The 56,274-nt window shown below is 68.0% G+C and carries 54 protein-coding genes (2 of these 54 only partly in view); 26 read left to right on the top strand and 28 right to left on the bottom strand.

The genetic code is table 11. From position 1 onward, the window contains the following. Positions 1–1,187, bottom strand: the 5' portion of a protein-coding gene (locus tag ACQPYM_RS26710) for a cellulase family glycosylhydrolase (protein ID WP_433005389.1). It extends 460 nt beyond the left edge of the window; only the first 1,187 of its 1,647 coding nucleotides appear in the window; its start codon is at positions 1,185–1,187; its stop codon lies beyond the left edge, outside the window. 389 nt (positions 1,188–1,576) lie between these two features. On the opposite strand from ACQPYM_RS26710, the gene ACQPYM_RS26705 reads away from it, so the two are divergent. Next, on the top strand, positions 1,577–3,247 hold the full coding sequence (locus ACQPYM_RS26705; protein ID WP_433005386.1) for an extracellular solute-binding protein: 1,671 nt from the start codon (positions 1,577–1,579) through the stop codon (positions 3,245–3,247). A gap of 8 nt (positions 3,248–3,255) precedes the next feature. Here the strand turns inward: ACQPYM_RS26705 and ACQPYM_RS26700 are convergent, their stop codons facing one another. Next, a complete protein-coding gene (locus tag ACQPYM_RS26700; RefSeq protein WP_433005383.1) occupies positions 3,256–3,552 on the bottom strand; it encodes a substrate-binding domain-containing protein in 297 nt (98 codons plus the stop codon). Between the two features lie 409 nt (positions 3,553–3,961). Between ACQPYM_RS26700 and ACQPYM_RS26695 the strand changes: the two genes are divergently transcribed. After that, positions 3,962–6,307: a beta-galactosidase gene (locus tag ACQPYM_RS26695; RefSeq protein ID WP_433005380.1), complete on the top strand. Its 2,346-nt coding sequence runs from the start codon at positions 3,962–3,964 to the stop codon at positions 6,305–6,307. A gap of 285 nt (positions 6,308–6,592) precedes the next feature. On the opposite strand, the gene ACQPYM_RS26690 is transcribed toward ACQPYM_RS26695, so the two are convergent. The 3 genes from ACQPYM_RS26690 to ACQPYM_RS26680 form a co-directional block, all read right to left on the bottom strand. After that, positions 6,593–9,469, bottom strand: a complete 2,877-nt coding sequence (locus tag ACQPYM_RS26690; RefSeq protein WP_433005377.1) for a S8 family serine peptidase — start codon at positions 9,467–9,469, stop codon at positions 6,593–6,595. Between the two features lie 232 nt (positions 9,470–9,701). Beyond that, complete coding sequence (locus tag ACQPYM_RS26685) at positions 9,702–10,622, bottom strand: XRE family transcriptional regulator (protein WP_433005375.1); 921 nt, start codon at positions 10,620–10,622, stop codon at positions 9,702–9,704. Between the two features lie 58 nt (positions 10,623–10,680). Then, on the bottom strand, positions 10,681–13,254 hold the full coding sequence (locus tag ACQPYM_RS26680) for a BTAD domain-containing putative transcriptional regulator (RefSeq protein WP_433005372.1): 2,574 nt from the start codon (positions 13,252–13,254) through the stop codon (positions 10,681–10,683). A 99-nt stretch (positions 13,255–13,353) separates the two neighbouring features. On the opposite strand from ACQPYM_RS26680, the gene ACQPYM_RS26675 reads away from it, so the two are divergent. Beyond that, positions 13,354–14,199, top strand: a complete 846-nt coding sequence (locus ACQPYM_RS26675; protein ID WP_433005369.1) for an alpha/beta fold hydrolase — start codon at positions 13,354–13,356, stop codon at positions 14,197–14,199. Here ACQPYM_RS26675 and ACQPYM_RS26670 read toward each other — a convergent pair. Beyond that, positions 14,186–14,623 carry a MarR family winged helix-turn-helix transcriptional regulator gene (locus ACQPYM_RS26670; protein ID WP_433005366.1) on the bottom strand — a complete coding sequence of 146 codons (438 nt, stop codon included), beginning with the start codon at positions 14,621–14,623 and terminating at the stop codon, positions 14,186–14,188. The genes ACQPYM_RS26675 and ACQPYM_RS26670 overlap by 14 nt on opposite strands. A gap of 116 nt (positions 14,624–14,739) precedes the next feature. On the opposite strand from ACQPYM_RS26670, the gene ACQPYM_RS26665 reads away from it, so the two are divergent. Beyond that, positions 14,740–15,207, top strand: coding sequence for a hypothetical protein (locus ACQPYM_RS26665; protein ID WP_433005363.1), 468 nt, complete (start codon positions 14,740–14,742; stop codon positions 15,205–15,207). 2 nt (positions 15,208–15,209) lie between these two features. After that, on the top strand, positions 15,210–15,506 hold the full coding sequence (locus tag ACQPYM_RS26660; RefSeq protein WP_433005360.1) for a DUF3817 domain-containing protein: 297 nt from the start codon (positions 15,210–15,212) through the stop codon (positions 15,504–15,506). Between the two features lie 89 nt (positions 15,507–15,595). On the opposite strand, the gene ACQPYM_RS26655 is transcribed toward ACQPYM_RS26660, so the two are convergent. Together ACQPYM_RS26655 and ACQPYM_RS26650 are read right to left on the bottom strand one after the other, a co-directional pair. Next, the gene (locus ACQPYM_RS26655; protein WP_433005357.1) at positions 15,596–17,575 is read right to left on the bottom strand and encodes an amino acid transporter; all 1,980 of its coding nucleotides are present in this window, start codon (positions 17,573–17,575) and stop codon (positions 15,596–15,598) included. Between the two features lie 159 nt (positions 17,576–17,734). Continuing rightward, positions 17,735–18,289 carry a TetR/AcrR family transcriptional regulator gene (locus tag ACQPYM_RS26650; RefSeq protein WP_433005354.1) on the bottom strand — a complete coding sequence of 185 codons (555 nt, stop codon included), beginning with the start codon at positions 18,287–18,289 and terminating at the stop codon, positions 17,735–17,737. A 102-nt stretch (positions 18,290–18,391) separates the two neighbouring features. On the opposite strand from ACQPYM_RS26650, the gene ACQPYM_RS26645 reads away from it, so the two are divergent. Beyond that, entirely contained in the window at positions 18,392–19,129 is a 738-nt protein-coding gene (locus tag ACQPYM_RS26645) for a hypothetical protein (protein ID WP_433005351.1), read from the top strand. 11 nt (positions 19,130–19,140) lie between these two features. Next, entirely contained in the window at positions 19,141–19,983 is an 843-nt protein-coding gene (locus ACQPYM_RS26640) for an alpha/beta fold hydrolase (protein ID WP_433005348.1), read from the top strand. Between the two features lie 79 nt (positions 19,984–20,062). Here the strand turns inward: ACQPYM_RS26640 and ACQPYM_RS26635 are convergent, their stop codons facing one another. Then, on the bottom strand, positions 20,063–21,052 hold the full coding sequence (locus tag ACQPYM_RS26635; RefSeq protein ID WP_433005345.1) for a serine hydrolase domain-containing protein: 990 nt from the start codon (positions 21,050–21,052) through the stop codon (positions 20,063–20,065). Beyond that, the gene (locus tag ACQPYM_RS26630; RefSeq protein WP_433005342.1) at positions 21,049–21,285 is read right to left on the bottom strand and encodes a helix-turn-helix domain-containing protein; all 237 of its coding nucleotides are present in this window, start codon (positions 21,283–21,285) and stop codon (positions 21,049–21,051) included. The genes ACQPYM_RS26635 and ACQPYM_RS26630 overlap by 4 nt, the downstream gene beginning before the upstream one ends. A gap of 151 nt (positions 21,286–21,436) precedes the next feature. Between ACQPYM_RS26630 and ACQPYM_RS26625 the strand changes: the two genes are divergently transcribed. Beyond that, on the top strand, positions 21,437–21,835 hold the full coding sequence (locus ACQPYM_RS26625; protein WP_433005339.1) for a hypothetical protein: 399 nt from the start codon (positions 21,437–21,439) through the stop codon (positions 21,833–21,835). Between the two features lie 4 nt (positions 21,836–21,839). Here ACQPYM_RS26625 and ACQPYM_RS26620 read toward each other — a convergent pair whose 3' ends face one another. Continuing rightward, positions 21,840–21,989, bottom strand: coding sequence for a hypothetical protein (locus tag ACQPYM_RS26620; protein ID WP_433005336.1), 150 nt, complete (start codon positions 21,987–21,989; stop codon positions 21,840–21,842). Here ACQPYM_RS26620 and ACQPYM_RS26615 point away from each other — a divergent pair. Continuing rightward, the gene (locus ACQPYM_RS26615) at positions 21,979–22,509 is read left to right on the top strand and encodes a peptidoglycan DD-metalloendopeptidase family protein (RefSeq protein WP_433005333.1); all 531 of its coding nucleotides are present in this window, start codon (positions 21,979–21,981) and stop codon (positions 22,507–22,509) included. The two genes, ACQPYM_RS26620 and ACQPYM_RS26615, sit on opposite strands and share 11 nt — an antisense overlap. Before the next feature lie 43 nt (positions 22,510–22,552). On the opposite strand, the gene ACQPYM_RS26610 is transcribed toward ACQPYM_RS26615, so the two are convergent. Beyond that, entirely contained in the window at positions 22,553–23,101 is a 549-nt protein-coding gene (locus ACQPYM_RS26610) for a hypothetical protein (protein WP_433005330.1), read from the bottom strand. Between the two features lie 43 nt (positions 23,102–23,144). Here ACQPYM_RS26610 and ACQPYM_RS26605 point away from each other — a divergent pair, with 43 nt between their 5' ends. After that, positions 23,145–24,110, top strand: coding sequence for a helix-turn-helix domain-containing protein (locus ACQPYM_RS26605; protein WP_433005327.1), 966 nt, complete (start codon positions 23,145–23,147; stop codon positions 24,108–24,110). A gap of 7 nt (positions 24,111–24,117) precedes the next feature. Here the strand turns inward: ACQPYM_RS26605 and ACQPYM_RS26600 are convergent, their stop codons facing one another. The 4 genes from ACQPYM_RS26600 to ACQPYM_RS26585 are packed head-to-tail and all read right to left on the bottom strand — an operon-like array spanning position 24,118 to position 30,202. Beyond that, complete coding sequence (locus tag ACQPYM_RS26600; RefSeq protein WP_433005324.1) at positions 24,118–25,800, bottom strand: ABC transporter substrate-binding protein; 1,683 nt, start codon at positions 25,798–25,800, stop codon at positions 24,118–24,120. A gap of 34 nt (positions 25,801–25,834) precedes the next feature. Then, positions 25,835–26,785 (bottom strand): carbohydrate ABC transporter permease, encoded by a 951-nt coding sequence (locus ACQPYM_RS26595; protein ID WP_433005321.1) that lies wholly within the window; start codon positions 26,783–26,785, stop codon positions 25,835–25,837. Beyond that, complete coding sequence (locus ACQPYM_RS26590; protein WP_433005318.1) at positions 26,782–27,771, bottom strand: ABC transporter permease; 990 nt, start codon at positions 27,769–27,771, stop codon at positions 26,782–26,784. The genes ACQPYM_RS26595 and ACQPYM_RS26590 overlap by 4 nt, the downstream gene beginning before the upstream one ends. A gap of 25 nt (positions 27,772–27,796) precedes the next feature. Beyond that, entirely contained in the window at positions 27,797–30,202 is a 2,406-nt protein-coding gene (locus ACQPYM_RS26585; protein ID WP_433005315.1) for a glycoside hydrolase family 95 protein, read from the bottom strand. A gap of 133 nt (positions 30,203–30,335) precedes the next feature. On the opposite strand from ACQPYM_RS26585, the gene ACQPYM_RS26580 reads away from it, so the two are divergent. The 5 genes from ACQPYM_RS26580 to ACQPYM_RS26560 all read left to right on the top strand — a co-directional run bounded on the left by ACQPYM_RS26580 (position 30,336) and on the right by ACQPYM_RS26560 (position 35,963). Further along, complete coding sequence (locus tag ACQPYM_RS26580) at positions 30,336–31,652, top strand: L-fuconate dehydratase (protein WP_433005312.1); 1,317 nt, start codon at positions 30,336–30,338, stop codon at positions 31,650–31,652. Next, a complete protein-coding gene (locus tag ACQPYM_RS26575) occupies positions 31,649–32,380 on the top strand; it encodes a FadR/GntR family transcriptional regulator (protein ID WP_433005309.1) in 732 nt (243 codons plus the stop codon). Before ACQPYM_RS26580 ends, ACQPYM_RS26575 begins: the two co-directional genes overlap by 4 nt. Positions 32,381–32,394: 14 nt before the next feature. Further along, complete coding sequence (locus ACQPYM_RS26570; RefSeq protein WP_433005305.1) at positions 32,395–34,440, top strand: glycoside hydrolase family 36 protein; 2,046 nt, start codon at positions 32,395–32,397, stop codon at positions 34,438–34,440. Then, on the top strand, positions 34,437–35,369 hold the full coding sequence (locus ACQPYM_RS26565) for a glycoside hydrolase family 43 protein (RefSeq protein WP_433005302.1): 933 nt from the start codon (positions 34,437–34,439) through the stop codon (positions 35,367–35,369). The genes ACQPYM_RS26570 and ACQPYM_RS26565 overlap by 4 nt, the downstream gene beginning before the upstream one ends. Positions 35,370–35,573: 204 nt before the next feature. Then, a complete protein-coding gene (locus ACQPYM_RS26560) occupies positions 35,574–35,963 on the top strand; it encodes a cupin domain-containing protein (RefSeq protein ID WP_433005299.1) in 390 nt (129 codons plus the stop codon). Here the strand turns inward: ACQPYM_RS26560 and ACQPYM_RS26555 are convergent, their stop codons facing one another. The 5 genes from ACQPYM_RS26555 to ACQPYM_RS26535 are packed head-to-tail and all read right to left on the bottom strand — an operon-like array spanning position 35,964 to position 39,212. Further along, entirely contained in the window at positions 35,964–36,641 is a 678-nt protein-coding gene (locus tag ACQPYM_RS26555) for a response regulator (protein ID WP_433005296.1), read from the bottom strand. Next, positions 36,638–37,594, bottom strand: a complete 957-nt coding sequence (locus tag ACQPYM_RS26550) for a histidine kinase (RefSeq protein WP_433005293.1) — start codon at positions 37,592–37,594, stop codon at positions 36,638–36,640. Before ACQPYM_RS26550 ends, ACQPYM_RS26555 begins: the two co-directional genes overlap by 4 nt. 43 nt (positions 37,595–37,637) lie before the next feature. Beyond that, positions 37,638–38,504, bottom strand: a complete 867-nt coding sequence (locus ACQPYM_RS26545; RefSeq protein WP_433005290.1) for a rod shape-determining protein — start codon at positions 38,502–38,504, stop codon at positions 37,638–37,640. Then, a complete protein-coding gene (locus ACQPYM_RS26540; RefSeq protein WP_433005287.1) occupies positions 38,501–38,872 on the bottom strand; it encodes a TraR/DksA family transcriptional regulator in 372 nt (123 codons plus the stop codon). Before ACQPYM_RS26540 ends, ACQPYM_RS26545 begins: the two co-directional genes overlap by 4 nt. A gap of 31 nt (positions 38,873–38,903) precedes the next feature. After that, the gene (locus tag ACQPYM_RS26535; protein ID WP_433005283.1) at positions 38,904–39,212 is read right to left on the bottom strand and encodes a TraR/DksA family transcriptional regulator; all 309 of its coding nucleotides are present in this window, start codon (positions 39,210–39,212) and stop codon (positions 38,904–38,906) included. Positions 39,213–39,392: 180 nt separating this feature from the next. Between ACQPYM_RS26535 and ACQPYM_RS26530 the strand changes: the two genes are divergently transcribed. The 4 genes from ACQPYM_RS26530 (at position 39,393) to ACQPYM_RS26515 (ending at position 41,604) form a co-directional block, all read left to right on the top strand. After that, positions 39,393–39,899 carry a pyridoxamine 5'-phosphate oxidase family protein gene (locus tag ACQPYM_RS26530; RefSeq protein WP_433005280.1) on the top strand — a complete coding sequence of 169 codons (507 nt, stop codon included), beginning with the start codon at positions 39,393–39,395 and terminating at the stop codon, positions 39,897–39,899. A 24-nt stretch (positions 39,900–39,923) separates the two neighbouring features. Further along, entirely contained in the window at positions 39,924–40,358 is a 435-nt protein-coding gene (locus tag ACQPYM_RS26525; RefSeq protein ID WP_433005277.1) for a PPOX class F420-dependent oxidoreductase, read from the top strand. A 52-nt stretch (positions 40,359–40,410) separates the two neighbouring features. After that, positions 40,411–41,103 (top strand): alpha/beta fold hydrolase, encoded by a 693-nt coding sequence (locus ACQPYM_RS26520; protein ID WP_433005274.1) that lies wholly within the window; start codon positions 40,411–40,413, stop codon positions 41,101–41,103. A gap of 81 nt (positions 41,104–41,184) precedes the next feature. Further along, positions 41,185–41,604, top strand: coding sequence for a low affinity iron permease family protein (locus ACQPYM_RS26515; RefSeq protein WP_433005271.1), 420 nt, complete (start codon positions 41,185–41,187; stop codon positions 41,602–41,604). A 30-nt stretch (positions 41,605–41,634) separates the two neighbouring features. Here ACQPYM_RS26515 and ACQPYM_RS26510 read toward each other — a convergent pair whose 3' ends face one another. From ACQPYM_RS26510 to ACQPYM_RS26490, 5 genes are all read right to left on the bottom strand, one after another. After that, positions 41,635–42,078, bottom strand: coding sequence for a PaaI family thioesterase (locus tag ACQPYM_RS26510; RefSeq protein ID WP_433005268.1), 444 nt, complete (start codon positions 42,076–42,078; stop codon positions 41,635–41,637). Between the two features lie 55 nt (positions 42,079–42,133). After that, positions 42,134–42,691 (bottom strand): TetR/AcrR family transcriptional regulator, encoded by a 558-nt coding sequence (locus ACQPYM_RS26505; protein WP_433005265.1) that lies wholly within the window; start codon positions 42,689–42,691, stop codon positions 42,134–42,136. A 108-nt stretch (positions 42,692–42,799) separates the two neighbouring features. Further along, a complete protein-coding gene (locus tag ACQPYM_RS26500) occupies positions 42,800–46,360 on the bottom strand; it encodes a BTAD domain-containing putative transcriptional regulator (RefSeq protein WP_433005262.1) in 3,561 nt (1,186 codons plus the stop codon). Positions 46,361–46,447: 87 nt separating this feature from the next. Further along, positions 46,448–46,981 (bottom strand): hypothetical protein, encoded by a 534-nt coding sequence (locus ACQPYM_RS26495; RefSeq protein WP_433005259.1) that lies wholly within the window; start codon positions 46,979–46,981, stop codon positions 46,448–46,450. 64 nt (positions 46,982–47,045) lie between these two features. Then, positions 47,046–47,948: a serine/threonine-protein kinase gene (locus tag ACQPYM_RS26490; protein ID WP_433005256.1), complete on the bottom strand. Its 903-nt coding sequence runs from the start codon at positions 47,946–47,948 to the stop codon at positions 47,046–47,048. Positions 47,949–48,030: 82 nt separating this feature from the next. On the opposite strand from ACQPYM_RS26490, the gene ACQPYM_RS26485 reads away from it, so the two are divergent. The 5 genes from ACQPYM_RS26485 (at position 48,031) to ACQPYM_RS26465 (ending at position 53,779) form a co-directional block, all read left to right on the top strand. Then, positions 48,031–48,591, top strand: a complete 561-nt coding sequence (locus ACQPYM_RS26485; protein WP_433005253.1) for an RNA polymerase sigma factor — start codon at positions 48,031–48,033, stop codon at positions 48,589–48,591. Between the two features lie 2 nt (positions 48,592–48,593). Further along, entirely contained in the window at positions 48,594–49,349 is a 756-nt protein-coding gene (locus ACQPYM_RS26480) for a hypothetical protein (RefSeq protein ID WP_433005250.1), read from the top strand. 104 nt (positions 49,350–49,453) lie between these two features. Then, entirely contained in the window at positions 49,454–50,146 is a 693-nt protein-coding gene (locus ACQPYM_RS26475; protein WP_433005248.1) for a hypothetical protein, read from the top strand. A 142-nt stretch (positions 50,147–50,288) separates the two neighbouring features. Further along, positions 50,289–52,907 (top strand): rifamycin-inactivating phosphotransferase, encoded by a 2,619-nt coding sequence (gene rph, locus ACQPYM_RS26470; protein WP_433005245.1) that lies wholly within the window; start codon positions 50,289–50,291, stop codon positions 52,905–52,907. Between the two features lie 26 nt (positions 52,908–52,933). Beyond that, positions 52,934–53,779, top strand: coding sequence for a universal stress protein (locus tag ACQPYM_RS26465; RefSeq protein ID WP_433005242.1), 846 nt, complete (start codon positions 52,934–52,936; stop codon positions 53,777–53,779). 4 nt (positions 53,780–53,783) lie between these two features. Here ACQPYM_RS26465 and ACQPYM_RS26460 read toward each other — a convergent pair whose 3' ends face one another. Next, positions 53,784–54,353 (bottom strand): M15 family metallopeptidase, encoded by a 570-nt coding sequence (locus tag ACQPYM_RS26460; RefSeq protein ID WP_433005239.1) that lies wholly within the window; start codon positions 54,351–54,353, stop codon positions 53,784–53,786. A gap of 114 nt (positions 54,354–54,467) precedes the next feature. Between ACQPYM_RS26460 and ACQPYM_RS26455 the strand changes: the two genes are divergently transcribed. Next, entirely contained in the window at positions 54,468–55,157 is a 690-nt protein-coding gene (locus ACQPYM_RS26455; protein WP_360280069.1) for a response regulator transcription factor, read from the top strand. Then, positions 55,150–56,247, top strand: a complete 1,098-nt coding sequence (locus ACQPYM_RS26450; protein ID WP_433005236.1) for a sensor histidine kinase — start codon at positions 55,150–55,152, stop codon at positions 56,245–56,247. Before ACQPYM_RS26455 ends, ACQPYM_RS26450 begins: the two co-directional genes overlap by 8 nt. On the opposite strand, the gene ACQPYM_RS26445 is transcribed toward ACQPYM_RS26450, so the two are convergent. After that, positions 56,219–56,274, bottom strand: the 3' portion of a protein-coding gene (locus ACQPYM_RS26445; RefSeq protein WP_433005233.1) for a UDP-N-acetylglucosamine--N-acetylmuramyl-(pentapeptide) pyrophosphoryl-undecaprenol N-acetylglucosamine transferase. Its footprint extends 1,045 nt past the window's final position; only the last 56 of its 1,101 coding nucleotides appear in the window; its start codon lies beyond the right edge, outside the window; its stop codon occupies positions 56,219–56,221. The two genes, ACQPYM_RS26450 and ACQPYM_RS26445, sit on opposite strands and share 29 nt — an antisense overlap.

The raw sequence follows: 56,274 nt of genomic DNA, 5'->3' as shown, positions 1-56,274 counted from the left end.
CGCAGTTTCTTGATCGCGTTGCTGGTCGCGCTGGTCCAGGTCGCGCTCACCTGCTGGTTGTTGCCGAACGGTTCGTTGCCCAGGTTGATGACGATGTAGTTCTCCTGGCCGCGGAGCACGCCGGCGATGCTGGTCCAGTAGTTGGCTGCCTGATCCAGGGTCGCGGCACCGCTCTCATCGCCGTACCCGGTGGTGTCGTGCACCTCGAGGACACAGATGAGCCGGGACCGTTTGCACAGCGAGATGATGGTGGTGATCTCAGCCGCGGTGGTCGGCGCTGCTCGATGGCCGCTGCTCAGTACCACCCGGACGGTGTTGGCGCCAGTGGCCTTGATGTTGGCGAAGGAGCTGTTCTGGGTCTTGTACCAGGCGTAGGGATGGTTCACGCCGCGCATCACCAGGGTGGCGCCGTTCGCCTCGACGACTCGGGTGCCGTTGACCCGCAGACCGACCGCGGCGGGCGTGTCCGCGGCCAGGGCCGCTACGACCGCGGGGTACCAGCGCTGCTCCATCTTCTGGATTCCGGAGTTGTTGGGGTGTACTCCGTCGTACGTGTCGGTGCCGGTGTTGAACCCGGACCACTGATCGACGACCGTGATCGGTGAAGCCGCGGTGGTGTTCGCTTGGGCCCAGCCGGGGATGGCGTTGTTCAGGGCAACGACTCGTTGAGCGCAGACGGAGCAGTTGGCGGGATTCAATGGGATGATCCGGGCAACGATGAGCTTCGTCCGCGGGTTGCTGGCCCGCATCTGGTTGAGCAACGTGCTGTAGGCGTTCAGGATCGAGCTGGTGGGAATGTTGCTCCAGGCATCGTTGGTACCGAGGTGCATCAGCACGATGTCGGGCCGGGTGGCCGCCAGCCAGCCGGGGAGCTGGTTGTCGCGGGCGAGGTTGGTCGCCAGGAACCCACCGTGCCCTTCGTTCTCACCGTCGTGGCTGAATCCACAGCCCTGGGCCGGCTGCGTGCCGACGAAGTCGAGGTTGGTGTGGCCGGTGTCGCGCAGATGCCGCCACAGCAAGGCGCGCCAGCAACCGGGCGACCCGGTGATCGAGTCGCCCAGCGGCATGATGCGCGTCGCCGCTGTCGTCGTGGTTACTTTGACGGGCGCCGCGGTGGCCGCCGGTGCGGCGATCAGCAGGGACGCCAGCATGATCAGCAAACTTGCGAGGCTGAACCTTCGGGTCATTCTTCCTCCAGGTGCGGTGGGGGCAGTGCCGCGGTCAGGGCGGGGCCGTAGAAGCTGGAGATCCCGGCGAGATTGGGGTGGCTCAGGTCGAGCGGGGGAGGGCGGCGAGATTTCGAAGCGCTTCGAACTGGGCGTGAACAGAGGGTTACACCTGGTAGCGAAGCTGGTCAAGAGTTGGGAGCGTGCACAGCCTGGGTGCAAAGCTATTCAGAGTCTCTCCGTGCGACACCGCCGCCTCTGAGGGCCAGGCCTGTGCACGTTCTCAGCGGGTTCTTGCTGGGGTCTTGTGGTCGGCGGCCTGCGCGGTTAGTTTGTTCCGCACTCAAACTAATTCCTACTCGTGAGATCGCGATCCGCCGCACGTTCGCGTCTCCGGAGGGGGCCTGATCGTGATCGAATCACCCGTGGACGGCGCACCCAGCCGCCGCAAGTTCCTCGGCCTGCTGGGCACCGGCGCCGCTGTCGCGGCCGGTGGCAGCGCACTCGCCGGCTGCTCCTCCAGCGACAAAGGCCCCAGCACCGAGGGCCGCGCGGAGACCGAGGACAAGCTGGCCGGGCTGATGCCCGCCTACCTCGCCTACGAGCCGGTCAAGCCTGATCTGCCGGGAGTGAACGGCAGTTCGCCGGGCTTCCTCAAGTACCCGACCGAGCTCAAACGCGCCGTACCGGACAAGCCGGTGACCAGCGGCAAAGAGGTCACCGCGATGACCCCGTTGTGGGGGCCGCTGCCACCCGGTCTGGGCAACAACTCGTACTTCGACGCCAACAACGCCCGGATCGGCGCGCCGGTGCGATTCAACATCGTCGACGGCGGGCAGTACACCGACAAGCTCGGTCCGATGCTGGCCGCCGGCAACGTTCCTGAGCTGACGGTGATGATGGGCTGGATGGCTTCGAGTTTCACCCGGTTCAGTCAGGCCGCCGACAAGCTGTTCGAAGATCTCACGCCGTACCTGGCCGGCGACAAGGCCAAGGACTACCCGATGCTGGCGAACCTGCCGACCAGGGCCTGGGCCTATGGGGTGTGGAACGGCCAGCTCAAGGCGGTTCCCTACCCGGGAGCCGGTATCCCGTGGGCGCTGTTCTACCGCAAGGATCTCTTCGACCAGTACGGGGTCGAGGCGCCGAAGAACATGGACGACATGCTTGCTCTCGGCAAGGAGTTGACCAACCCCAAGGCCAACCGGTGGGCCTTCGGGTCGATGGTGGCCGAGGTGGCGCGCGCCTTCCGGGCGCCGTCGGGCTGGCACAAGGACTCGGCCGGAAACCTGAAGCACCAGATCGAGACCGCGGAGTACGAGCAGGCCGTCGCGTTCAACCGCCGGTTGTTCCAGTCCGGCTATGTGCACCCGACCATCCTGGGCAACGCCGGGGCCGACGTGAAGCCGCTCTTCGAGGGCGGCCAGGTGCTGATGTACCAGGACGGGCCAGGCTCGTGGGCGGAGGCGTTGCAGCGTCAGCTGCCGATCAACCCGAAGTTCAACATGCAGCCGGTGATGCCGTTCGCGCACGACGGTGGCAAGCCGATCGTCTGGAAGGGCGAGCCGGCGGGCATCTTCACGTTCGTGAAGAAGGGCCTCGGGGAGGAGCGGATCAGGGAACTGCTCGGCGTCCTCAACTACACGGCTTCTCCCTTCGGTACCGAAGAGGCCGTGCTGTGTGCCTACGGCGAAGAGGGCAAGCACTACGTCAAGGAAGCGTCGGGGGCACCGAAGCTCACCGCTCTGGGCACCAAGGAGGTTGCCAACAGCTACATCTTCCTCGGCGGCCGGCCGTCGGTGATCAGCCAGAGTCAGTACCCCGGGTACGTCGAGGGAATGCACGCCTGGGAGAAGGAATCGGTCGCACACGCCCAGGACAACCCGTTCGAGGGGATCCGGGTCGAGCAGCCTTCGAAGCTGGGTGCCTTGGACCAGCCGTTCGACGACAAGGTGCAGGACATCCTGCGCGGGCGGCGCCCGATGAGCGACCTGAAGGTTGCCCTGAACGACTGGCGCAAGAACGGCGGTGACGAAGGCCGGGAGTTCTTCGCCAAGGTCCTCAGCGACAACGGCCGATAGGCCGGCCGTCAGTCCGGCGGGGGTGTCGTCGAGCCCCGGATCACCAGTTCGGTTGGGATGGTGAGGTGGCGGGGCTCGGCGCCGTTGATTCGCTCGGTCAGGAGTTCGACGGCGGCCTTGCAGATCAGGTCGAAGTGCCGGCGCATCGTGGTGATCGCCGGTACGACGGAGGTGGTCGCCGTACTGTCGTCGAAGCCGGCCACGGCGACGTCGTCCGGGACTCGTCGCCCGGCCCGTTGGAGCGCCTCGGTCGCTCCGGCTGCCATCACCTCGTTCGCGGCGAACACCCCGTCGAGGTCCGGCACCGGCGGTGCCCGCGGAGGCTCCTGGCCATGCTGTTGGCGCGAAGCCTGTCTCGGCGATAGCGCGATCGACGGCTTCGCGCGCGGCCGCGCTGACCCACCCTTCGTTGTTGAGAACCCGCGAGACGGACCCCGGGAGACGCCGGCGGCCGTCGCGATGTCGTTGATCGTCGGACGCTTGCCCGGCTGCCGGTCCGTCGGTCCTGTCACCCTGCTCCGTCCGGCCGCTGTCGGCCGCTGCGGCCCTTGACGGTCAACGTAGAACAGGCAAGGCGTGGCCGGGCGCCCGCGTGGCCGATTCCGGTCACGCGCCGCGGGGAAGACCGGTACGCCGACGAGGATGGATGCCGCGTTCAAGGATCGGTGATCGGACCGCCGCCACCGTGACGACTGGCAACGGAGGATCTACTCGATGACATTGTCCGGCGAACTCCGGATCACCACCCCGCACCGGATCAGCGTGTCCCGGTGGCCGGGTGAACCGCGGCGGCCGAGGATGGTTAACTCCGAGGATCGTCGGCTTGGGCTCGGGCTGTCCGACCGTGGTCTGGAGCGGGACGGCGTGCCGGTTATCCCGATCTCGGGGGAGCTGCATTACAGCCGGATGCCTCGGGATCGGTGGGAGGCGCGGCTGCGGGCGACGGTGGCCGGTGGGGTGACCGCGGTGTCGACGTACGTGCCCTGGCTGCATCATGTGCCGGAGCGAGGCGAGCCGCGGTTCGATGGCAATCTCGATGTGGGCGCGTTTATTGATGCCTGCGGCAACCTTGGGCTCGACGTGGTGTTGAGGATCGGGCCGTGGTGCCACGGCGAGCTGCGCAACGGTGGCTTTCCGGACTGGGTCGCGGGTGCGGATATCGCGCATCGCATCGACGATCCGCAGTACCTGGAGCTGGTCGAGGAGTGGTTCGGGCAGTTGGCCGGGCATCTCGGACGGCGGGCTGGGCCGGAGGGTGTCTTGCTGGCGATTCAGCTGGACAACGAGTTGTACGACCAGCCTGGGCATCTCGTCACGCTCAAGACACTGGCTCGGCGGGCAGGGATGGCCGCTCCGCTGTGGACGGCGACGGCTTGGGGTGGTGCGGAGTTGCCTGCGGGGGAGGTGTTCCCTGTGTATGGCGGCTATGCCGATGGGTTCTGGGTTGAGTCCGAGGCGGGCTGGGATCCGTCGTTCCGGGAGCACTTCTTCTTCAGCCACCGGTGGGACGATCCGGGGATCGGTGCGGATCTGCGGCGGGACGATCCGTCCATTCCGGCTGACGGTGGGTCGTCGGGTTTCCCGCCGGCGACCTGTGAGCTCGGGGGTGGGATGGCGACGGCGTACCATCGCCGGCCGGTGCTCGCGCCGCTCGATGTGGCGACGGTGGGTTGGTGCAAGATCGGCAATGGGTCGGCCTGGCAGGGGTACTACATGTTCGCCGGTGGGACAAATCCGGTCGGCCGGCCGGATGGTTGGCAGGAGTCCCACGCGACTGGGTACCCCAATGATCTGCCCAGGTTGAGTTACGACTTTCATGCGCCGATCGGGGAGGCGGGGGAGATCACCGGGTCGCATGCCGAGCTTCGGCGCCAGCATGCATTCCTGTCCGCCTTCGGTGCCGGGCTGTCGGAGTTGCCGTCGTGGCTGCCCGAGGTCAGGCCGGCTGGGGTCGGGGACAGTACGACGCCTCGGTGGGCGGTGCGGTCGGATGGCGACCGCGGGTATCTCTTCCTGGCATGGCATCAGCCCTATGAGCAGTTGGATTCCTTGCGTGACGTCCAGTTCGAGGTCGCCGCTGTTGGCGCTGCTGAAGGCACGTTTACAGTTCCGTCGGAACCGGTCACCATCGAGCCCGGGACGTTGGCGTGTTGGCCGCTGTTCCAGGAGTACGGCGGGATTGTGATCGAGTGGATCACGGCTACGCCGGTCACGTTGCTTGAGGGGGTCGGCGTACCGGTTCTGGCGTTGCTGGCGGATCGGAGTTTGCCGGTCGAGTTGCGGCTGCCTCCTGGTGCGACGGTGACGTCGGAGGATGGTCCGGTCGAGAGTGTGGGCGACGGGACGACGTACAGGTTGGTTGCTTCGGAGGTACCGGTGAGGTTGGTGTCGGCTACTGGCGCGCTCGACCTGCTCGTCCTGCCGGCGGATCTTGGGTCGGAGCTTTGGGTGCGTGAGCGGCCGGAACGGGCTTTGTTGTTGTCCGATTGCGAGGTTTCGTGGGGTGCTGAGGGGGCGGTGCGGGTGGTCGCGGCGGGTAGGGTGCCGCGGTTGCGGCGTTATGAGCCCGATGCTGGGCGCTTCGTGACGGTGCCGTTGGAGCCTGCAGGTGGGCCGGGGCGGACGGGGGTGGCGCGGGTGGAACTCATCCGTCCCGCTGGTGAGGTGCCGGCTAGCTATGGGGAGCGGGAGGGGCGCGCATCCAGTCCTCAACCGTCGGATCTCGACCGGCTCGCGAGCATCTATCGCGTCACTTTGCCGGACTGGGTTGACGACGTCGAGGCACGGCTGCACATCACGTGGGCCGGCGATGTCGCCGAGCTGGTTGTAGACGGTGTGACGGTCGCCGATCGCTTCTGGGACGGAACCGTCTGGACGATCGACCGTCGCGACGCGGGCCTCGCAACCGGTGCCGACGTGGTACTACGAATCCTCCCACTGGCGACCGAAAGCCGAGTCTGGCTACCACCCGAAGCCCAGGCACTCCGAGCAAACCACCCAGGCCAGCTGATCCACACCCCAACTATCACCATCGAAGAACTAATCACCTGCGAGGAGTAGCCAGAAACCCCCACGCTGCCTCACCGCTCGCTCCTCCGTCGCTCACCCTTCGGCGCTCACACCCACCCCGGCGCTCCTCCGTCGCGCGAACCAAGAGTTCCGGAGGCCGGCGCGGTGGGCCGGTCTCGTGGTCGGCTGCGACGGCTTCGTTGGTGGCGAAGGATGATGCCGTCAGCAACGTGTAGTTGCTGACGGCATCGACTGTGGTTGCTCTTGGCAGCTGTCTGGCATGTTCCGAGCCGGTGCAGGGGGTCGGCTCGGAACATGGTCAGGACGGCGGGTGGGTTAGTACGGGAAGATGAACCAGTAGAAGGTGGTTGATGCTGTTGCGCCTGCGCTGTCGGTGACTTTTGCTGTTGGGCGGTAGTTGGTGGCTACTGTCGGGGTTCCGGTGATCAGGCCGGTGGTCTGGTTGATGGACAGGCCTGCTGGTAGGCCGGTGGCGGTGAAGCGGTTGTTGCCGGTGCCTCCGGATGCCTTTAGTTGCAGGGTTACCGGGCGACCGCGGACCGAGGTCTGGACGCCGGGGTCGGACAGTGTGAGGGTGGTTGAGCCTCCGCCGGTGACTGTGAGTCGGTAGGTCGTCTGGCGGGTGACCGTGTCGCGGGTGCCGTTGATGGTGATGGTGTAGTCCCCGGCCGGGGTGGAAGCCGAGGTGGCGATGGTGAGTTGTGCGCTGCCGCCGACGTCGATCTTTGTCGGGCTGAACGTTGCGGTGGTGCCGGTCGGTAGGCCGGTGGCGGTCAGGGCGACCTCGCCGGTCGGCGGCTGGGTGGTGCCGAGTTGCTCGTTGGCCCAGTCGCCCATCACGCCCCACAACTTGCCGTGTGCCTGGTAGGTGGCGCAGTCGGTGCGGAGCCAGGAGAAGACGCCGTAGATCTTGCCGTTGTGGAGGTACGGGCCGCCGCTGTCGCCCTGGCAGAGGCTCGGGCCGCCGCTGGCGAAGCCGCTGCACATCATGTAGCGCTCGTCGAAGTGCCCGGAGTACGAGTTGCAGTTCTGACCGTCGACGGTGGGCAGCACCGCCTCGTACAGCTTGGTGTTGCGTTGGGCGTCTTGCGAGTCGCTCTTGCCGTACCCGATCGCCGTACCGCGCGTGCCGAGCGGCAAGGTGTCGCCGGACTTGGCGACCGACGGGTACGCCATTCCCGCCGGGGTCGGGATGTCGGCGGTGGTCGTGATCACCGCGACGTCGAAGCCGATTCGCCAGCCGTCGCTGGCGTTGTAGTTCGGGTGGGTCAGGTACTCCTGGATCCCGATCCGGACGCCCTTGCTGGTGTCGGCCAGGTCGTCACGCCCATAGACCAGGTACTTCTCGCCCTGCGCGAACTTGCAGTGTGCCGCGATCAGTACCTTGCGCGGCGCGACCACCGAACCGGTGCAGGACTGCTCGGTGGGACGAGCACCGCCGACGCGGTGCTGCGAGATGATGAACGGGTACTTGCTGACGGTCGTCAACGTGCCACCGACGACTCCCACACCGGAGCCTGGCCCGGCACTACTCTCCTCCCGCATCGCGGTCTTCGACTCACCGGTGTTCGCGGGCGAGACGCTCGTGGCGGTCGCCCGCACGGTGGTGGTCACCGTGTTGCCGGCGGTTACCGATCCGGACGTCGGGTCGGTGCTCAGCGAGAAGTCGTCGGGGACGTCGCCATTGACGGTCAGACCGACGCTCGTCGTACGGGTGACCGCGCCGGTGCCCGTGATCGTGACTGTCGCCCGGGCCGGACTGGCCGAGGCGGCCGCGGTCAGGGTGAGCCGCGACGAGTTGCCGGCGGTGACCGACGCCGGATCGAACGACGCGGTGACACCGGACGGCAGACCACTGGCGGACAGCTGCACGGTCTGCGCCGCGCCGCGAGTCACCGTGGTAGAGATGGTGGTGGTCACCGAACTACCGGGATCGACACTGACCGCGGTCGGGTTGGCGGCCATCGAGAAGTCGTCCGTGGCCGGCGGGGTGTTCGGCACATAGAGGAGTTTGTTCGGGGAGCCCGACGGGATGCTCGACATCTTCCCGGTGCTGGCGTTGTCCATCACCCACTGGTGCAGCTGGGCCGGAGTACTGCTCGGCGCGTCGTGCAGCCGCAGGGCCATCGCCCCGGCGACGTGCGGCGCCGCCATCGACGTACCGCTCAGATTCCCGTACGCCGAGTCGCTGCCGCGGAACGCCGAGCTGATCCCGGAGCCGGGTGCCCACAGATCCATGCAGCTGCCCGCGTTCGAGTCGGACGCCCGAGTGTCGCTGCTGGTCGCGTTGGCGACCGTCAGGGCCTCGGTCATCTGACCGCCAGGGCCGTAGTTGCAGGCGTTGCCGCCGTTGTTGCCGGTGATCAGCGACCACTGCACGCCGGCGGCGATCGAACCGCGGATCGCGTTCACCGCGATGTCCGGGTCGCCGGTGTAGACGCTCAGGTTGGCCACGGCCGGCTTGACGGCGTTCTTCGCGAGCCATTCCGCGGCCTCGGCCACGACGATGTCCTCGCCTTGGCCGTCGCAGCCGAGGACCCGGACGGAGACCAGGTTCGCCTTCTTCGCCACGCCCCGGGTGCTGCCGGCGACGATGCCGGCCACGTGGGTGCCGTGGTTGTGGCAGTCGTTGCCACCGTTCGGGGTCGCGAACAGGTCGACGCCGAGCTTGGCCCGGCCCTCGAACTCCTGGTGGCTGTAGCGGATGCCGGTGTCGACGATGTACGCCGTCACGCCGGCCCCGTCGTTGGGATAGGTGTACTTGCTGTCCAGCGGCCGGTCGCGCTGGTCGATCCGGTCCAGTCCCCAGTTCTGCGGGTTGCTCTGGGTGCCGCCCGGCCCGTTGGCGGTGCCGATCCGGGCCGTTCCACTCTGTCGTACCTCGGCGACATCCGGGTGGGCCGCGAGCCGGCGCGCTTGCTGCTCGGACAGGTCGCGGACCACGAAGCCGCGCATCGTCTTGGTCAGGACGGTGCCCAGCCGTCCGTCGTACCGGTTGGCCAGCGCACTGGCCGCCTTCTCGGTCGCCGCGGCGGTCGCCACCGCTTGGCGGTTCGGTGCCAGTGTGACCAGATAGGTCCCGGCGACGGGCTTCTCGGCGACGCTGACGACGTGGCCTTCGGGCTCTGGCGCGGCTGACCCGGCCGATGCCGTCGCCGCGGTGACGGCGAACGCGGCCAACGCCGCAACCATGAGTGGTGCGGTTCTTCGCAATAGGCGCATGCGTGCTACCTCCTTGGGGCGGAGGGGCCCCGGCGTCCGCCGGCGCCCAGGAACAGCAGGACGCTAGCTACGCCGATCAGCGCGGTGGGCGGAATTCAGGTGTTCCCGACCGACTGCTTCCGCTGCCGCGTTCGTGCAGGTCAGCGGGCGTTTCTGTTCACAGTTTTACGAGGTATTGCCGGTGTTGTTGACGGCCGCGCCGTCACCACAGCCACCGGACGCCGACGGTGCCGGCCTGCACCTGCGGGACGACCAGCGAGGTGGTGCCGGAACTACCCAGCCACAGGTCCTCGATGTGCCGGTCGTTGTCGTCCGCGCCGGACCGATCGTAGCGGCGTACCCAGGCGGGCTGACGGCCGACGAACCTGAGTTGCAGGGTGTAAAGCGCGCCCGGCCTGGTGAACCGTCGGTAGAAGTTGTCCATCGGTTCACTGAGCGGCAGCCGCACCTCGTACTCGACGACGGCCCGCTCACCGGCCATCAGCGGCCGGTCGAAGAGGAACTCGGCGACGAACTGACGGGTGGCCAGGTCGCAGCGAACCCGGCCGCGACGCGCGAACGCCACCCCGACGAGCTCGGGCACCAGGTCCTTCGGGTCATCGACGATCTCGTGGTACACCATGCAGCGATCGACCCGCTCGGTCAGTGCCTCGACGACCAGCCGGACGCGTTGACGCCGTACCTCGCTGTCCTCGTCCACGACGAGCAGGTCGCTCACGCTGAGGAAGGCGAGCTGCCCGTCGGGCGGTGCGTGCATGGCGGCGAGCAGTGGCTCCGACGACGGCCACAGCTTCCAGCGGTCGACCGCACCCGCGGGGTGCCCGACCCAGCGGCCTCGGGGCCGACGGGTACCGAGCAGCGCGAGCAGCGCCGACGAGGGCAGGCCGAGGATCTCTTCCAACCTGGCCACGGCTTTCAGGGACTCACTGCGTTCCGGCCTGCTGCGACCGTTGCGCCAGTACGACAGCGCCGTACGGCTCACCGAGACGCCGTCGGCCGCCAGTCGTTCGCACAACGCACCCAGCGACAGGCCCGATGCCGCGATCGCCGAGTCGAGCGCGGCCTCGAACGGCCCGGTCCGCAACAGCTGTGCCAGCTCCCGGTTCTTTCGCGCCACCGCCATCCGCTCATAGTCACGCGTCAACCGCGCCCCGTCCAGGCCAACTGCCTGGGTCAAATATTTAACCCAGTAAGGATTTCAGTTGTGCCGCCGCCGACGGGTCGAGTTCGCGAAGGATCGCCTCGGCCCGCCGGCGCGCGTCCGCGTCGTCCACCAGGTCCGCCAGATGCGCGTACGTACTCGCTTCGCCGTAGCGGTCACCCAGCTGAACGAAGACCAACAGCGCTTCCCGGTACGCCGACTCCGCTGGTGCGACCTCGCCGTTGCGGGCATACGCCTCTGCTAGGCAAGCCAGTGTGTGCGCCTCGTACGCGCGATTGCCGACCTGCCGGTGCAGCTCCAACGCCCGGTTGCCGTCAGCAAGCGCCGACTCGTTCGCACCGAGCCGCCCCGAGTACCAAGCCACGTCGCTGAGCGCCATCGCCTCGCCCGCCACGTTCCCCGCGGTCCGGAACAGCTCCAACGCCGACCGCGCCGCCTCCCGCGCAGCCACCTCGTTGCCCTGTACTCCGAAGGTCAGGTCCCGGTAGTGCTCGGTCCACGCCTGGTCGACAGGAGTCGTGGCCAACGCCAGCGCCCGGTCCAGGTGCACGTGTGCCTCGGGGAACCGACCCAGATCGGCGTACGCGAATCCAAGGAACCGGCGCGAACGCGACTCGGCCGCCTCCGACCCCAGTCGCGCCGCGGCCTCCACTGCAGCGTGCTGCGCGGCCACGCGGTCGTGCCAATGTCCCTGCCGGTGCAGGTAGACATGGGTCGCCCATGCCAACTGGCAGACGTACGCCGGTTCGTCCACGCGGAGCAACGCGAGCAGCGCCGACCGCTCTGTCTCGAACCAGGCCAACGCATCGCCCTGCGACTCCAGTGCCGACACGACCACGCCGTCCGCCGGCTCGTCGACCGGGATCGTCTCGCCGTGACTGAACAGCAGCCGATCCGCTGCCCGGGCGGTGTGAACGTAGTGGTCGAGCAACCGCGTCAGCGCTGTCTCGTCGCCTGCACCGAGCTCTCGGGCGTACGCGCGCAGCAGGTCGTGGAACGCGTACCGCCCTGGTGTCGGCTCCATCACCAGATGCGCCCGAGCCAGCTCGGTCAGCTCGCGACGTACGTCCTTGCCCGCCAGCGAGGCTGCGGCATCCAGCCCGACGTCAGGTCCAGGATGCAGCGCTAGCAAGCGAAACACCCGAGCCGCTGACTCCGACAGCGACCTGTACGACCAGGAGAACACTGCCCGCGCATTGCTCGTCGCATCGCCCGCGTCGAACCCGTCCAGTCCTGCCTCGGACAACTCCGCACTGAGCGCGGCCAACTCGTACCCCGGTCGCAGAACCGCACGCGCCGCCACGATCGCCAACGCCAGCGGCAATCCCACGCATCGCTTAGCCAACTCGGCCACGTCTGCAGGCGAGGCCTCTGTCCGTACTGCGCCGAGTCGCGTGGCGAGCAGCCGCTGAGCTTCCTCAGCGTCGAGCAGGTCCAGCGCGAGCACATGTGCGTCGGCACCAGTCACCAGACCCGGCAGCTGGTTGCGGCTGGTCACCACTGCGAGGCAACCGGGTGCTCCCGGCAGCAGCGGCGCAACCTGGCCAGCGTCTCGCGCGTTGTCCAGCACGACCAGTGTGCGGGTGTCCGCCACGAGGCTGCGGTACAGCGCAGCTTGTGCCGACGGGCTAGCAGGCACCTGCCGCCGCGGCACCCGCAGTGCTTCCAGGAACCCGCGCAGCGCCTCACTCGGCGCCAGCGGCGGCTCCGACGGGTCGAAGCCACGCAGGTCGACGTACAACTGCCCGTCCGGGAACCGCTCCGCGATCTGATGAGCCCAGTGCACTGCCAGTGTCGTCTTGCCGACGCCCGCCGTACCAGAGATCACCACCGGTCCAGCCGGCAGCGCGTCGAGTGCCGCGAGCTCTGTCTCCCTGCTACTGAACGACGCCGGGTCAGCTGGCAGCTGCCGCGGTACGGCTCGCGTGGCTGGCTCTCCGGCGAGCAGTGAGGCGTGCAGGTTCCGCAGCTCCGCGCTGGGATCCACACCGAGCTCGTCTGCGAGTCGACGCCGCAGCTGCTCGTACCGCGCGAGCGCCTCCGCGTCCCGGCCCTCCGACCGCAGCGCCTCGAGCAAGCGTGCCCACAATGACTCCCTGAGCGGGTACCGGTCGGCGAGCTCGACAAGTGCGGGCACGTCGCCGCTGCGTTCCACAGCCTCGAGGTACCGCTCCCACAGCCGGACGCCGTACGTCTGGTCCAGCCAATCCGAGCGCAGCCCGTCGAACGGGTCACCACGCCACAGCGCGAGCGCCTCCGCGACCCGGCCAGCATCCAGCAAGGCAGTGAATCGCAGCGCGTCCACGGCTTCGGGGGAGACCGCGAGGGCGTACCCAGCGCCATGCGTCTGCACAACAGAATCGCCCAGCAGCCGCCGGAGTCGGCGTACGTTGCTCTGCACGTTTGTCCGCGCATCCACGCCGCTGTCCATGCCCCACACAGCGGTCGCGATCCGCTCGGCCGGAACCGTCCGACCCGCCGACAGAGCCAGTACTGCGAGGAGAACGGGCAGCCGCTCACCAGGCAGTGCCAGGGCCTGGCCGTCGACAACCACCCGCAGCGGACCGAGCAAGCCGATCTCCACCTGCGTCACGGGCGCCATCCTAGGCGTGACTGGCTGCCCCTGGCGGAAATCCGGGCCCTGAGCAGCGGTTTTAGCGCCGTGTCAGCGCCGGCTGATTCGCTTCCTGCCATGACCGACTACGTGACTTCCACCGACGGAACATCCATCGCCTACGACCGCCAGGGCTCCGGTCCGAACGTCGTCATGGTCGGCGGCGGGCTCGACGACGGCCGTGAGAACGAGCCGCTGGCCGCCTGGCTCGTCACCGACTTCACCGTCTACAACTACGCGCGCCGCGGCCGCGGCAAGAGCGGCAACACCCAGCCGTACGCAGTGGAGCGCGAACTCGAGGACCTGGAGGCGCTACTCGCTGAAGCGGGTGGGACCGCGCACCTGTTCGGTGCCTCTTCGGGAGGCGGCCTCGTACTCCGGGCCGCCGTGGCCGGCCTGCCGATCGATCGGCTCGCCGTCTACGACGTGCCGTACTGCATGGACGACGAGACCTATCGGCGCGCGCAGGAGTACGTCGCGAAGGTCGTTCCCGCCGTTGCCGAAGGGCGGCTCGACGATGCGCTCGAGCTGTTCCTGTGGTTCGCGGGCTCGGCGCCGGAGGAGATCAGCGGCATGAAGGCCGGTCCGTACTGGTCCGCCATGCGCGAGGTCGCCCACACCCTCGCGGCCGAGGCCGCCTGCCTCGGCGACCACCGCCCACCCAAGGAGCTGGCCGGCATCACCCAGCCGGCTCTGGTCGTCGACAGCGGCCAAAGCGCCGGCGCCCCAGGCATGAGCGGCCTACCCAAGAACTTCTTCGCCACCGCCGCGGACGCCATCGCCGACCTGGTTCCCCAAGCCGAACGGCGCACCCTCCACGACCAGGGCCACGTCGCCACCCCCGACACCCTAGGCCCGTTGCTCAAGACCTTCTTTGCTCCTGATCGTGCGCAGCACCACCTGACTGGGCCTAAGGCTCGCTGAATGCGGTGAGGGTGGCGAGGATTGTCTTGGTCCACTGGTCCGCCTCGGCTGAGCCGATGGTTTCGCGGAGGCGCTCGTCGACGACGGCTAGGACGGCGCGGCAGCGGTTGAGGAGCTCGTGGCCGGACTCGGTCACCTGCAGGTCGGCGGTGCGTCCACGACCGGGGGCGGTCAGGCGTTCGACCGCGCCCATCTCCTGCAGTTGCAGGAGGGTGGACTGCATGCTCTGGGTCGTGATGCCGTCCCGGCGGGCGAGCTCGCTGTAGGAGAGGCCCGGCTGGTGTGCCAGATGGCCGAGTGCGGAGAAGTGGCGCATGGTCAGGCCCTGCCGGCGCAGCTCGACATCGACCTGGTCGCGGAGTTGCCGGCCGATCATCATCAGCAGGATCGCGAGGCTGATCGGCGGCTGACCGGGCTCTTCCATCGCCCCATCATGGCAGCCGCACACGGCAGCGGCGGCAGGGCGGCCGGGAGAGTTTCAGCTTGCCTGATACTTGAGTTACAGTCTGGCTGAAACCCGCTCCCCGAGATCGGATCCGGATGAACAAGTTCCTGCTCAGCATGCACGTGATCGCCGCCATCATCTTCGTCGGGCCGGTGACGGTCGCGGCCAGTATGTTTCCGCCGCTCGCCCGGCGGGCGCTCCAGGCCGACCGGCCGGAGACCGGCGTACTGCAGATGCTGCACCGGATCAGCCGGGGATATGCGATCGGCGGTCTCACGGTGCCCGTCTTCGGGATCGCCGTCGGCGCGGGGCTCGGGGTGCTGACCGACTACTGGCTGATCGTGTCGATGGTGCTGACGGCCGCGGCGGCCGCCGTACTGGCGTTTGCTGTCCTGCCTGCCCAAGGGCGGGTGCTGGCTGCAGTCGACGGGCCAACTGGAACAAGGGACGCAGTACTACGGAGCGCGAAGTCGTTGTCGATGACAACCGGGATCTTCGCGCTGCTGTGGGCCGTCGTCGTAGTGCTCATGATCGTGCGCCCCGGCTCGACGACGGGAGTCTGACGATGCTCAAGGGTCTCAAGATCGCGGCCGCCGTCGAGGCGGTCAGCGTGTGTCTGCTCTTCCTCAACCTGTTCACGGTCCACTGGCCGGCCGTGTCGTCCGCACTCGGTCCGATGCACGGTACGGCGTACCTGGTGACGATCGTGATCACGTTGTCCATGGCCGGCGCGTCCACCCGAGCCAAGCTCCTCTCGCTCGTGCCGGCCGTCGGCGGCTACCTCGCGTTGCGCGACCTGAAAGGGCTAGGGGAGAAGGTCGCTGGCCCAGAGGCCGAGGGCCATGCCGCCACCGAGGAGTAGGACGCTCAGGACAAGCTTGTAGCGCAGCGCCGAGGCCAGGCCGGCGAGAACGAGGGTGAGAGCCAGCACCCATAATCCGATTCCCATGGTCAGCCGACGTGGATGCCGGGGCGCTGGGCCGGGCCTGGTTCGTGTTGCCGGATGATCTCGCGGACGACGGGGGCGGTGTCGCCGCGGCCGAGGATGAGGTAGCGGAGCAGGTGGGTCAGTGGGTTGCCTTCGGACCATTCGAAGTGGCAGTGGGGCCGTATGCCGGTGGTGTCGCGGAGGGTGAGCAGGATTGCGGCGATGGCGTTGGGGGCGGCGGGGCTTTGGGCTCGGAGGATGCGGTGGCTGTCGATGTCGATGCCTTCGACGCGTAGTGCGTCGCTGAAGGTGGAGGGGTCGACGACGTCGATTTCGAGGAACATCACGTCGGCGTGGCCGGGGACGGGGTCCATGGCGCGGACCTCGGCTTCCTTGGCGGTGTATTCGGCGGCGTCGCCGGCTTGGCGGCGGTTGGCGATCAGGTTGAGGGCGCCGTCGTTGCGGATGGAGTCGGTGATGAATTGGCGGGCGGTGTCGTCGAACTCGATCCGGTCGGCGCGCAGTTCGGTGGTGCGGGAGATCCGGGAGATCAGTGAGACGGTGATGATGCCGGCGATGAACAGGCCGGAGATGGCGATGCCGTCGGGTTTCTCGCGGATGTTCTCGGCCAGGGCGTAGAGCAGGATCAGGGTGAGCACGGTGAACGCGATGGTTGCCTTGCGCTGCCGTCGTTTCGCCGCGGAGATGGCGACGGCGACGGCTCCGGAGACCATCATGGCGAGGATTCCGGTTGCGTAGGCGCCGGCCTGGGCGTCGACGTCGGCGCCGAAGGCGATGGTGATCGCGACGCTGATGGCGGTGTAGACGAGCACGACGGGGCGTACTGCGCGGCCCCATTCCGGCGCCATGCCGTAGGTGGGGAGGTAGCGCGGGACGATGTTGATCAGTCCGGCCATGGCCGAGGCGCCGGCGAACCACAGGATCAGGATGCTGCTGATGTCGTAGGCGGTGCCGAAGAGTTCGCCGAGGTGTTCGTGGGCGAGGTAGGCCATCGCGCGGCCGTTCGCTTCGCCGCCTGGTTTGAACTCGTCGGCCGGGATGAGCACGGTGGTGATGAAGCTGGTGGCGAGGAGGTAGACGCTCATGATGAGGGCGGCGGCGGTGAGTAGCTTCTTGGTGTTGCGGATCCGGTTGGCCAGGCGTTGCTTCGCGTCCTCGCCGTCGGAGGCGACCAGCGGCATCATGCTGACGCCGGTCTCGAACCCGGACATCCCCAGAACGAGGAGGGGGAACGCGACGATGGCCGGGCCGACGATGCCGCCGAACCCGCCGCCGCCCTCGGTGAGCGCGTCGATCCACTGGGAGAAGGCGCCGGCGCCCGTTGCGACGTCGTACAGGCCGACACCGACGACGGCCGCGTTGAGTGCCAGGAAGATCGCCACCAACGGGATGGCGACGCCGACGGCTTCGCTGAAGCCGAGCAGGAAGACGCCGCCGAGGATCAGCAGCAGTACGACCGTGACTGCGACCTCTTGCCCGTGCAGGAAGTCCGGGGTGTAGGGGTTCTCGACCAGGTGGACGGTCGCGTCGGCCGAGGACAGCGTGATCGTGATGATCCAAGACGTCGCCACGAAACCCAGCAGCACCAGGACGAACAGCTTCCCGCGCCAGAACGGCAGCAGGTTCTCGAGCATGGCGATCGAGCCCTGACCGTGCGGGCTCTCCTTGGCCACCCGCCGGTACATCGGCAACATGCCGAGCAGCGTCAGAGCAACAATGAGCAAGGTCGCAAGAGGCGACAAGGCGCCGGCAGCGAGAGCCGCGATACCGGGCAGGTACGAGAGCGTGGAGAAGTAGTCGACCCCGGTCAGGCACATCACCTTCCACCAGGCCTGCGGCGGCGCGTGCCCTTCACCGGTCTCCGGCCCGACCGGCTGCACCTGGTGCTGCAACAGCCATCCGCCGGCCCCGCGAGACGGACGATCCGGGACCCCAGGCCCGTCGACAGTGGCCGGTACTACGTACTCGTCTGCGGTCGTCACGCGAGACAGAATGCACGACCTCCGGGCCAACTCCGAATCGGTGTTAGAACCCTGTGAGAACCCCACAATGCACCCCAGAACGCCGCTATTCTGCACCGTTTCCGCCCGAGGTCTGCTCCCGCAAGCCGCGCGGCCCCCGGTCAGGTCAGGGGGTACAGATCAGGGGGCTGCGGGTAGTGCGGCGCGGATGACCAGCTCCAGCACGGGACGGGGGTCGGTGGTGTCGTGGCGCGCGATGCGGTGGAGGTTGATGCCTTCGCAGCAGGCCATGATGGCGGTTGCGGCGGTCTGTGGATCCTTGGCGCCGAGACGTGCCAGCGAGACCACGACAGCCGACTCCATCGTGGCGCGACCGGCGGTGATGATCCGCCGAATCTCTTCGTTGTGGTTCGCCTCGAGGAAGAGCACCAGCCGGGCCGCCGTGAGGGTTCGGTGCGTGCCGGTGGTGGTGGCTTCGACGAGGGCGCAGACCGCATCGATGAACGCCTCCACAGTCTCTGGTTGCGTCGCACCCTCGACGCCGGGCATCTCCCGTTGGGCGAGGGACTCGGCGACACCCGCGACGAGTGCCTCGCGGGTCCGGAAGTAGTTCGAGGTGGAGCCTTTGGCGACGCCGGCGCGTTCGTCGACCCGTCCGTGGGTCAGAGCGCGCAGACCCTCGGTGCCCAGCAGCTCGATCGCGGCGTTCAGAACCCGTGGTTTTGTTGTCGTCACCTGGCCACTATAAAGGTAGTGCGGATCCACTATGAACATAGTGACAAGGCACTACGTAAGTAGTACGGTGAACGATGAGAACGACCTGCAGGGGGAGGGCGCATGTTCACAGCACACAGCGGTACCGCGGTCGATCGTTCGGCTGATCGGCCGGCCCGGGATCTCCGCCGGATGCAGCGGGTTGTCGCCGCCGCAGTACTGACGATCCCAGCCACCGCGGTCACGATCGGCCGCCTGTTCATGACCGACGACTCTGATACGCGGAAGGCGTTGGACGAGATCGCTGCCGATCCCAGCCGCCAGCAGGTGGTCGTCTGGCTCGGGTTCCTGTCGGCGCTGACCGTGGTCCCCGCGTTCCTGGCGCTTGGCCGGCTGGCCAAGCGGCGTCGTCCGGTTCTCGCCGCGGTCGCGCTGGGGGTCAACCTGGCGGCGTACCTGGGCGGCTACGCGATGTTCGCCATCGACGGCTTGTACCTGGCAGGCGCCGGCGTCCCGGCCGAGCAGCGAGACGGTGCCGCCGCCTTGATCGACCAGACCTGGTCCACCGGTGCGTCCGGTCTCAGTACGGCGTTGTTCGTGATCGGCCACGTCATCGGTGCGATCTTGATGGGTCTGGCGCTCCGCGGCAGCATCCCGACGATCGGCTGGCTGGCGATGATCTTGTCCCAACCCGGCCATGTGGTCGCCTTCGTCGTCTTCCAGAACGTCGTGATGGACTCAGTGGCCTGGGGCCTGATGGCGCTGTGCTTCGTCATCGCGGCGATCGCCGTTCTTCGTACCCCTGACGACGAGTGGGATCTGCCTCCGCGTGGGTTCGGTACTGCGCCGGCAGCCGGCTGAGGGAGTTCGTCATGGTCACGTGGTCGCGGGCCGGCGCCGCTGCCGGACAGTCGTTCGTGTTCGCCGAACAAGGTCGAGGGCCGCTCGTCGTCTTCTGGCACGGCTTTCCCGATACGCCGTACAGCTGGTCAGGGATTGCGGGGAAGGTTTCCGCGGCCGGCTACCGGACCGTGGCGCCTTGGCTGCGGGGCTATCACCCCGAGACCGTCGTCGAAGGGCTCGGCTACGGGCCGTTGGAGCTTGCGCAGGAGACGATCAAGCTCCTCGATGCGTTGGGGGAGAGGGATGCCGTGGTCGTCGGGCACGACTGGGGCGGAATCCTGGCCTACGGAGCTGCCTCCCTGGCGCCGGAGCGCATCCGCGGGCTGGTGCCGATCTCGTTCCCGCTGCCGGACCTGATACCGCGGACGCCGGCCTTCTTCTGGAAGGTTCGCCACATCGTCCGCCTCAAACTACCGAACGCGGCAGACCTCGTACGGCGTGACGACTTCGCCTATCTCGAGGAGCTCTGTCGTCGGTGGGCACCCAACTGGTCCGGGCCCGCGAGGGACCGGGCGGTCACCGAGGCCAAGAGCTGCTTCAACGACCCGGCGTCGCTGGAAGCCGCGATCCGCTACTACCGCGATATGTCGCCCAGAACTCCGCGGGAGGTGAAACGTGCTCCGACGATGCCTGGGCTCGTGGTCGGCGGTACCGACGATCTGGCTCCGCCGGCCACCATTCGCCGGACAGCCGCCGTGCTCGGCGACGACTGGGCTCCGTTGATCCTCGATGGCGCGGGCCACTGGCCACACCTCGAGAAGGAGGCCGAGTTCACCGACCAACTGATCAGCTTCCTCCAACGCCTGCCCTAGCCGATCCCGAATGGCAGGTCCGCGATCTCCCCACCGCCAAGACGCGTTGCACGAAGCCCCGGGTGCGGTAGCCGCGCTCTTACCCGACAATCGCGCCGCGGTTGGCGAGTTGGGCGAGGAGGGAGAAGCCGTGGCGGTCGACCGAGGCTGAGGTGGCGGACAAGAGGGCGACAGCGGTGCCGGCGGCCCGGTCCAGGCCGAGCCACGTGCTGAAACCGCCGGTGGCTCCGTTGTGCCAGGTGATGGAACGGCCCTTGTGGTCAAGGGATATCCAGGCGGCGCCGATCCGTACCGCACCGGTGAAGTTCGCGACCGGGTCCAACGCGGCCGTGCCGGCAGCCGACCCGTCGAGCAGTGCGGCGGTGAGGCGAGCCACGTCGCGAATCGAACTGCGGATGCCACCGGCAGGGCCGATCGCCTCGCCGGTCCAGGGTTGCCGGACTCGTCCTGTCCGGCTCCTGCCGGCCACCGCGCCAGGTCGAAGCTCCTGTGCGGTGGACGGCACGTAGAACTCGCCAAGGTCCAGGGGCTCGGCGATCCGGCGCCGCACGAGCTCCTGGTAGCTCAGGCCGGTCGCTGCCGCGATCGCGTGGCCAAGGAGTTCGAAACCGAGGTTGGAGTAGCGGGCGCGGGGCGAGGTGAGTCGCACACCGCGCGCCTGGGCGATGAGTTCGTCGAGGGTTTCGCCGTACGGGTTGGTGCCCTGCCTCCACAGCGCGACGGTACGGCGTACCGGCGCGGCGGACGCGGGCAGTCGCGGCAGACCTGAGCGATGCGTGCTGATCGCGGCCAGTGTCACCCCGGCGGCCGGGGTGTCGCCGAGCGGCAACAGCTCGCCGAGGGTGGTCGACGGGGTGATCTCCCCGCGTTCGAGCGCATCGACGTACAGCAGCCCGGTGATCCCTTTGGAGACCGAGCCCAGTTCGAAGTCCGCGTCGAGGCCGGCACCGATCGCGGCGATCCGTTGCCCGTACGGCGAAAGGGCCGCGACGGCGGCTGTCGGGTGCCGATCTCCCAGCAACCCGCGGACCTCCGCCGCCAGCTCCTCGTCACCGTGCAAACCCGTCACCGCTGGCTACCGAACAGCCCGCGACCGCCGTGCTTCTTGTGCACAGCCTGCTTCGAGACACCGAGAACGGCCGCGATCTCCGTCCAGGTGACTCCGTTGTTGCGGGCGCGGCGGACGAGAACCGCTTCCAGCCGCTCCGTCTCCGTGCGCAGCTCCGCCGTCGCCGCCAGCGCGGTCAACGGATCCGCCGCCGCGGTCGCCACGACGAGTTCGGACAGGTCCGGTCGATTCATGCCGTCAACTTTAGTTGACTCGGGCCGCTGCGTCAACGTGGGTTGACGCGCGGCAGCCGGGTTAAGCGTTTGGCTTCAAGTTGTCGTGGCAGATGGTGGCGCGATGTCACACTCGCGGCATTCGTCAGCTCGAACAGAAGGGTCACCGCCCATGCCCTCGAACCTGTCACTGAGAATCTCCGCCACTGCCTTCGCCGCTGTCACCGTCCTCACCGTGGCGCCAGCGGCCACGGCGGCACCCCCTGATGCGGTTGCCGCCACTGCCGCCAGCCCTGCCGCGGCCGGTGTGATGCTGAAGATGCCTGCCACGGTTGCCGAAACGCTCGGTGCCTCTCGTCAGTCGCTGGTGGACGCAGTCGCCGCCGATGCGCTGGGCAGGTCCACCGCCGGCCGCGGCCTCACCAAATCAGTTGCCCTGGGCAAGCTGGCCGCGGAGGGCGCAAGGTCGTCGTCGATGTCCGGTCGGCCGCTGACGGCTGGGCGCGAGGTGTCGCCTACGTCGAGGCGGCCGCCACCACTGAGGCGCATCCTGAAGGATGGCTGTACATAGCTCGCTACACCAACGGCCGCTGGGTCAGCGGCGTCGAGGGGGACGGCGAGTTCGCCGAGTACGTCGCATCGTCCCCGCTCGTCGGCGCGGCCGAGCGCCGCACCATGTCGGCGTACGCGAAACACGAGAGCACGACCAGCACGATGGGGGTCACGGCGAACACCGCCGGGATGTTGCTGCCGTGGATGCCCGACTACTACATGACCGTCACCGGTGGGCCGCACGCCAGCGACGGTGTGAACGGCTACTGGAGCAGCCTCGACTTCGCCGGCGGCAACGCCAGCGGGCGGGTCCGGTCGTCGCGGGAGGGCACGGCCACCTCCATGTGCGGCGCAGGCGGCGGTTGGACCCGCGTGATCCACCCGAACGGCTTCTCCACGGACTACTACCACCTGTGGAACGCGACGTACTACAACGGGACGTCGGTCGGCAGTAGCGCATTGCTGGGCAACATCGGCAACGATGTCTGCGCCGGTGGCTCGTCGACCGGCGCTCACGTCCACTGGAGTCTGCGGACGTACGACGCCAACTACAACGGCGCGTACACCTGGTTGCACGGCCGCACCATCGGTGGCTGGACCTGGTGGAACGGCTCCCAGCAGTATGCAGGGTGCGCGACCCGGCTTGGCGTCACCGCCTGTCCGGGCAACGCGATCTACAACCGGACCAGCTGATCCACCCGCGCTCCGCACCCGGCGAAGTCCGTCGGGTGCGGAGCTACGGGACCCGCTGGAAAGGGGTCGTCCGCAACTGATCGGTGCCCTCGACATCGATGGTGAGGCGGACCGCTCCCGAGCCGTCGGCACTGCCGCCGAGCGCGCCCACGAAGGCGAGTGGCAGCAGGAGAGTGCGGATCAGCATCGCCCAGCCCGCCTTGGCGAGTCCGACCCGGCTTCCGTCCTTCAGCCGCACCAGTTGAGTCCCGGTGAGCAGCGCGCCCACTCCCCGGCCATTGGCGTAGAACCAGCCGTACAACAGCGGCAGGACGAAGAGCAGCGTGCACCCGATGACAAAGGCGCCGGCGTCCTTGTTCGGGTCGTACGAGCGGACGTAGTACAGGGCCCCGAGCCCGACCGCCGTGCCGTTCACCAGGATGCTGTCGACGAGCCAGGCCAGGAAGGCGGAGGACAACGTCGCCTCGACGAACAGCGTGCCGTCCTGGTAGGCCTTGATGCGACTGGACACGCTCGGTCCCAGTACCGGCTTCAGCTGATCCCGGACCTGCTGGACGGCATCCAAGCGGTCTTGTTCGTATTTCATCCTCATCGGACGGCCCACCTCACAGCCTGGTTCCTGCTTACAATCGGTTGTGGCGCGTTATCTGCTGGAAGCAGGCGACTACGGGCTGGCGCGCTTCGCCGTCTCGCCGCTGACCGAGCTCGGCAGCTCGTTGCGCGCGCTGCGGTCGCCAGGCAGCTACCCGATGCAGGCGCCATGGTACGCGGCGGTGTGCCGGGTCCGTGACCAGCTCCCACTCGACGTCCTGAGCGGGCTGATCGGGCCGAACTTCGACACGCCGGACCTCTTCAACCCCCGCGTGGGAGTGCCGCTGACCATCGAGGCGCAGCTCGCCTACCTGCGCGACCAGGACCTGCGGGTGCTCGCGTCGGACATCGAGTCCGCCGTCGGCGCGATCCCGCGCAGCCTCGGGTCGCGCAGTCTCGGCTCGCACGGACGCTCGTTCGGCGACCGGCTGGCGGATGCGCTGGCGGCGTACTGGCGGACGGCCTTTCAGCCCCACTGGCCGCGGATGCGCGCGATCCTGGACGCCGACGTCGCTCGCCGGGCCCGGTCGCTGGCCGCCAACGGAGTGATCGACACCCTGAACGGATGCGGCCCGGGGATCCGCGCCGACACCACGTCGATCACGGCGCACATCCTGGGCAGAGGCGACGACGAGCTCACCCTCTACACCCGAGGGCGGCCGTTGTTCGTCGTACCGTCGCTGTTCACGCTGAGCAGTTCGACACCGCTCGGTGACTCGGACCCGTTGGTCATGTACCAGGCGACCGACCAGCGCTCGATGTGGACCGACACGGTCGGCCGCCCGGGGGAGGCCGGCCCGCTCAGCCCGCACCGGTTGCGCTATCTCCGCGCCCTTGGCCAAGGCCAGTCGACGACTGCGCTCGCTGAACGGTTCGGGGTGTCCCCGTCGGCCGCGAACCAGTCCCTGCGCGCAATGGCCGCGCAGGGACTGGTTCGCGCGCGCCGTGACGGCCGAACCGTCATGTACGAGCGCACCCCATTGGGAGATCAGCTCTCCGATCCAGGCTGACCACCGGCTACTTGGGGACCTTGTCGTACGCCGTCTGCTGGATCTCGAGGTAGCGCTTCAGGCCGAGACCCTCCAGGCCCTTGACGTAGGCGTCCCACTCGCTGTCGATGTTCTTCGACCCGGTGACGAACTGCAGGGCGTTCTGCTGGATGTAGTTCTCGATGTTCGTCTGCAGGGTGGCGATCTCACTACCGAGCGACGGATCGGTCCAGACCTTCCAGTACGGGTAGATCGCCGACTTGTCCTCCTTGCCCTCGTACAGCTTGGTTGCCTCGTACAACCGTCGCTCGAAGCCGGCCTGGGAGTAGATGTCGGTCGCGATCGCCTCGGAGTTCCGGTACCGCTCGGTGTTGTTGTACTGCGCCAGCGCCTGCCACCCGGAGTTCGGGGGAGTGGCGCCGGGCTTCTGCTGGATCTGCGCGTACAACGGCTTCAGCGACTTGTCGAGCGCGACGTCGCCGGGCTGCGGCTTGCGCCAGGTCTTGCCCTCCTTGCCCCAGAAGCCGTTGATCTGTCCTTCGTCGGTGAAGATGTAGTCGAGCAGCTTGATCGCCTGGATCTGCTCCTCCGGGGTGGCCTTGTTGGTCAGCACGAAGGTCGCACCCGGTGCGCTCGGGAAGTTGTACCCGGTGTGGTTCACGCCCTGCGGCCCGGTGAGCGGCGGTACGGCGTCGTACTGCCTGTCGCGGCCGTCGGCGGCGCCGATGCTGACCGCGATGCCCAGGTGCAGGACGGTGGCCGAGCCGAGGATCGGGACCTTGCCGCTGTCACCCTGCTGCTGCAGCGCGTCCGGGTTCTGGGTGAAGGCGCCCTTGTCGATCAGGCCTTCCTTGTACAGCGAGTTCAGGTACTTGAGGCCCTCCCGCCAGCCGTCCTTGTTGGCCTGCGTGTCGACCTTGCCGTCCTTCAGTACCAGCGTCGAGTTGTTGTTGCCGCTGGTGCCCTGCGGGTTGTAGATGAAGGCATTCATGAAGTACGGGATCAGCGCGTCCCGCACACTCGCGCTGAGCGGGATCTCGTCGGCCTTCCCGTTCCCGTTCGGGTCCTGGGTCTTGAAGGCCCGCAGGACCTTGACCATGTCCTCGGTGGTCTTCGGCTGCTCGAGCCCGAGCTTCTTCAGCCAGGCCGAGTTCATCCACAGCTTGCCCTGGTACGTGCAGTGGTAACAGTCGACCCACTGCGGCAGACCGTAGATCTTGCCGTCCGGAGCGGTCGCCATCGCCTTCCACTCCGGCTCCGCGTCGAGGGCCTTCTTGATGTTCGGCCCGTACTGGTCGATCAGCTGGTTCAGCGGTACGACGACGCCCTGGTTCGACAGCCTGAGGAGGTCGGCCTGGCTGAACTGGTCGACCCAGGGGATCAGCAGGTAGAGGTCCGGGTAGTCACCACTGGCCAGCGAGATCTGGCGCTTCTCCTTGGCCGGTCCGCCGTCGAACGTGGTGTTCTGCCACTTGATGGACAGGTTGAACTTCTCCTTCACCAGCTTGGTGAAGTCGTTGGTGGCCAGGTTCCAGTCGGCCGCCTGTGGTGCGAACACGTCGAGGGTGACCGCGGGATTCCCGGTGATGGTCGGCAACGGCTTGCTCTGTGGGTCTTCGGAGTCGCCGCCGGTACAGGCCGCGAGGACGAGTGCCAGGGCGGTCACGCCGGCGAGCGCGGCATACCTGGGCTTTCTGAGCTGTACAGACATAGGTCCCTCACAGGGGTCGAGGTGATGCGGAGGATCAGCCCTTCACGGCGCCGATCATGATTCCCTTGGTGAAGTAGCGGGCGACGAACGGATAGATGAGCAGCACCGGCACGCTGGCCACGACGATCAGCGAGTACTTGAGCAGATCGGCCAGTTGCTGGCGTTGCAGGACAACAGACGCGTCGACGGCCCCGCCGCCGGTCGTGTTGAGGATCAGGATGTTGCGCAGGACGAGCTGCAGCGGGAAGAGGTCTGGGCTCTTCAGGTAGATCAGGGCGTCGAAGTACGAGTTCCACTGCATGATCGCGTACATCAGCGCGACTACCGCGATCATCGGTTTCGCCAGCGGGATCACCACCGACCAGAGGAACCGCAGGTCGCCGCAGCCGTCCAGTTGAGCGGCCTCGACCAGTTCGTCGGGAATCGCGGTCCGCAGGTAGGTCCGGGCGATGATGACCTGCCAGACGCCGATCGCCTGCGGGATGATCAGCGCCCACCGGGTGTCCAGCAGGCCGGCCGACTGGACCACCAGGTACGTCGGGATCAGGCCGCCGGTGAACAGCATCGTGAAGAGGATCACGGTCATCACCACGTTGCGGCCGACCAGCGTCCGGCGCGACATCGGGTAGGCGATCGCCAGCGTCATCGTGACGCTGACGATCGTGCCGACGACCGTGTAGAACAACGAGTTCAGGTACCCCTGCACGATCTGCGGGTTCTGGAACACGGCGTGGTACCCACGCAGCGAGAACTCCACCGGCCAGAACAGCACCCGGCCGGACGACACTGCCTCGGGGCTGCTGAACGAGCTGGCCACGATGTACAGCAGCGGCGCCAGGACCACCACCAGGAACACCGTCAGCAGCAGATACACGCAGAACAGGAAGATCCGGTCCGTCCGCGGCTCGCGGATCCGGCGAGCGCGCTCCGCGCGACGCTCGGCCCGCTTGCCCAGCATCGTGGTGGTACCACTGGAAGCGCTCATGACCACAGTCCGTTTCCGGTGATCCGCTTGGCCACCGCGTTGACACCGAGCAGCAGCACCAGGTTGATCACCGAGTTGAAGAGCCCGACCGCGGTGGCCATGCTGAAGTCCGCGTTCAGCAGACCCGTCTTGTACACGTAGGTCGCGATGATCTCGGACTGGCTCAGGTTGAGGGGGTTCTGGAACAGGAAGGCCTTCTCGAAGCCGATCGCCATGATGTTGCCGACCGCAAGCACCAGGATGATCACCGCGGTCGGCATGATGCCCGGCAGGTCGACGTGCCGGATCCGCTGCAACCGGCTGGCCCCGTCGATCCGGGCCGACTCGTGCAGGGCCGGGTCGATCCCGGACAGCGCGGCCAGGTAGATCACCGCGGAGTACCCGGTGGTCTGCCAGACGTCGGACCAGACGTAGATGTGCCGGAAGTAGTCCGGGTCCCCGAGGAAGTCGATCGCCGGGACACCGAAGAATCCGAGCCCTTCGTTGACGATGCCGAGCCGCGGCGACAGCACCAGGATCGTCATCGACACGACCACGACGGTGGAGATGAAGTACGGCGCGTACGTCACCAGTTGCACGCTTCGCTTGAACAGGCCGTTGCGGATCTCGTTGAGTGCCAGCGCGAGGATGATCGCGATCGGGAAACTCGCCACCACGGTGTAGACCGAGAGCAGGAAGGTGTTCTTCACCAGGGTCCAGAACACCGGGTTCTGGAAGAACAACTCGAAGTTCTTCCAGCCGATCCACGGGCTGCCCCAGATGCCCTTGGTCACGTTGAAGTTCTTGAACGCCAGCACGGCGTTCGCCATCGGGATGTACTTGAAGACGCCGAACCAGATCAGCGGCACGACCATCAGCAGGTACAGCGTCCAGTGCCGTTGCAGGCTGCGCCGCAGTCCTTTCAGACCAGGGCGTTCGCGTCGCCGCCGTCGTTTCGGCCGGGTGGTTTCACCGGCCGGTGGCGGGACGGTTGTCAGGATTGCCATCAGACCTCCTCGGTCGGGCCGGCGGTCACGTCAGGCTCACCCGCTGACCGAGTCCAGCCGTGAGTCGCACCGGCGCCCGTACGCCGTCCTGGCGGACGAACCGCTCCTGGTCGCGATCAGCGGTCAGCACCGCCTCGACCCCTTGCGGTGTCCACTCGATGTCGACGGTGACTCCGCCGCGGGCTCTGAGACCGGTCACCCGGCCACTGGTCCATTCCGCCGGAAGAGCCGGCAGCAACTCGATGTCGCCGGTGTGACTCTGCAGCAGCATCTCCGCGATGCCCGCGGTCGCTCCGAAGTTGCCGTCGATCTGGAACGGCGGGTGCGCGCAGAACAGGTTCGGATACACACCCGCGCCACTGCCGGCGTACCCGGTCGCGGTGTCGTCTGCAGGCCGGAGGAACGCGCGGACCAGGCGATGCGCCGCGGCGGCGTCACGGAGCCGCGCACGCAGGCAGATCTTCCACGCCAAGGACCAGCCGGTTGCCTCGTCGCCACGCAGGTCGAGCGTTCGCGTGGCCGCCGCGGCGAGCTCCGGCGTACCGTCGGGCGTGATCGCATCACCCGGATGCAGACCGACCAGGTGGGACATGTGGCGGTGGTGCGGATCTTCCTCCGGGAGGTCGGCGGCCCATTCCTGCAGCTGCCCGCGCGCGCCGATCGACGGTTCGGGCAGGCGCTTGCGGGCAGTCGAGAGCTCTTCAACGAGCGGGTCCACGACGTCCAGCAGTTGAGCCGCTCGCTCCACCCGCTCGAACAGGTCCGCGATCAAGGCCAGGTCCATCGTCGACGACACGGTGACGGAGGCCGGTTGCCCGTCGGGTGCGAGGTAGTCGTTCTCTGGCGAAGTGGACGGCGCAGTACCGAGGCTGCCGTCCGGTAGTTCGACCAGCCAGTCGAGGCAGAACTCCGCCGCTCCGCGTAGCGCCTGCCACGACTCACCGAGGAACTCCAGATCGCCGGTGAACTCGTAGTGGTCCCACAGATGGCGGACCAGCCAGGCGCCGGCCATCGGCCAGTTCGACCAGCGCGGGTCGCCCTCGACCGGGAAGGTCCAGCACCACGCGTCCGTGTTGTGGTGAGCGGTCCAGCCGCCACACCCGTAGCGCTCTTGCGCCGTACTGCGTCCCGCGTCGGCGAGCTGACCGATGAAGCTGAGCAGCGGTTCGTGGCACTCGGAGAGGTTCGTGGTCTCCGCCGGCCAGTAGTTCATCTCGGTGTTGATGTTCACCGTGAAGTTCGAACTCCACAGCGGACGGAGGATGTCGTTCCAGATTCCCTGCAGGTTCGTGGGCAGCCCGCCGGGTCGTGAGCTCGCGATCATCAGGTAGCGGCCGTAGTTGAAGACCAGCGCTGCGAGCGCCGGATCGTCGGTGCCTCTTGCCACTCGCTGATCGGTCGGCAGTTCGGATTCCGCGGCGAGGCCGGGCAGTTCCAACGATGTACGACGGAACAGCCGCCGGTGGTCCTCCTGATGAGCTTCCAGCAGTACTGCGTAGTCGCGGTCGATCGCGGCCCGGACGGTCTCGTCCGCCGCAACCCAACACTCGTCTGCTGTCCGGGTCGGAGTCGTCGACGGCCCGGCGTATCCGGTGGCAGTGGAGAGGACCAGGACGATCTCGGCGGCGTGGTCGATGGTGAGTTCGGACGCGGTCGCCCGGACCTCGCCGTCGCTGGTCGCCCGGAGTGCGATCGCCGCGGCCATCCCGCGATCGGCGCCTTCGGAGTACCGGATCGGTTCCGGCACGTCGCGATGTGGGGGAGCGACATCGGCAGGAGCCTGCAGCAACAAACCGAGCCCGCCTTGTACTGCGTGCGGCCGCGACTGCAACTGCGAAGCAAGCCGGCAGGTGAGCGACAACTGTGGTTCAGAAGCGGTCAGTCGCACGACCAGTACGCCGTCGGGTGCACCTGACCGGGGTGGTGGGGTGGGGTCAGAGATGGCACTGACAAACGCCTCCTGCCGCACGCCCACCCCACCGACCTCGTACTGCGTGACGGCCACCGCGGCGTCGAGGTCAAGCGTCCGACTGTATTGCGCCACCTCATCGGCCACCACCGTTGAGCCACCGACTCGGATGTCGAGCAGTAGGTCACCAAGCGGCAGGTAAGCCTGCGAGTAGCCGGAGTGGAAACCACCAGCCAGGTCATGTGCGCGACGGATGTCGCCTGCCCGCAACGCCTCGCGGACCGCGTCGACGGCGGCGGCGCCGGTCGCTCCGAGCGGAGTCGACAGTTGCCTGGCGGTTTCCGGGCTTCCAGACCACAACGTTTCGTCGTTCAGCCCGATGCGGTCGGTTCCGGTGCCGCCGAAGCACATCGCGCCGATCCGGCCGTTGCCGAGCGGCAACGCCTCCAGCCAGGTCGCCGCCGGTTGGTCGTAGTACAACCGCTGGGCGCCGGACCGGTCTGGCCTCACCAGGTCGCTCATCAAGCAGCCTTCCATCGAGACGACGATTAATCCCATGAATTCCCGGGATCGTAGCGCTGTGGCCTCGCTTGGTCCATACTGAACGCCATTAATCGGGGAGAAACATCCCATCTATCGCGAACAGGGGCCCGCCATGCCACGCATCACGTCGGTGGAGGTTGTCGACGTCCGCTTCCCGACGTCGCTCACGCGCGACGGGTCGGACGCGATGAACAAGGACGGTGACTACTCGGCGGCCTACGTCGTGCTGCACACCGACGAGGCGGGTCTGTCCGGGCACGGGTTCACGTTCACGATCGGTCGTGGCAACGACCTGTGCGTTCTGGCGGCCTCCCAGCGCGCCGAGCCGCTGGTGGGACGCGACATCGACGCAGTCTGTGACGATCTCGGGGGCGTGTACCGGGAGTTGCAGTCGGACAGCCAGTTGCGCTGGCTCGGACCGGACAAGGGCGTGATCCACCTCGCGCTGGCCGCGGTGATGAACGCGGTCTGGGACCTGGCCGCCCGCCGGGCCGGCGTACCGCTGTGGCGACTGCTGTCCGAGATGTCGCCCGAACAGCTCGTTGACGCGGCCGACCTGCGGTACCTGAGCGACGTCCTCAGCGCGGAGCAGGCGGTGACGATGCTCAGGTCCCGTGAAAGTGGTCGCAAGCAACGAATCGCGGAGCTGGAGGCCTCCGGCTACCCCTGCTACACCACGTCGGCCGGCTGGCTCGGGTACTCCGATGCCAAGCTGCGCAGGCTTTGTGAGGAAGCCGTTGCCGCGGGCTACCGACACGTGAAGCTCAAGGTCGGGGCCGATCTCGAAGACGACATCCGGCGCTGCCGGATCGCCCGGGAGGTGATCGGGCCGGACGGAAACCTGATGATCGACGCGAACCAGGTCTGGGAGGTGCCGGAGGCGATCGAGTGGGTGAAGGCGCTGGCCGAGTTCGAGCCGCTGTGGATCGAGGAGCCGACCAGTCCGGACGACATCCTCGGGCACGCGGCGATCCGCAAGGCGGTGGCGCCGATCGGGGTCGCCTCCGGGGAGCACGGCATGAACCGGGTGCTGTTCAAGCAGATGTTCCAGGCCGGAGCGCTCGACTACTGCCAACTCGACGCGGCCCGCCTCGGCAGCGTGAACGAAGTACTGGCGGTCTACCTGCTCGCGGCGTGGTTCGACGTACCGGTCTGTCCTCATGCGGGCGGTGTCGGCCTGTGCGAACTCGTCCAGCACCTGGCGATCTTCGACTACGTGGCCGTCTCGGCCAATCTCGATCGCCGCGTCACGGAGTACGTCGATCACCTGCACGAACACTTCGTGGATCCGTGCGTCGTGCGGAACGGGGCGTACGTGTTGCCGCAGGCGCGCGGCTACAGTGCCGAGATGTACAGGGAGTCGCTAGAGACCTATAGCTTTCCGAATGGCAGCTACTGGGCCGGCCGGGCCGCCGGTGAGCAGCCATGAGCGCGGCGAAGTCCGCCTTGCCGCCGCGAACCGCCGGCGCGTCCCAGACCGACGTGGTGGTCCAGAGCATCCGGCAGATGATCATCGACGGCCGGCTCAGACCGGGGGACCGGCTGCCGATCGAGAAAGACCTCTCGGTGGCGCTCGGGGTGTCAAGGAACCCGCTGCGCGAAGGCGTCCGGGCGCTGTCGATCATGGGCGTCCTCGAGACCCGGCAGGGCGACGGCACCTACGTCACCAAGCTCGACCCGTCCATGCTGCTCGCCCCGATGGGCTTCGTCGTGGACCTGCAGAACGGGACCGGAGCCCACCACCTGCACGTCGTACGGCGCATCCTGGAGACCGAGGGTGCGGCGCTGGCGGCGCGCGACATCGCCGCCGACAAGCTGGCCGCGGCCGAGGAACTGCTCCGCCGCAACGAGGCCCAGCTCGCGCTGCCGGAACCCGATCACGAGACCGTCATCGAGAACGACATCGCCTTCCACCGCATCATCGCGGACGCGTCCGGCAACCCGGTGCTGGCCGCGCTCATCGATGCCCTCGGCGGACGCACGATGCGGGACCGGCTGCGCCGCTCCATCACCGAGCCCGGCGCCGACGAGACCGCGCACCGCGAACACCTCTCGATCCTCGCGGCGCTCCGCAGCCACGACCCGGATCGGGCCCGGAACCGGATGGCCGCGCACCTGTTCACCGTCGAGGACTACCTCCTCGAGCACCGCCCTTGACGAACTGAGGATTCATGACCGATCTGCTGCGCTGGAGTACGCCGGAACTGACGCTGACCTTCGCCCTCGACGACGGTCCGGTCCGTTTGATCGTGGTCCGCGGGGCCGCACAGCCGAGCGGCGACGAGCCTGATCCCAGCCGAGGCGAGCCCGATCCGGGTCAGCCCTTGGTCGAGGTCGCGGCCATCGGACACGGTCATTCCAGGCATCGTCAGGTCAGCACCGTCCTCGGACAGCAGTTGCGGTACGTCCGGCACGACGAGACCGAGACCACGCTGAGCATCGTCCAGGAGGATCCGGCCACGGGGCTCCGCATCACCAGCGTCTTCGAAGCCGGAGCCGGTGTCCGCGCCTGGACCGAAGCCTCGATGACCGGGCCGGGCTGGCTGGAACTCACCTTCCTGTCCTCCCTCGCGGTCGGTCTCGCCTCGATCGACGCCGAGCTGTACTCCGCCGCCAACAGCTGGATGGCGGAGAACCGCTGGTCGAAGCGCATACTGCGAGACGCGCTGGCCGACATCGTCAGCGAGTCCCACCACCACGTTGCTCACAGCCGGGTCGCGATGACCAGCACGAACTCCTGGTCCAGCGGCGAACGGCTGCCGATCGGCGTCCTGGTCGACCGTAGTACGCCGTACGCGCTGGGCTGGCAGATCGAGCACAACGGGCCGTGGCACTACGAGCTCGGTGAGAACCGGCGTGGCGGCTATCTCCTGCTGAGCGGGCCGACCGACCAGGAGCACCAGTGGAGTGTCGAGGTGACGGCCGGCAAGTCGTTCACGACGGTTCCGGTCTCGCTGGTCGTGGGGACCGACGTCGACAGCGTGTTCGCGGCGCTCACCCGTCAGCGCCGCGCGATCCGTCACCGGCGGCCGATCGACGACCGGATGCCGGTCGTCTTCAACGACTTCATGAACACGCTGCTGGGGGATCCGACCACGGAGAAGCTGCTCCCGCTGATCGACGCCGCGGCGGAGGCCGGAGCGGACTACTTCTGCATCGACGCCGGCTGGTACGCCGAAGGCGACTGGTGGAACACCGTCGGCGCCTGGCAACCGTCGACGACGCGGTTCCCGCACGGACTCGCCGAGGTGATCGATCGGATCCACGGGCACGGAATGGTGCCCGGGCTCTGGCTCGAGCCCGAGGTCATCGGGGTCCGCTCACCGATTGCCTCTGAGTTGCCCGACGACGCGTTCCTCACTCGGCGCGGCCGGCGAGTTGTCGAGTCTGGTCGCTACCTGCTCGACCTGCGTAGCGCAGCCGCCCGAAAGCACCTTGACGCCACGATCGACCGGCTGGTCGACGAGTTCGGTGTCGGCTTCTTCAAGTTCGACAACAACACGATGACCGGGCCTGGCACCGACAAGGACGGGACGTCGCTGGGGCACGGGCTGCTGGAGCACAACCGTGCGTTGCTGAGCTGGCTGGACGGTCTCCACGAGCGCCATCCGGACCTGCTGATCGAGAACTGTGCCTCGGGTGCGATGCGGATGGACTACGGCATATTGTCCCGTCTCCACCTGCAGTCGACCTCGGACCAGGAGAATCCGTTGCTCTACGCAACGATAGCAGCGGCCGCGCCGGCCGCCGTACTCCCGGAACAAGCTGGTAACTGGGCTTATCCGATCGACGGTACGACGCCCGAGGAGTTCACCTTCGCCCTCGTCAACGGTCTGGCTGGACGCCTCTACCTCTCGGGTCACCTCAACCGGATGACGCCGGCCGAACTGGAGCTCGTCCGATCCGCGCTGGCCGCCCATCGCGCCGTACTCGCTGACCTGGACACCCTCGTCCCCGCTTGGCCGTTAGGTCTGCCGAAGTGGACCGACGACTGGGTCGCCCTTGCGCTCAACGGCGCAGCCGTCTCCTACCTGACCCTCTGGCACCGCGCCGCCGGCCCGTCCACCATCACGCTGCCGATCCAGCGCTCGAAGATCACTCCGCACTTCCCCGACGAGCTCGGCGACTGGACCTACACCTGGAACGACGACGGCCTGGTCGTCACGACCAACACTCCCGAACCCTCAGCCCGCGTCCTCCGTCTGGAAGCCCTGTGAACTACTCCGGCTATCTGTACGTGCACTTCAAGCGCGAGTCGATCCACGGCGAGCAGATCTACTTCGCTCTGAGTCGAGGCAACGACCCGCTGCACTTCGACGACCTCAACGGCGGCAAGCCGGTCCTGTACTCCGCCCTGGGTGAAGGCGGCGTCCGCGATCCACATCTCGTCCGTTCTCCGGAAGGGTTCTACCTGATCGCCACCGATCTGCGCCTCTACTCCAGCCACGACTGGGACCGGCACCAGCGCCGGGGCAGCCGCTCGATCATGGTCTGGGAGTCCACAGATCTCGTGCACTGGGAAGAGGAGCGGCTCGTCGAGATCGCGCCGCCCGAGGCCGGGAACACCTGGGCGCCTGAGGCGATCTGGGACCCACAGCAGAACGCGTACTTCGTCCACTGGTCCTCGACGCTGTACGACAACGCCGAGCACGAGGGCGACAGTTACAACCGGATCATGGCCGCGACCACCCGCGACTTCCGCGCGTTCTCCGAGCCGCGCGTCTGGATCGACCGTGGATGGAACACGATCGACGCCACCGTGATCGAGCACGCGGGTGTCTACTACCGCTTCCTGAAGGACGAACGCAGCCGTGGGGGTGGGGCGCCACTCGGCAAGTCGGTCTTCTCCGAAACGGCTACCTCGTTGCTGGCTGACTGGAAGCCGCTGGCCGAAGGGATCGGGCTGGGCGCGATCAGCCAGGGGGAGGGGCCGCTGGTCTACAAGTCGAACACCGAGGAGAAGTGGTACCTCTGGATCGACGAGTTCACGGCGGAACGTCGTTATGTGCCGTTTGAGACGACCGAGCTGGCCGGCGGTGAGTGGACTCCTTCGAAGGACTACCGGCTTCCGGCAGATCCGTGCCACGGGGTCGTGCTGCCGGTGACGGCTGCGGAGTACGAGCGACTCCGTACTGCGTGGAGTTGAGGCTACGGCCGCGCGGGTTCGAGGCGGACGCAGCAGAGGCCGGGTTGGGGTTTGAGGTGGGCTTGGAGAATCAACCTGCTCACCCTGTCCGGCTTCTACGACATGGCCCTCCGAGACTTCGGCCTCCTGGTAGGCGCCTCAGCCCTCTCCCGACTCGCCACCCAGTACGCCCCAGCCTTCCACAATTCCGAGTAGACAGGTGAAATGACAACTGAGGAGAGTGGTGTCGTCCCGCCGGTGGTTCGGGTGGTGGGGGACTGGGGAGAGCTTGTTGATGACTCGACGGTGCCGGCGGGGGCCAGGTGGACGTTGGCTGAGGTGGGGCGGCAGTTGGACGCGAACTTGATCCACTTGCCTGCTGGTCAGCGGGTTGACACGCACACCGAGCCGGATCTCGACGTGCTGCTCGTCGCAGTCGCCGGCTCTGGAACTGTCGGTACGCCGGACGGCGTACAGGCGGTTGCTAAGGGCAACCTTGTCTGGCTGCCGCGCGGCTCCACCCGCAACCTCACCGCCGGTCCCGACGGGTTCTCCTACTTGACCGTGCACCGTCGGCGGCCCGGTATGCAGATCAAGCAACGGCCGGGCGAGTAGTCAGGGTTCGATCAGGCCGGCCCGGATGGCGTAGCGGGTGAGGTCCAGGCGGTCGCGGAGGCCTAGTTTTTGGAGCATGTTGGCGCGGTGGCGTTCGACGGTTTTGATGCTGATGAAGAGAAGTTCGCCGATTTCTTTGGAGGAGTGGCCTTCGGCGACGAGTTTGAGGACTTCTTCTTCGCGGGCGGTGAGGACTTGTTCGGGGACGCCCTCGCCGCGGCGTACGCGGTCTAGGTAGTCGCGGATTAGCGCGGTGACCGCGCCGGGGTACAGGAAGGGCTCGCCGCGCATTGCGGCTCGGCAGGCTGCCACCAGGTCGCGGTCGGCGACCGATTTCAGGACGTAGCCGGATGCTCCGGATCGGAGCGCCTGGAAGAAGTACTGCAGGTCGTCGTACATCGAGAGCATCAGGATGCGCAGTTCGGGACGCAGGACGGACAGTTCCCGGGCGGCTTGCAGGCCGGTCATCCGGGGCATCGCGACGTCGAGAATGGCCAGGTCGAAGGGCTGGGTGCGGGCCGCGGCGATCGCTTCCGCGCCGTCGCCGACCTCGGCGACCACGGTCAGGTCGGGTTCACTGTCGAGGATGAGGCGGACTCCGCGGCGTACCAGCGCGTGGTCGTCCGCGAGGAGGATCCGGACCGGTGACTGTCCGGGCGTCGTCATCGGCGTCGTCATCGGCCGTTCCGGGACAACGGCACGGACAGGCTCACTTGGACGCCGCCCTGGGGTGAGGGCTCCAGTTCCAGTTTCGCTCCGATCAGCAGGGCTCGTTCGCGCATCCCGCGAATCCCGGCGCCCTCGTGGGCGAGCCCGATCCCGCGGCCGTTGTCGCAGATCTGCAACCGGAGGTGGTCGCCGTCGCGGAAGAGGCTCACCGCGACCTCGGTGGCCTCAGCGTGCCGGGCGACGTTGGTCAGACCTTCCTGGGTGACGCGGTAGAGCACCAGCTCTGCTTGCTGATCCAGCTTCGGCAGGTCGGAGTCGAAGCGGCGCTGAACCGCCAGCCCGGTGTGGGTGGACAGATCAGTGGTCAGTGTGGTCAACGCACTGATCAGCCCGAGATCTTCCAGTACGCCGGGCCGCAGCCGCCGCGCGAGCCGGCGTACATCGTCAAGGCTCCCGCGAGTGGTCTCCTGGGCGTGCTGCAGGTCGGCTCGCAAAGCTGGATCCTTCGTGTGGTCAGCGGCCCGTTTCAGCTCGAGCAATACCGCGGTCATGCTCTGGCCGACCTCGTCGTGGAGCTCTTGCGCGATGCGGCGCCGCTCGCTTTCCTGCGCTGACAGGGCTCGCGCGCTGCTGGTGGCTCGCTCGTCCTCCAGCCGGCCAAGCATGTCGTTGAACGCCCGAACCAGATCCGGGACACCTCCGTGGCCGGCCACTGACAACCGCTGACCGGGGCGAAGCAGATCGACCGTGGCCATCCGCCGCGTCACTCGCTCCAACGGTGCCAGGCCCACGCGCAGCAAGACAGCGTTGGCCACCAGCATCACCGCGAGACCGACGATGAGGACTACAGCCTCAGCCAGAGCCACTGGTACCGACACCGTCACCGGCGCCCACAGCAGCAACGCCGTAGCCGTGCCGAGCACGAGCGCATTGAGCCCGAAGATCCGCCAGAACAACGCCATCGATACTCGCCTTCCTCGATCACACCTACCCCCACTATCCGTCCTAGGGTCTGCTGGGGTGGCGCCGGGCGGCGGAGAGAGCGAGGCCGGCACCGCGGAGAGCAGCGACCTGCGGGGCGGCAGCCGGCCGCGCTGGGGTTTTCAGCTGTTTGGACAACCGGTACGTGATCTCGGGGCGCAAGGCACCACCTCCGGTGAGCAGCAGCCCACGGTCCAGGGCATCGACAACCTGTACTCCGCAGTCGAGGCGCAGCAGGTCGGTCACCGCTCCGACGATCGACTCCACGAGCCCGGCAACGCTCGTGCCCGCGCCAAGATCGGAAGTGCCCAGCTCGAGCCGGCAGGCCTCCGCCACCCGACCCTCCACCAGCAGACCCACCTCGGTCAGGCCGGCTCCGATGTCCACCACCAGGAGCGGCCGGGTCAGGTCAGCGCGAGCTCCGAGGGCGGCGGCCTTCACGCTCGCGATGGTCAGCACGGTGCGCGCGTCGAGGACCTCCAGCGCTGCGACAGCCGTACTGCGGTGCGGGTCGGCGCAGAGGAGCGGGGTGATCAGGATGACCGTCGAGTACCGGCCGAGGCCTGCCCGGCGACCGAGGAGATGGTCGAGGCACCGACTGGCTCCGGGCAGGTCGACGACGACACCGCGCTGCACCGGACGATTGATGCCGCTCGCGCCGGCCAGGATGGTGCCACTCGCGCCGGCCGGGACGGTGCCGCTCGCGCCGGCCGGGATGGTGTGACTCGCGCCGGCCGGGATGGTGGTGGGGGCGTCGATGGTCAGCCCGGTGTCGGGCATCCACGCCCGGGTGCGGGCACTGCCCAGGTCGATCGCGATGCCGTTCGACCGGCCGCAGGCCCACCAGGTACCGAGTCGCCGTTGCGGGATCGCCCGGCCTGGTGAGGTCACGAGATCCCTTCTTTGAGTTGGTGGCAAGGGCCGCAGTAGCGGGTGTGGGGGAGGATGCGCAAGCGTCGTACGGGGATCGGGCGGTCGCAGAGGTGGCAGTTGCCGTAGTCGCCGGTTTCGATCCGGCTGAGGGCGGCGTCGACTTCGGCGAGGACTGCTTGGGCTGCGGTGGCGAGGGTTGTCAGCACCTCTTCGCGGGCCATCGTGTGCTGGTCGCGGGGGAGGTTGCGGTGCAGCGGCAGGAGCTCGGCAAGGCCGTCGAGTTGCTCCCGACGGAACTTGCGCTCCTCCTGAAGGGCGGCCCGCAACGCGATGACGTCCCCGGGACTGAGTTGGCCCTTGTCGACGGTGGTGAACGTGTAGCTCAACACATCACCTCTCCTGGACGGTGAGAAACCCTCAGGACTTCTGCTGACAACCGACGCAGTACCGCGCGTAGGGCAGGATCTCCAGCCGTTCGACCGGGATGCCGCTGCCGCAGCGCTGACACGCGCCATAGGTGCCGTCGGCAACCCGATCCTCGGCTGCGCTGATCTCGGTCAGAACTCGCCGGATGGCAGCCGCTTGAGCCGAGCTGAGTTCCTTGTCGGCAAGGGCCGCACCGGCTTCAATTGCGCTCAACTGGGTCAGCCGGGAGTCGCGTTCATGAGCCAGCCGGCGCCGGGCCTCGGGTGCGGTCAGGTTGGGGGAGCGAGCCACGGTGGTCACAGAAATACGTCCTCTCGGGGGTCCTGTCTTCAACCATGTCCGACGGCACAGCCCCGGACCATCGGTGCCAACACCCATCTTTGAGGACGGCCCGCCGCGCGGTGAGTGATCGGCTGAGGGGATCAAGTTGATCGGCGATGATTGCTTTTCTCGATCCGCGGATGGCCCTAGCGTCTTGCCATGACGTTGGAGCCGGCTCCCGAACCGCTGTCCAGCCCGCGCGGCACGCCCCTGACAGACCTCGGGTGGGCGGACGTCCAGACGCGGGTGGCCGAGGCGGGCGACTACCTGGTGGCGACCACCGACCCGGACGGACGGCCGCATGTGGTGCCGGTGCTGGGAGTCGCGCACGACGGGTTGTTCTGTTTCGTCACCTTCCGGGAGGCACGCAAGGCGCGCAACCTCGCGCGGAACAACGGCTGCGCGGTCACCGTGCCCGGCCCGGAGGTCGACCTGGTGATCGAAGGCACCGCCCAGCTCGTGCGGAGCGCGACCCGGCTCCAGAAGATCGCGGACCTGTTCCCGGCGAAGTACCCGTGGTGGCACCCGTTCGTCCGCGACGGCGAGTTCTACGACCCGGCCGACACCGCCCTGGCAGATCCACGGCACGTCTACGCGGTCGAGCCCGTCCAGGTCTTCGCCTTCGGCAAAGAGCACGGCTTCACCGCCACCCGCTGGCGCTTCTAGTACCGAAAGGAGCAGCACACACCGATGAGACCCATGACCGCCACCGAGTGGCGATCCTTTGTCACGACCGGTACCAGGCTCGGCCACCTGGCCCTCACCCGCTCCGGCGGACGGCCCCACATCACCCCAGTCTGCTTCATCCTCGACGGCGACGAACTCGCGTTCCTGCTGTCGCCCGGGAGCGTCAAAGGCAAGATCCTGTCGCGTGACCCGCGCGTTGCGGTCTGCGTCAGCGATGAGCACCAGCCCTACGGTTTCGTCACCCTCGACGGACAGGCACAGATCTCTGCCGAGCCGGACCAGATCGAGCACATCGCCGGCGGTATCGCCGACCGCTACTACTCCGATCAGCCCAGGCAGGACATCGTCGCCTCGTTCCTCCAGGAAGGCTTCACCGCGGTGCACATCGGCATCACCAAGGTCGTCGCCCGCACCTACAGCGAAGGCGAAGCCGAGTGAACCGGTTGCTGTGCGATGATCCCGACCCCGGCAACGAGCTAGGAGTTGAGTGGTGAGCACGTTCGTGTTGATTCACGGTGGTGGGGATGTCGGGTGGTCGTGGCATCTGGTGGAGGGTGCGCTGCGGGGGCGCGGGCATGAGGTGGTGGCTCCTGATCTTCCGGGTGACGACGAGTCGCTGACGCTGACGGACTACGCCGACGCCGTGGTGGATGCCGTCGGCGCGAGGCAGGACGTGGTGGTTGTGGGCCACTCGTTCGGTGCGTTCACCGCGCCGTTGGTCGCCGATCGGTTGTCTGCCGATGTGCTGGTCCTGCTGGCCGGCATGATCCCGGCGCCGGGCGAGTCGCCGGACGACTGGTGGACGAACACGGGTTACCAGAAAGCGGTGGCCGAGCAGGCGGCGCTTGACGGCGGGCTGACGGGCAACCCGGATCCCTTCGTGAGCTTCTACCACGACGTACCGCGGGAGCTGGCCGAGGAAGCGATGAGCCGGGAGCGCGCGCATCCGTCCAGTACGGCGTCGGCGGCTCCGTGGCCGTTGGACGCGTGGCCCGACGTACCGACGAAGTTCATCATCTGCAGCGAGGACCGGTTCTTCCCACCAGACTTCTTCCGCCGACTGGTCTCCGACCGCCTCGGCATCGTCCCGGACGAAATCCCCGGCAGCCACTGCGCCGCCCTCAGCCGCCCCACCGAACTGGCCGACCTCCTGGAGCGCTACGCGGCAGAAGCGGCCGATTAGGGGAAGGGGGCCTTGGGCACCGGTTGGGCGGGCCTGCAGCTCGGGTGGCTGGTGCTGGCCCGTGCCGACAGGAGGTTGAGGATGACCAACACGGTGACCGACCGGAGTGACGCGGCGCATATGCCGTCCGACGTGTCGTCTGACGTCGGGCCGTTCGACCGGTTCGCGACGGCCGCGTCCAAGTTCGCCTCGCGGGCCTGGTTCTTCGCGTTCTGTCTGTTGCTGGTCATCGTCTGGGCGCCGTCATACTTCCTGATCGGCTCGGTCGACACCTGGCAGCTCATCATCAACACGATGACCACCATCGTCACCTTCTTGATGGTGGCGTTGCTGCAGAACTCGCAGACGCGCGCGGATGCCGCAGTACAGGACAAGCTCAACGCGATGGCCACCGCCCTGGCCGTCCTGATGGACGAACAGTCGAACAAGTCGGAGGAACTGCGCAAGGCAACCGGGGAGCTCCGGCGGGCGGTCGGGCTCGAGGACCGCGAAAGCTCCTGAGCGGCCCGCGTCGGATCTGAGGAGTGGCCGTCAGAGGATCATGCAGGTGGTCGTGGCGTGGGCGATCAGCTTGCCCTGGTCGTCGATGACTCTGCCTTCGGCCGTCGCGGTACGACGGCCCGCGTGGATGACCGTGCCGGTCGCGGTGAGGGTCTGGCCGTCGGTCCGGGCGGCGCGGATGTAGTTGACCTTCAGCTCCAAGGTCGTGAAGCCGACCCCGGCAGGCAGCGTCGTGTGCACCGCACAACCCAGCGCCGAGTCGAGGAGCGTCGCCGCGATCCCGCCGTGGACCGCGCCCAGCGGATTGGCGAAGTCCGGCCGGGTGTCGAGGGAGATGACGATGCGGCCGTGCTCGACCTCGTCGAAGCGCATACCGAGCAGCCGGCCGATGGACGGGAACTCGGTGGGGCTCTCCTTCTGCACCCACTGCATCACTTCCAGGCCGGACATCTGGGCGAAGTCAACGGTCGTCACAAGAAATCTCCTCGGCTTGTCACACGGGCGGTACTGCGGGGACTGGGGTCGGCTGTCATCGCTTGTCTTCGCGCAGCGCGTGGGTCAGGAGGTCGCGGATTTCGCCGGCGGCCGCTTCCAACGGGGCGAGGCTTCGCTCGGCCCGGGACATGATCACCGCGCCCTCGACGGCCGCGATGATGAAGGTGGCGAGGCGCTTGCTCCGCTCGGCGGCCAGGCCGTGCCGGACGAACAACCCGGCCAGCGCTTCCTGCCAGCGGGTGAAGACGACCGCGGTTGATTGAACCAACTGTGGAGCGTCGTCGTTCGTCTCGACAGCCACCGCCACGATGGGGCAGCCGGCCCGGAAGTCGCTGTTGACGAGCAGGTCACGCCACAGCTCGAAGAACGCCTCGACTGCCTCCACGGCGTCGTCGGCCCGCATCGCGGTGTCGATCATGTCGGCGATGAAGTCGCCGGCCAGCGCGACCGCCTCCTCGATGAGCTGCGCCCGCCCGCCGGGGAAGTGGTAGTAGACCGAACCGCGCGGCGCTCCACTGTGCGCAAGCACCCGGTCGATGCTGGTCGCGCTGGCGCCGTACTCCCGCAACAGGTCGGCGGTGCTCAGAACCATCCGGTCCCGGCTACCACTCTTCCGCGGACTCACCCACCCAGCTCCCTCATCAGCCTAGGCAAGCGAATCTATGCTATATGGCATAGAACCACAATCCAGCAGTCAGCCCTAGGGCAGGAGCAGACGTGCGGCCTCGGCTCGAAGAAGGCTGAAGCCGCAACTGCCGGCGATCGACGCAGCCTGCTCGGCCGCGGCGACCGACGCCGCCTGGCCGCTAGCCACAACCGCTGCAGCGGGATCGCCTGTACTGCGGCGCGGATCGCCTGCGCTGGGGTGGGAATCGCCTGTACTGCGGCGCGGATCGCCTGCGCTGGGGTGGGGATCGCCGGTCCTGGGGTGGGAATCGCCTGTACTGCGGCGCGGATCGCCTGCGCTGGGGTGGGGATCGCCGGTCCTGGGGTGGGAATCGCCTGTACTGCGGCGCGGATCGCCTGCGCTGGGGTGGGAATCGCCGGTACTGCGGCGCGGATCGCCTGCGCTGGGGTGGGAATCGCCGGTACTGCGGCGCGGATCGCCTGCGCTGGGGTGGGAATCGCCGGTACTGCGGTGGGGATCGCTTGTGCTGGCGTGGGGATCGCCTGTACTGCGGTGTGCTGATGCCAGGGCTAGCAGTGCCTGGGTTTCGAAGTATGGGTAGGTGTTGCGGGCGATTGTGAGGCAGGACTGGGTCCACTCGATCGCGGCCTGGGGGTTGCCGAGTTCTAGGTGGGCCGCCGCAACCGTGGCTGCTGTTTGGGCCTGGGCTTTTCGGTCTCGGATGACGGTGGCGAGGTCATATGCGCGCTCCGCCGTCTCCAGAGCGATGGCCCCCGTACCGCGCTGGATGTGCAACCGGGCCAGCTCGTCGAGCGTCGACAACTCGCCTCGTAGGTGTGATCTCTGTTGGTAGGCCAGGAGGACTTCGTCGAGCAGGGCAGCCGCCTGTTCCTCCTCGCCTAGTTGGCGCAGGGCACTGGCCAGATTGCCGCGGTTGACGAGGATCGAGGCGTCCCGGCCCGTCGCCACGTTGATCCGCAAGGCAGACGTGAACAGGTCGGCGGCCTCGCGGAGTTCGCCCTGGTAGAGGCGCGTCATCCCGAGGCCGTTGAACGCGACGGCGCGGACGTGGCCCTGCTCGTCGTCCTGGGTCAACACGAGCGCCCTCGCCATACAGGCGACCGCCTCGGCCAGTCGTCCGGCTTCGAGGTGGTGCCAGCCCACGTGATGAGCGAGGTACGCCGCGGCTTTGGTCCAGCCGATCGAGGTCGCGAGCGCCTCGCCTGCCAGGCAGTCGGCCAGCGAGGCCTCGTCCTGGCCGACTGACCACAGGGCCTGCCCGCGGCTGATCAACATCGCGGCGCGCGCCACCTCGTCCCCGGCCGCAGTGGCAGCAGCCAGGCCGGCCTCCGCCGCGGGCAGCCAGCCGGCCACGTCGCGCCGAAGCAGGAAGTAGCCCCGGAGTTGGTCGACGATCGTCCAGGACACTGCGCTGTCGCCGGCCTGATTCACGACCGCGAGCAACGCGGGGAGTTCGGCGTCGAGCCAGTCGATCGCTTCGGCCTCGGTGGCGAAGAACGTGGCCCGCTCGGGATGGGCGTCGAGCCGCAGGAGCTGGGGGTACACCCGGTCCATCGCGGCCGTCACGGCTTCGGCATACCAGGAGAAGAGCCGGGCCCGGGCGGTTTCGGCCTCGGGGTCGTCGGCGAGCAGGCGGCCGGAGTACAGGCCGAGCAGGTCGTGGAAGCGATAGCGGTTCCTCGCGTACTGCATCAGCATGTTGGCCTCGAGGAGGTCCTCCAGGGCGCGGTCGGCCTCGGCCGCGCTGACCCCGAGCAGGATGCCGGTGCTGTCGGCGCTGAAGTCGTCGCCCGGATGCAGACCGCACAACCTGAACGCGCGCTGGGCCCCCGGGCTCAGGTCCGCGTAGCTGAGCTGGAAGCTGTTGAGCACGCTGGACTCGCCGACGCTGAGTTCGGTGAGGCGACGGCTGCCGTCGTGCAAGCGCCGGGCCAGGTCGGAGACGGTCCACTCCGGTCGGTTGGCGAGCCGTGCGCCGGCGATGCGCAGCGCGAGGGGTAGCCGGGCGCAAGCCTCGGCGAGCGCGGCCGCGCCCTCGGCATCGGCGTCAGGTTTCCTGGCAGTGGCGGCGATCAGCTGGATCGCGTCCTGCTGGCTGAGGGGTTCCACGTCAACCACGCGGACGGTGTCCAGACCCGGCAGCCGGCGACGGCTGGTCACGATCACATCGCTGCGTCCCGCACCCGGCAGCAAGGGCTGGAGCTGGGCCGCGTCCTGGGCGTTGTCGAGCAGGACCAGGACGCGTCGATCGGCGAGTTCGCTGCGGAGCAGAGCGGCGGCTTCGGTTTCGTCGGTACCGACCCGGCGGCCGGGCACGCCGAGGGCGCGAAGGAAACGGCCGAGCACCTGGATCGGCGCGGGGGTCTCCGGGGCGTTGCCGCGGAGGTCCGCATAGAGCTGGCCGTCCGGGTACTCCGCGCGCAGGCGGTGCGCGGCGGCGAGAGCCAGGGCCGTCTTGCCGACCCCGGCGATGCCGCTGATCAGGACGACTCGAGAAGTTGTGGCGCCGGGCCGACTGAGCGCAGTACAGATTGCTGTCAGTTCGTCCGCTCGGCCGATGAAATCCGGTGGTGCGGACGGTGTTTGCTGGACCACCACCCGTTCGCTGGATTGCCGGAGGACCTGGAGGTGAGCTGCCCGGAGGCGGTCGCCCGGTTGGACACCGAGCTGCTCGACCAGCGCAGCGCGGATCCGGTCGTACGCCGCGAGCGCGTCGGCCTGCCGGTCGCTCGCCGCCAGCGTCTGGATCAACTCGACGTGCAGCGGCTCGTCGAGCTCGTGCCGCGCGGCCAAGCTGAGCAGGGGCTTCAGGGCCAGCTCCGGCTCACCGAGTTCACGAGCCAACGCGGCGAACGTCCGGACAGTGGCGGCGTACTCGTTCGAGATCGCGACATAGAGCGGGTTTGTCGCCACCGCCTCCACGTCGGTATCACCGCGCCACAATGCGACGGCGTCGGAGAGCTTCGCCAGCGCGGCGACCGGTTCGTCGACGGCCGCGTTCATGGTGAGCTCGCGAAAGGCCAGCAGATCAAGGGTTTCCGAGCTCACCTCCAGCCGGTAACCGTTGCCATTGCCAACAATCATCGGGTACTGCGGGCCGCGAGGCTCCAACAGCCGTCGCAGCCTCGCCACCCGGGTTTGCAGCAGGCTGACCGCGTTCGGTGGGGTGGCGCGGGGCCAGAGGAGATCGATGAGTTCGTCCTGGCTGACCGTCGTACCGGCAGCGAAGGCGAGCCGGGCCAGCAGTGTGCGCTGAGGACCTGAGTTGAACGGCACCGGATCGGTTCCGTGCCGGACCTCGAGCGGGCCGAGAATGCCGAGGTGCAGACCTCCGGCGGTGCCGGAGATCGACGGGGGAGCGGAGCGCTGTGCGCTGGCAGCGTGGTGGAGCTTTTCGGTATCGCCGCCGTCCAGCGCGAGGGCGGCTGCCAGAGCGCGAACCGATTCCGGTTTCGGGCTTCGGGTCCTGCCTTGTTCGAGGTCGCGGATCGCGCCTGCACTGAGGTCGGCGCGGCGGGCGAGCTCGCGCTGTGTCACCCCGGCATGCAGGCGGAAGGCCCGGAGCAACTCACCGAAGCGGCCGGCGCCGGGTAGGGCCTCCTGCGAGGACACGGGGAGCATCCTACGTGCTGCACGCAGTGACCGGAAATCCCCAACAGTTGCCAAGGGCACCGACACGCTGCCGGTGGACAGGTGTTTTCAGGTACTGGGATCCAGCGGGCTGTCCTGGTGTTGTTCGAGTAGGTGAAGGACCGGTACGCCGAGGTGGCGGCGGGCTTGGGCGGACCAGTCGATGTGGAGCAACTCGGCGATGACGTGCGGGCGGGTGAGGACGACGACCTCCTGGCCGTTCACCAGCTTGAGGTGGTCGACGAGTTCGTCGACGGGATGCCGGTGGGTGATCCAGCCGTCGGCGTCCCGGCCCAACGAGCGCAAGCGGTCAAGGCTGCGATCGAGCGCCGCGGTGGCCTGGGCGTCGATGACATGCTGCGCCTGCTCGGAGGCCTTGCGCGCGTCTTCGTCGGACTGGAGCGAGTACCGTTCGGCCGCGATTCCGGTCAGTTCTGTACTGGCCAGGCCGGCGAGCGAGGCCTCGATGCGGGCGCTCGCGTCCTCGCACGGAACGATCAGGTGAAACTTGACCGGCTCCGGTGCGCTCGCGTAGAGGTCCACCAGCCGTTCGGCGTCCGGCACGCTGACTTCTTGCTCCACCAGCACGACAACGTCGTACATCAGGATCACCTTCTTTCGACGCCGTACCAGTACCCAGACGGCGGCGCGGTGACTCCGGGTGAGGTCAGAGCAGGAGCCAGGCGGTGAGGGTGGCGAGTCCGAAGACGGCGAGGGCCCCGGCCCACACCAACGGGGCCGGCCAATTGGCCGGCTGTGCGGAAGCGGCGGCCCCGTTCGCCGCGAGCAACTCGCGAGCGAAGGTCTGAGCATCCTGGGGCCTGGCATCGGGATCGGGATCGAGCGCGGCCGTCAGTACGTCGACCACGCGCGGGCTGACGCCGTCGATCTCGGCAACGGGACGACGCTGTGGTCGCCAACTCGCGCTGCGCCCGCTCGACGTACTCAGGTCGGGCGCCGGCCGGTCACCGGTCAGCAGTTCCCAGGTGACCACGGCGAGGGAGTACACGTCGGCGCGACCGTCGAAGGTACCGATGCCGCCGGTCTGCTCCGGCGCCATGTAGGCGGGAGTGCCGGTGTTGACGGTGTATCCGGTCGCGTCCGCGAGCCGCTTGACGCTGCCCAGATCGGCGACCAGCACGCGGGCAGGTTCGCTGGTCTGGTCGAGCAGGAGGTTGCTGGGCTTGATGTCGCGGTGGATGAAACCGGCCTCGTGCAGCACCTGCACCGCCTCCGCCGCTTCGGCCGCGAGCCGCAGTGCCTCGACCGGTTCCACCTGGCCCACGCGGTCGGCCAGCGTGCCGCCGTTGACGTAGTCCATGACGAAGTACGGCCGGTTGTCGTCGACTCCGACGTCGTGGACCCGGACCACCCGCCTGCTCTCGATCCGGCGCAGCAGCCGCGCTTCGCTGAGGAAACGCTCCCGCACGTCGGCGTGCAGCACCCAGTTGTCGGCGAGGACCTTCACCGCAACGGCCGTGTCGAGTTCGGGGTCGTATCCTTTCCAGACCGTGGCGAACGCCCCGGAGCCGACCCGGTGGTCGAGTCGGTAGCGGCCGATATGTTTCATCCTGCTCATTGTGACGTATCGCGGGGTGCTCTCAGATCACCCTGGGAGCCCGTGACCGGGGGATCGAGGGAGGACGACGGGCGTGCTGGACGACGACGGTGCACTGGACGAGCTGGTCGAGGCGGCCAGGCAGGGCGACCGGGAGGCCCTCGACGAGATGCTGCTCCGGATCCGGCCGATGGTGGTGCGCCGGTGCACCCGGTTCCTGCCGCATCACGCCGACGCCGAGGACGCCGCTCAGGAAGCACTCCTGATCATCAGCCGCAAGATCACGTCGTACGCCGGCCGTGGCTCCTTCGTCGGCTGGGTCACCGTGATCACCTCCAACGCGGCCCGGGCCACCTATCGATCGCTGCGGGACCGGGCGGATGCTCTCAGCGGGGTGGGAGCCATGCCGGACGCGCCCGACCCGCGCACCACCAGCGTGATCGCCGGGACCCGCCTCGACCTGCTGGACGCCCTGGACGAGCTGGAGCAGTCGCATCCCGTGCTGGTGGAGTCGTTCGTCCTGCGCGACCTCGGTGAGCTGAGCTACAACGAGATCGCCGAGCTGACCGACACCAAGCTGGGCACGGTGAAGGACCGGATCCACCAGGCCCGCAAGTTCATGGTGCCCCGGTTGCGGATCGGCGGCGTGCGCTAGCCATGCGATCGCGTACTGCGGGGTTGGTGCTCGGCGTCGCCGCGACGCTCGGGACGCTGGTCGGCGGTGTCGTGCTGCCTGACCGTGGAACCGGCACTCCCGACGATCAGGTCGCCGGGAAGACTCCACCCACGACGCCGACCAGCAAGCCCTCACCCCGCCCGACGCCGGTCCCCAGTACTCCGGACGGCGGACCGGTCACCCCTGCGAACATGCTCGGCGACGCCGACTTCCGCAAGGTCGGCCTGAAGCTGACCGCGCAGCCCTCGGACGTCCGGCTGGAAATCGTGGCCTGCCAGAAGAACGAGACGCTGGACGCCATCGCCCTCAGCGGACCGCCGGTCCAACGGGCCTGGGAAGGCGGCCCCGTCGTCGCCTACCAGCAGGTGATCGCCGCCCGCGACGAGGACGAGGCCGCGCAGATCGCCAGGAAGGTGCTGCGCAAGCTCGAGGCCTGTCAGGAGGCCGAGCCCGGTGTGTGGGTCTACGGGCCCACCCACAGCGAACAACTCGACCCGGCCACCACCGCCAGTTGGCTCGGACAGGTCTCCGGCGAACTGAACACCACCGGCCGCGCGCCCAAAGGCGAGAAGATCAACGGCGGGATGGCGGTACTGCGGCGCGGCACCCACGTCGGCGTACTGGCGATCAACTGGTGCTCGAGTGAAGGTGACGAGCCGGCCTGCGTGGTCGCCGGCAAGGGTGCGTACCAGCAGCTTGTGACCCTCAGCCGCGCCGCGGCCCTCCGCCTCGGCTGACCCCGCGAAAAAGTCGCACCCAACAAAACCGCGAACCTGCCCCTCTCTGGTGGTGACAAACCAACCGCCGTGCTCGCACCGAGCACGACCAGAGAGGACATCTCATGCCCAGCGCGACCGGAACCACCAGCACGAAGACCACCCGGCGTCCGATCCGTACCCTCGTCCTAGTCACGGTCGCCGGTGCAGCAGCGACCGCGGCCTCGGCCGGTCTGGGACTGGGCTCGGGCCCCACCAAGACGGCGCAGGCCGACCCCGGAGACACCGTCCTGCCGATCGGCTCGAGCCAGTTGGTGCAGAGCGAGGACCTGGTCTCGATCGAGGTCCCACTGGACACCGCGAAGGTGATTCTGAACCGCAACGACGACTTCTCCTCCTGCCTCGGTGAGGGCAACCCGTGGACCGCCGTCCTGCAGGGCGCCGACAAGCCGGTCACGGTCTCCTGGACGAGCCGGCGCAACGCCAACCAGGGCCTGACCGAGTCGATCGCCCAGGCGAAGACGCCGGCCGAGGCCAGGAGCTACGCCAAGACGCTGGTCGCGGAGGCGATCGGCGGGTGCCAGGGCAGCAAGTCGGACTGGGACTTCCACTACGGCAAGACCACGTCCTCGCCCGTCGGCACCGGTACCGCGACCTGGGCGCTGTCCTACACCGGCGACTCCAAGCGCGCGGACGGCGGCGTGATCGTCTTCTCGAAGGGCAACAACTTCGGCATCATGCACGTCACCGGCACCTGGGCACCGGCCGGCCAGACGATGGAGTCGCTGGCGAAGGTGGCCGTCGGCCGGCTCGCCTAAGTCGTCGGAAACGACGAGTGGCAAGGAGTTGATCTCCTTGCCACTACTAACTTATAGCAGCACAGGGGGCTTGTCGCAAGGCCCGGTTCGTGGTGCAGAATCCTCCACCGAAGCCGCAACCGACACGTGGGGGAAGTAGCGAATGCTTGACAGTGGCAACAATGTGGCGGCGTCCGGCTCTGTGCTGGATTTCCAGCAGATCGACCGGACGCAGGTCGCGCTGGTGGGCGGCAAAGGCGCGAACCTGGGCGAGCTCGCGCGGCTGGAAGGTGTCGACGTACCGGCTGGGTACTGCGTGACGACGGAGGCCTTCCGCCGGGTGCTGGCCGGGGCGCCGTCGATCGACGAGCGACTCGATCAACTGGCGCGTCTGGCCCCGGACGACCGGGACGCGATCCGGGCGCTCAGCGCCGAGGTCCGCGAGAGCATCGAGAAGATCGCCATCCCTGACGAGGTGGCGGCGGCGATCACCCGGCCGCTCGCGCGGATCGGCGAGGACATCGCGTACGCCGTCCGGTCGAGCGCGACGGCCGAGGACCTGCCGACCGCCTCGTTCGCCGGCCAGCAGGACACGTACCTGAACGTCGTGGGGCCGACGGCCGTGCTCGCGCACGTCAGCCGTTGCTGGGCCTCACTCTTCACCGAGCGCGCCGTGACGTATCGGCTGCGGAACGGCTTCGACCATCGGAAGGTCCAGATGGCCGTCGTCGTCCAGCGGATGGTGTCGTCGGAGGTCGCCGGCATCATGTTCACTGCCGACCCGGTCACCTCGAACCGCAAGATCACCACGGTGGAGGCGAGCTTCGGCCTGGGCGAGGCGCTGGTCTCCGGTCTGGTCAACGCGGACGTCTACAAGGTGCGCGACGGCGAGGTCGTGGACAAGACGATCGGCAGCAAGCAGTTGGCTATTCTGGCGTCGCCGGACGGCGGGACGCGGGAACAGGTGATCGAGCCCGGTTTGCGGGATCGGCCGGCGCTGACCGATGCGCAGGTGCTCCGGCTCGCGCGGTTGGGCCGGGAGATCGAGGCGTACTTCGGCCGGCCGCAGGACATCGAGTGGTGCCTGGTCGACGACGGTTTCCAGATCGTGCAGAGCCGCCCGATCACGACGTTGTTCCCCGCTCCGGAGATCGGGGACGAAGGCAACCATGTCTATGTCTCGGTCGGTCACCAGCAGATGATGACGGATCCGATGAAGCCACTGGGGCTGTCCGTGTGGCGGTTGACGTCACCGGCGCCGATGACCGAGGCCGGCGGCAGACTGTTCGTCGACGCCACCAAGATGTTGTCCGCGCCGGCCAGCCGCGCCGGACTGGTGGAGGCGCTGGGCAAGTCCGATCCGCTGATCGGGGACGCGTTGCGAACCGTCCTCGACCGCGACGACTTCGTCCCGTTGCTCCCGGACGAGGGTTCTGCCTGGACGCCGCCGGGCAGCGGCTCGGACTCGATCGACACCGATCCGGCCATCGTCACCCAGCTGGTCGCGGACATCCAGGCGTCCATTGCCGCCTCCCGGCAAGAGCTCCAGGCGAAGTCCGGCCCGGAGGTCTTCGACTTCATCGTTGCCGACATCAAGCAAATGTGGGCCTCGTCATCAGATTCTGGTCCGCGAAGCCTGCAGGTGGTGATGGCGGGGATGGAGGCCTCGTGGTGGCTCAACGACCACCTGCTCGAGTGGCTGGGCGAGAAGAACGCGGCGGACACGCTGACCCAGTCCGTCCCGCACAACGTCACCTCGGAGATGGGCCTGGCGCTGCTCGACGTGGCGGACGCGATCCGCCCGTATCCCGCGGTGGTGGCCTTTCTCGAAAACGCCGACGACTCCTTGGACGGGCTGACCGAGGTCGAGGGTGGCCGCGAAGCGCTGGCAGCCATCGACGTCTTTCTCGCCAAGTACGGCATGCGCTGCGTCGGCGAGATCGACATCACCAGGCCGCGCTGGAGCGAGCGCCCCACCACGCTGGTCCCGCTGCTCCTGGGCAACGTCCGGAACTTTGAGCCGGGCGCCGCGGAGCGCCGTTTCGAGCAGGGCCGGCAGGAGGCGCTGAGGAAGGAACAGGACGTCCTGACCCGGCTACGAGCCTTGCCGGAAGGCGAGCAAAAGGCCGAAGAGACCAAGCGGATGATCGACCGGGCCCGGACCTTCGCCGGGTACCGCGAGTATCCGAAGTACGCGATGATCAGCCGGTACTTCGTGTACAAGCAGGCCTTGCTGGGAGAAGCCGAGCGCCTCGTCAGCGCCGGTGTGCTCCGGGAGAGCGACGATGTCTTCTATCTCCGGTTCGAGGAGTTCCGCGAGGCGGTGCGCACGAAGGAGGTCGACTGCGGGCTCATCCAGGAGCGGAAGGACGCCTTCGCGTCCTACGCAGCGCTCACGCCGCCGCGCGTGCTCACCTCGGACGGCGAGTCCGTCACCGGGACGTATCGGCGCGATGACCTTCCGGCCGACGCGCTGGTGGGCCTGCCCGTTTCGGCCGGGACCATCGAAGGGCGAGCCCGCGTCATCCTCGACCTGGCCGAGGCCGACATCGAACCGGGCGACATCCTGGTCACCGCCTACACGGACCCCAGTTGGTCGCCCTTGTTCGTCGCGATCGCAGGCCTGGTCACGGAGGTCGGCGGCCAGATGACCCACGGCGCCGTGGTCGCCCGCGAGTACGGCCTGCCGGCCGTCGTCGGCGTAGAACACGCCACCCACCTGATCCAGGACGGCCAGCACATCCGCGTCAACGGAACAGACGGCTACATTGAGATCCTCTGACTGCCCACCGAAGTGAAGGGCTACTGATGGACAGCACGCGCAAGGTCATACTCGTTGGCCTCGACGGAGGTCCGGAAAGCCAGGTCGCGTTGCGCTGGGCGATCCAGGCGGCCGAGGCGCGCGACTGCGCCGTACGGGTGGTGTACGCCTACCTGGACCAGACGACGCAGTGGCCGGCGACCGGCGCCGAGGGCTACCTCCCGCCGTCGCCGGTGGACCGGTACCAGGCCGAGCTCGATGCGGCGGTCGATGTTGTCCGTGATCGGCTCGGCTACGAGAACGGCTCCGGCTGGCTGGCCCGCAACACCGGGGCGAACGCTCTCCTGACCGAGGCGCCGGGCGCTGAGCTGGTGGTCGTCGGGTCGCCGGAGCACGGCAAGCTAGGTTCTGCTCTGCTTGGCTCGACCGCGACGGCCGTGACGTCGAAGGCGCCGTGTCCGGTGGTGGTCGTGCGCGGTACGGCGACGCAGGGGCCCGTGCTGGTCGGCACCGATGGGTCCGCCGACTCCGAGGCCGCGGTGCTGTTCGGGTTCGAGGAGGCCGCGCGATCAGGCAGCGCTCTGGAAGTCATCTACTGCTGGCAGCCGCAGAATCGCCACGACGCACCGATCGACGGTGCCGAGGAGCTGTTGCGGAACTGGCTGGCCGAGAGCCTGGCGCCGTACCGGAAGAAGTTCCCCGAGGTGGGGGTCCGGGCCGAGGTGATAGCCGGCCGCGCGGCCGTCGTACTGGCAGAACGCAGTGGTGGCGGTTCGCTGCTGGTGGTCGGGTCTCGCGGACGCGGCGGCGTCGCCGGCCTGCTGCTCGGGTCGGTCAGTCAGAGCCTGCTCCAGCACTCGAACTGCCCGGTGGCCGTCGTCCGTCCGACCTGACCCTTCAGCGGCGCATTCTCGGGTCGTGGGAGGGGTCCGGGTACATCGGAGGGCAACCGTCGGTGATCGCCTGGGGGCGGAGCTCGTAGTGCCAGGGCTCGTTGGCGTAAATCTGGCAGAGGCCGTACCGCGCGCCGTTCTCGGACAGCCACGCGGTGGCGTCGGCCCGCCCGATGTCGACCGCGTTCCCGGACACGTGCGGAGAGGTCTCCGGGGTGGCGACCCAGCGGGCAGCCTCCTTCTCCGAGCCGTACTTCGCCACCGCGTCACGCAACAGCTTCTGCTGGTACTCCGGGGAGCGCCATCCGCTGTTGACGTAGAACTTCACCCCGTCGTCAGCAGCGTCCGTCGCGGCCCGGCGCAGAGCCTTGAGCAACTCGGGCTCGAGGTTCGCGACGCCGGGGTACCGGTCGTCGTAGACGGTGACCTGGCCGGGGAGGGAGCCGCCCTTCTCGGCCGGGGTCAGGCCGTGGTCGCTGCGAAGGACCTCGCCGACCGAGAACACCGAGGTCTGGTGGACGATTCCGGCTACGGCGGCCGTGATCACCAGCAGACCGAGGGTCCGGCGCGTCATTGTTCGAGCTGTTGGCGTGTGCTTCATGCTGCCCAGTCAAGGCAGTGTGATGTTGTCGGATCGTATGGGCTTTTCGATATACGGACGATATGTTCCGCCTCGTAGCATGTGGCCATGCGTGTGTTGGTCGTAGAAGACGAGCCCTTGATGGCCGAGGCGATCCGTGACGGGTTGCGGCTGGAGGCGATCGCGGCCGACCTGGCCGGCGACGGGGACACCGCGCTGGAGCTGCTCAGCATCAACTCCTACGACATCGCCGTGCTCGACCGGGACGTGCCCGGGCCGTCCGGTGACGAGATCGCCAAGAGCATCGTTGCCTCCGGCACCGGCATGCCGATCCTGATGCTCACCGCCGCGGACCGGCTCGACGACAAGGCGTCGGGGTTCGAGCTCGGCGCCGACGACTACCTGACCAAGCCGTTCGAACTGCAGGAGCTGGTGCTCAGGCTCCGGGCCCTCGACCGCAGGCGCAGCCTCAACCGGCCGCCGGTGCGGGAGATCGCCGGGCTGCGGCTGGACCCGTTCCGCCGGGAGGTCTACCGGGACGGCCGCTATGTCGCGCTGACCCGCAAGCAGTTCGCAGTACTGGAGGTTCTCGTCGCCGCCGAGGGCGGCGTGGTGAGCGCCGAAGAGCTGCTGGAACGGGCCTGGGACGAGAACGCCGACCCCTTCACCAACGCGGTGCGCATCACCGTTTCGGCGCTGCGCAAACGGCTCGGAGAGCCCTGGATCATCGCCACCGTGCTCGGTGTCGGCTACCGCATCGACACAGGCTCCGGCGCCGGAGACGGGGATCGTGGCTAGGGAGCCCGGCTGGAGCGTCCGGCTCAAACTGACACTGAGCTACGCCGGCGTGATCATGATCTCCGGTGCCGTACTGCTGCTGGCAGTGTGGGTCTTCCTTCTGCGCTACGTCCCTGACGTGGGCATCAGAGGTCAGCCCGCCAACGGCCGCCTGATGCCGAACTTCCCCGACCGCAGCGATCTGGTGGTCGCGTTCCTGCCGAGGGTGGGCGTCATGCTGGCGGCGTTGCTGGTGTTCGGCCTGGTGGGCGGATGGCTGCTGGCCGGCAGCATGCTCGCGCCGCTGACCCGGATCACCCACGCCACCCGGCTGGCCGCGAACGGATCGCTGTCCCACCGGATCCTGCTGGAGGGCCGCAACGACGAGTTCCGCGAACTCGCCGACTCCTTCGACACCATGCTCGCGCAACTCGAGGCCCATGATGCCGAACAGAAGAGATTCGCGGCCAACGCCTCGCACGAACTGCGCACGCCGCTGGCGATCACGCAGACCCTGCTGGAGGTGGCCCGCAACGATCCGGGCCGCGACACCAAGGACCTCGTCGACCGCCTCCACTACGTCAACACCCGCGCGATCGACCTCACCGAGGCTTTGCTGCTGCTCAGCCGGGCCAACCAGCGCGCCTTCACCCGGGAGGACGTCGACCTGTCGCTGGCGGCGGAGGAGGCCACCGAAACCCTGCTTCCGCTCGCTGAGAAGCACGGTGTCACCCTCGAAACCTCCGGCGACCGGGCCCTCACCGTGGGCTCGCACGCGCTCTTGTTGCAGCTGACGACGAACCTCGTGCACAACGCGATCGTCCACAACCTGCCGGCAGACGGCACTGTCTGGGTCAGGACCAGCGCCCGATCCGGGTTCGTGGTGCTCGAGGTCGAGAACACCGGCCAGAAGCTGTCCCCGCAGGTGGTCTCGACCCTCACCGAGCCCTTTCAGCGCGGTACCCAACGCGTCCGCACCGACCACGCCGGAGTCGGCCTCGGCCTGGCGATCGTCAAGAGCATCGCCCAGGCCCACGACGGAACCGTCACGCTCTCTCCCCGTCCGGGTGGGGGCCTCCGGATCAAGGTCCGACTGCCCGCCGGGGGTTGATCGCGGCGAGCACATGCCGGGCGAGGA

Origin of the sequence: Kribbella sp. CA-294648, from assembly GCF_050943845.1 — a bacterium.
Classification (GTDB): domain Bacteria; phylum Actinomycetota; class Actinomycetes; order Propionibacteriales; family Kribbellaceae; genus Kribbella.
This window is presented reverse-complemented; position numbering and strand designations above follow the sequence as displayed.

Excerpts from the sequence above, each read along its gene's own strand:
- ACQPYM_RS26695 (WP_433005380.1), top strand. The coding sequence starts at position 3,962 with ATGACATTGTCCGGCGAACTCCGGATCACCACCCCGCACCGGATCAGC.
- ACQPYM_RS26690 (WP_433005377.1), bottom strand. The coding sequence starts at position 9,469 with ATGGTTGCGGCGTTGGCCGCGTTCGCCGTCACCGCGGCGACGGCATCG.
- ACQPYM_RS26685 (WP_433005375.1), bottom strand. The coding sequence starts at position 10,622 with ATGGCGGTGGCGCGAAAGAACCGGGAGCTGGCACAGCTGTTGCGGACC.
- ACQPYM_RS26675 (WP_433005369.1), top strand. The coding sequence starts at position 13,354 with ATGACCGACTACGTGACTTCCACCGACGGAACATCCATCGCCTACGAC.
- ACQPYM_RS26670 (WP_433005366.1), bottom strand. The coding sequence starts at position 14,623 with ATGGAAGAGCCCGGTCAGCCGCCGATCAGCCTCGCGATCCTGCTGATG.
- ACQPYM_RS26665 (WP_433005363.1), top strand. The coding sequence starts at position 14,740 with ATGAACAAGTTCCTGCTCAGCATGCACGTGATCGCCGCCATCATCTTC.
- ACQPYM_RS26660 (WP_433005360.1), top strand. The coding sequence starts at position 15,210 with ATGCTCAAGGGTCTCAAGATCGCGGCCGCCGTCGAGGCGGTCAGCGTG.
- ACQPYM_RS26645 (WP_433005351.1), top strand. The coding sequence starts at position 18,392 with ATGTTCACAGCACACAGCGGTACCGCGGTCGATCGTTCGGCTGATCGG.
- ACQPYM_RS26640 (WP_433005348.1), top strand. The coding sequence starts at position 19,141 with ATGGTCACGTGGTCGCGGGCCGGCGCCGCTGCCGGACAGTCGTTCGTG.
- ACQPYM_RS26630 (WP_433005342.1), bottom strand. The coding sequence starts at position 21,285 with ATGAATCGACCGGACCTGTCCGAACTCGTCGTGGCGACCGCGGCGGCG.
- ACQPYM_RS26625 (WP_433005339.1), top strand. The coding sequence starts at position 21,437 with ATGCCCTCGAACCTGTCACTGAGAATCTCCGCCACTGCCTTCGCCGCT.
- ACQPYM_RS26615 (WP_433005333.1), top strand. The coding sequence starts at position 21,979 with ATGGGGGTCACGGCGAACACCGCCGGGATGTTGCTGCCGTGGATGCCC.
- ACQPYM_RS26610 (WP_433005330.1), bottom strand. The coding sequence starts at position 23,101 with ATGAGGATGAAATACGAACAAGACCGCTTGGATGCCGTCCAGCAGGTC.
- ACQPYM_RS26600 (WP_433005324.1), bottom strand. The coding sequence starts at position 25,800 with ATGTCTGTACAGCTCAGAAAGCCCAGGTATGCCGCGCTCGCCGGCGTG.
- ACQPYM_RS26595 (WP_433005321.1), bottom strand. The coding sequence starts at position 26,785 with ATGAGCGCTTCCAGTGGTACCACCACGATGCTGGGCAAGCGGGCCGAG.
- ACQPYM_RS26590 (WP_433005318.1), bottom strand. The coding sequence starts at position 27,771 with ATGGCAATCCTGACAACCGTCCCGCCACCGGCCGGTGAAACCACCCGG.
- ACQPYM_RS26585 (WP_433005315.1), bottom strand. The coding sequence starts at position 30,202 with ATGAGCGACCTGGTGAGGCCAGACCGGTCCGGCGCCCAGCGGTTGTAC.
- ACQPYM_RS26580 (WP_433005312.1), top strand. The coding sequence starts at position 30,336 with ATGCCACGCATCACGTCGGTGGAGGTTGTCGACGTCCGCTTCCCGACG.
- ACQPYM_RS26575 (WP_433005309.1), top strand. The coding sequence starts at position 31,649 with ATGAGCGCGGCGAAGTCCGCCTTGCCGCCGCGAACCGCCGGCGCGTCC.
- ACQPYM_RS26570 (WP_433005305.1), top strand. The coding sequence starts at position 32,395 with ATGACCGATCTGCTGCGCTGGAGTACGCCGGAACTGACGCTGACCTTC.
- ACQPYM_RS26560 (WP_433005299.1), top strand. The coding sequence starts at position 35,574 with ATGACAACTGAGGAGAGTGGTGTCGTCCCGCCGGTGGTTCGGGTGGTG.
- ACQPYM_RS26555 (WP_433005296.1), bottom strand. The coding sequence starts at position 36,641 with ATGACGACGCCGATGACGACGCCCGGACAGTCACCGGTCCGGATCCTC.
- ACQPYM_RS26550 (WP_433005293.1), bottom strand. The coding sequence starts at position 37,594 with ATGGCGTTGTTCTGGCGGATCTTCGGGCTCAATGCGCTCGTGCTCGGC.
- ACQPYM_RS26530 (WP_433005280.1), top strand. The coding sequence starts at position 39,393 with ATGACGTTGGAGCCGGCTCCCGAACCGCTGTCCAGCCCGCGCGGCACG.
- ACQPYM_RS26525 (WP_433005277.1), top strand. The coding sequence starts at position 39,924 with ATGAGACCCATGACCGCCACCGAGTGGCGATCCTTTGTCACGACCGGT.
- ACQPYM_RS26515 (WP_433005271.1), top strand. The coding sequence starts at position 41,185 with ATGACCAACACGGTGACCGACCGGAGTGACGCGGCGCATATGCCGTCC.
- ACQPYM_RS26505 (WP_433005265.1), bottom strand. The coding sequence starts at position 42,691 with ATGGTTCTGAGCACCGCCGACCTGTTGCGGGAGTACGGCGCCAGCGCG.
- ACQPYM_RS26495 (WP_433005259.1), bottom strand. The coding sequence starts at position 46,981 with ATGTACGACGTTGTCGTGCTGGTGGAGCAAGAAGTCAGCGTGCCGGAC.
- ACQPYM_RS26490 (WP_433005256.1), bottom strand. The coding sequence starts at position 47,948 with ATGAAACATATCGGCCGCTACCGACTCGACCACCGGGTCGGCTCCGGG.
- ACQPYM_RS26480 (WP_433005250.1), top strand. The coding sequence starts at position 48,594 with ATGCGATCGCGTACTGCGGGGTTGGTGCTCGGCGTCGCCGCGACGCTC.
- ACQPYM_RS26475 (WP_433005248.1), top strand. The coding sequence starts at position 49,454 with ATGCCCAGCGCGACCGGAACCACCAGCACGAAGACCACCCGGCGTCCG.
- rph (WP_433005245.1), top strand. The coding sequence starts at position 50,289 with ATGCTTGACAGTGGCAACAATGTGGCGGCGTCCGGCTCTGTGCTGGAT.
- ACQPYM_RS26465 (WP_433005242.1), top strand. The coding sequence starts at position 52,934 with ATGGACAGCACGCGCAAGGTCATACTCGTTGGCCTCGACGGAGGTCCG.
- ACQPYM_RS26460 (WP_433005239.1), bottom strand. The coding sequence starts at position 54,353 with ATGACGCGCCGGACCCTCGGTCTGCTGGTGATCACGGCCGCCGTAGCC.
- ACQPYM_RS26455 (WP_360280069.1), top strand. The coding sequence starts at position 54,468 with ATGCGTGTGTTGGTCGTAGAAGACGAGCCCTTGATGGCCGAGGCGATC.